The 57,295-nt window shown below is 67.5% G+C and carries 48 protein-coding genes, 1 other RNA gene and 4 pseudogenes (1 of these 53 running past the window's edge); 22 read left to right on the top strand and 31 right to left on the bottom strand.

Annotated features, from left to right (window positions below; all coding sequences use genetic code 11):
* Both B4U45_RS03185 and B4U45_RS03180 read right to left on the bottom strand, forming a co-directional pair.
* Positions 1 to 74, bottom strand: partial view of a type II toxin-antitoxin system Phd/YefM family antitoxin gene (locus tag B4U45_RS03185; protein ID WP_240316438.1) — the 5' end (the start) only. Its footprint begins 181 nt before the window's first position; the window shows 74 of its 255 coding nt (coding positions 1–74); the start codon lies at positions 72 to 74; the stop codon falls past the left edge of the window.
* A 98-nt stretch (positions 75 to 172) separates the two neighbouring features.
* Positions 173 to 1,678, bottom strand: a complete 1,506-nt coding sequence (locus tag B4U45_RS03180; RefSeq protein WP_082275194.1) for an aldehyde dehydrogenase family protein — start codon at positions 1,676 to 1,678, stop codon at positions 173 to 175.
* A 101-nt stretch (positions 1,679 to 1,779) separates the two neighbouring features.
* On the opposite strand from B4U45_RS03180, the gene B4U45_RS03175 reads away from it, so the two are divergent.
* A complete protein-coding gene (locus tag B4U45_RS03175; RefSeq protein ID WP_099287919.1) occupies positions 1,780 to 2,871 on the top strand; it encodes a Zn-dependent alcohol dehydrogenase in 1,092 nt (363 codons plus the stop codon).
* A 140-nt stretch (positions 2,872 to 3,011) separates the two neighbouring features.
* Positions 3,012 to 3,665 carry a TetR/AcrR family transcriptional regulator gene (locus B4U45_RS03170; protein WP_075545254.1) on the top strand — a complete coding sequence of 218 codons (654 nt, stop codon included), beginning with the start codon at positions 3,012 to 3,014 and terminating at the stop codon, positions 3,663 to 3,665.
* Positions 3,666 to 3,699: 34 nt separating this feature from the next.
* Here the strand turns inward: B4U45_RS03170 and B4U45_RS28855 are convergent, their stop codons facing one another.
* The 8 genes and pseudogenes from B4U45_RS28855 to B4U45_RS03140 all read right to left on the bottom strand — a co-directional run bounded on the left by B4U45_RS28855 (position 3,700) and on the right by B4U45_RS03140 (position 11,350).
* Positions 3,700 to 4,749 (bottom strand): alpha/beta fold hydrolase, encoded by a 1,050-nt coding sequence (locus B4U45_RS28855; protein ID WP_075545253.1) that lies wholly within the window; start codon positions 4,747 to 4,749, stop codon positions 3,700 to 3,702.
* A 91-nt stretch (positions 4,750 to 4,840) separates the two neighbouring features.
* Positions 4,841 to 4,921, bottom strand: a pseudogene (locus tag B4U45_RS30255) (PGRS repeat-containing protein); the annotation flags it as partial.
* A 42-nt stretch (positions 4,922 to 4,963) separates the two neighbouring features.
* A pseudogene (locus B4U45_RS28850) lies at positions 4,964 to 5,230 on the bottom strand (PE family protein); the annotation flags it as partial.
* A gap of 23 nt (positions 5,231 to 5,253) precedes the next feature.
* Positions 5,254 to 6,870 (bottom strand): MFS transporter, encoded by a 1,617-nt coding sequence (locus tag B4U45_RS03160; RefSeq protein WP_075545252.1) that lies wholly within the window; start codon positions 6,868 to 6,870, stop codon positions 5,254 to 5,256.
* A gap of 2 nt (positions 6,871 to 6,872) precedes the next feature.
* Complete coding sequence (gene mhpA, locus B4U45_RS03155; RefSeq protein ID WP_241780129.1) at positions 6,873 to 8,426, bottom strand: bifunctional 3-(3-hydroxy-phenyl)propionate/3-hydroxycinnamic acid hydroxylase MhpA; 1,554 nt, start codon at positions 8,424 to 8,426, stop codon at positions 6,873 to 6,875.
* Positions 8,426 to 9,364 (bottom strand): fumarylacetoacetate hydrolase family protein, encoded by a 939-nt coding sequence (locus tag B4U45_RS03150; RefSeq protein WP_075545251.1) that lies wholly within the window; start codon positions 9,362 to 9,364, stop codon positions 8,426 to 8,428. The genes mhpA and B4U45_RS03150 overlap by 1 nt, the downstream gene beginning before the upstream one ends.
* Positions 9,361 to 10,491: a VOC family protein gene (locus B4U45_RS03145; protein WP_075545250.1), complete on the bottom strand. Its 1,131-nt coding sequence runs from the start codon at positions 10,489 to 10,491 to the stop codon at positions 9,361 to 9,363. The genes B4U45_RS03150 and B4U45_RS03145 overlap by 4 nt, the downstream gene beginning before the upstream one ends.
* A 142-nt stretch (positions 10,492 to 10,633) precedes the next feature.
* Positions 10,634 to 11,350 carry a 2OG-Fe(II) oxygenase gene (locus B4U45_RS03140; protein ID WP_083154209.1) on the bottom strand — a complete coding sequence of 239 codons (717 nt, stop codon included), beginning with the start codon at positions 11,348 to 11,350 and terminating at the stop codon, positions 10,634 to 10,636.
* Between the two features lie 122 nt (positions 11,351 to 11,472).
* On the opposite strand from B4U45_RS03140, the gene rnpB reads away from it, so the two are divergent.
* An RNA gene (gene rnpB / locus B4U45_RS03135) (RNase P RNA component class A) lies at positions 11,473 to 11,889 on the top strand.
* A gap of 34 nt (positions 11,890 to 11,923) precedes the next feature.
* On the opposite strand, the gene B4U45_RS03130 is transcribed toward rnpB, so the two are convergent.
* A complete protein-coding gene (locus B4U45_RS03130; protein WP_083154211.1) occupies positions 11,924 to 13,513 on the bottom strand; it encodes a CYTH and CHAD domain-containing protein in 1,590 nt (529 codons plus the stop codon).
* A 230-nt stretch (positions 13,514 to 13,743) separates the two neighbouring features.
* On the opposite strand from B4U45_RS03130, the gene B4U45_RS03125 reads away from it, so the two are divergent.
* The gene (locus B4U45_RS03125) at positions 13,744 to 14,109 is read left to right on the top strand and encodes a heme-binding protein (protein ID WP_075545299.1); all 366 of its coding nucleotides are present in this window, start codon (positions 13,744 to 13,746) and stop codon (positions 14,107 to 14,109) included.
* A 22-nt stretch (positions 14,110 to 14,131) separates the two neighbouring features.
* On the opposite strand, the gene panB is transcribed toward B4U45_RS03125, so the two are convergent.
* Positions 14,132 to 14,986, bottom strand: a complete 855-nt coding sequence (gene panB / locus B4U45_RS03120; protein WP_075545298.1) for a 3-methyl-2-oxobutanoate hydroxymethyltransferase — start codon at positions 14,984 to 14,986, stop codon at positions 14,132 to 14,134.
* A gap of 136 nt (positions 14,987 to 15,122) precedes the next feature.
* Between panB and B4U45_RS03115 the strand changes: the two genes are divergently transcribed.
* From B4U45_RS03115 to B4U45_RS03080, 8 genes are all read left to right on the top strand, one after another.
* Positions 15,123 to 16,514, top strand: a complete 1,392-nt coding sequence (locus B4U45_RS03115) for a WS/DGAT/MGAT family O-acyltransferase (RefSeq protein ID WP_075545247.1) — start codon at positions 15,123 to 15,125, stop codon at positions 16,512 to 16,514.
* A 59-nt stretch (positions 16,515 to 16,573) separates the two neighbouring features.
* Positions 16,574 to 18,130, top strand: a complete 1,557-nt coding sequence (locus B4U45_RS03110) for an alpha/beta hydrolase (protein WP_075545246.1) — start codon at positions 16,574 to 16,576, stop codon at positions 18,128 to 18,130.
* Between the two features lie 317 nt (positions 18,131 to 18,447).
* The gene (gene ctaD, locus B4U45_RS03105) at positions 18,448 to 20,175 is read left to right on the top strand and encodes an aa3-type cytochrome oxidase subunit I (protein ID WP_075545245.1); all 1,728 of its coding nucleotides are present in this window, start codon (positions 18,448 to 18,450) and stop codon (positions 20,173 to 20,175) included.
* Between the two features lie 88 nt (positions 20,176 to 20,263).
* Entirely contained in the window at positions 20,264 to 21,823 is a 1,560-nt protein-coding gene (locus tag B4U45_RS03100) for an alpha/beta hydrolase (RefSeq protein ID WP_089025090.1), read from the top strand.
* A gap of 71 nt (positions 21,824 to 21,894) precedes the next feature.
* Positions 21,895 to 23,235, top strand: a complete 1,341-nt coding sequence (locus tag B4U45_RS03095) for a glutamine synthetase family protein (RefSeq protein ID WP_063470228.1) — start codon at positions 21,895 to 21,897, stop codon at positions 23,233 to 23,235.
* A gap of 54 nt (positions 23,236 to 23,289) precedes the next feature.
* The gene (locus B4U45_RS03090) at positions 23,290 to 26,271 is read left to right on the top strand and encodes a bifunctional [glutamine synthetase] adenylyltransferase/[glutamine synthetase]-adenylyl-L-tyrosine phosphorylase (RefSeq protein WP_075545244.1); all 2,982 of its coding nucleotides are present in this window, start codon (positions 23,290 to 23,292) and stop codon (positions 26,269 to 26,271) included.
* A gap of 17 nt (positions 26,272 to 26,288) precedes the next feature.
* Positions 26,289 to 26,915, top strand: coding sequence for a PaaI family thioesterase (locus B4U45_RS03085; protein WP_075545296.1), 627 nt, complete (start codon positions 26,289 to 26,291; stop codon positions 26,913 to 26,915).
* Positions 26,912 to 27,772 carry a TIGR03619 family F420-dependent LLM class oxidoreductase gene (locus B4U45_RS03080; RefSeq protein ID WP_075545243.1) on the top strand — a complete coding sequence of 287 codons (861 nt, stop codon included), beginning with the start codon at positions 26,912 to 26,914 and terminating at the stop codon, positions 27,770 to 27,772. Before B4U45_RS03085 ends, B4U45_RS03080 begins: the two co-directional genes overlap by 4 nt.
* Positions 27,773 to 27,935: 163 nt before the next feature.
* Here the strand turns inward: B4U45_RS03080 and glnA are convergent, their stop codons facing one another.
* Positions 27,936 to 29,372 (bottom strand): type I glutamate--ammonia ligase, encoded by a 1,437-nt coding sequence (glnA, locus tag B4U45_RS03075; protein WP_023364968.1) that lies wholly within the window; start codon positions 29,370 to 29,372, stop codon positions 27,936 to 27,938.
* 240 nt (positions 29,373 to 29,612) lie between these two features.
* Between glnA and B4U45_RS03070 the strand changes: the two genes are divergently transcribed.
* Positions 29,613 to 30,032, top strand: a complete 420-nt coding sequence (locus B4U45_RS03070; RefSeq protein WP_075545242.1) for an RDD family protein — start codon at positions 29,613 to 29,615, stop codon at positions 30,030 to 30,032.
* Between the two features lie 20 nt (positions 30,033 to 30,052).
* Here B4U45_RS03070 and B4U45_RS03065 read toward each other — a convergent pair whose 3' ends face one another.
* The 3 genes and pseudogenes from B4U45_RS03065 to lipB form a co-directional block, all read right to left on the bottom strand.
* Complete coding sequence (locus tag B4U45_RS03065; protein WP_075545241.1) at positions 30,053 to 30,805, bottom strand: DUF4191 domain-containing protein; 753 nt, start codon at positions 30,803 to 30,805, stop codon at positions 30,053 to 30,055.
* A gap of 26 nt (positions 30,806 to 30,831) precedes the next feature.
* Positions 30,832 to 31,767: a lipoyl synthase gene (gene lipA / locus B4U45_RS03060; protein WP_075545240.1), complete on the bottom strand. Its 936-nt coding sequence runs from the start codon at positions 31,765 to 31,767 to the stop codon at positions 30,832 to 30,834.
* 10 nt (positions 31,768 to 31,777) lie between these two features.
* Positions 31,778 to 32,471 (bottom strand): annotated as a pseudogene (gene lipB, locus B4U45_RS03055) (lipoyl(octanoyl) transferase LipB).
* Between the two features lie 116 nt (positions 32,472 to 32,587).
* On the opposite strand from lipB, the gene B4U45_RS03050 reads away from it, so the two are divergent.
* Positions 32,588 to 32,965, top strand: coding sequence for a DUF1622 domain-containing protein (locus B4U45_RS03050; protein WP_075545238.1), 378 nt, complete (start codon positions 32,588 to 32,590; stop codon positions 32,963 to 32,965).
* Positions 32,966 to 32,987: 22 nt separating this feature from the next.
* On the opposite strand, the gene B4U45_RS03045 is transcribed toward B4U45_RS03050, so the two are convergent.
* From B4U45_RS03045 to sucB, 6 genes are all read right to left on the bottom strand, one after another.
* Positions 32,988 to 34,664, bottom strand: a complete 1,677-nt coding sequence (locus B4U45_RS03045) for an acetolactate synthase large subunit (RefSeq protein WP_083154213.1) — start codon at positions 34,662 to 34,664, stop codon at positions 32,988 to 32,990.
* A complete protein-coding gene (locus B4U45_RS03040) occupies positions 34,664 to 35,314 on the bottom strand; it encodes an RraA family protein (protein WP_244174338.1) in 651 nt (216 codons plus the stop codon). The genes B4U45_RS03045 and B4U45_RS03040 overlap by 1 nt, the downstream gene beginning before the upstream one ends.
* Positions 35,315 to 35,344: 30 nt before the next feature.
* Positions 35,345 to 36,199 carry a hypothetical protein gene (locus B4U45_RS03035; protein ID WP_122526477.1) on the bottom strand — a complete coding sequence of 285 codons (855 nt, stop codon included), beginning with the start codon at positions 36,197 to 36,199 and terminating at the stop codon, positions 35,345 to 35,347.
* 33 nt (positions 36,200 to 36,232) lie between these two features.
* The gene (locus tag B4U45_RS03030; RefSeq protein ID WP_075545294.1) at positions 36,233 to 36,985 is read right to left on the bottom strand and encodes a flavodoxin family protein; all 753 of its coding nucleotides are present in this window, start codon (positions 36,983 to 36,985) and stop codon (positions 36,233 to 36,235) included.
* Positions 36,986 to 37,096: 111 nt separating this feature from the next.
* Positions 37,097 to 38,008, bottom strand: coding sequence for a TIGR01777 family oxidoreductase (locus tag B4U45_RS03025; RefSeq protein WP_075545235.1), 912 nt, complete (start codon positions 38,006 to 38,008; stop codon positions 37,097 to 37,099).
* 39 nt (positions 38,009 to 38,047) lie between these two features.
* Positions 38,048 to 39,832: a 2-oxoglutarate dehydrogenase, E2 component, dihydrolipoamide succinyltransferase gene (sucB, locus tag B4U45_RS03020; RefSeq protein WP_099225272.1), complete on the bottom strand. Its 1,785-nt coding sequence runs from the start codon at positions 39,830 to 39,832 to the stop codon at positions 38,048 to 38,050.
* Positions 39,833 to 40,066: 234 nt separating this feature from the next.
* On the opposite strand from sucB, the gene B4U45_RS03015 reads away from it, so the two are divergent.
* On the top strand, positions 40,067 to 41,851 hold the full coding sequence (locus tag B4U45_RS03015; RefSeq protein WP_075545233.1) for an SDR family oxidoreductase: 1,785 nt from the start codon (positions 40,067 to 40,069) through the stop codon (positions 41,849 to 41,851).
* On the opposite strand, the gene B4U45_RS03010 is transcribed toward B4U45_RS03015, so the two are convergent.
* Entirely contained in the window at positions 41,844 to 42,200 is a 357-nt protein-coding gene (locus B4U45_RS03010; protein WP_075545232.1) for an aminopeptidase, read from the bottom strand. The two genes, B4U45_RS03015 and B4U45_RS03010, sit on opposite strands and share 8 nt — an antisense overlap.
* 164 nt (positions 42,201 to 42,364) lie before the next feature.
* Between B4U45_RS03010 and B4U45_RS03005 the strand changes: the two genes are divergently transcribed.
* Entirely contained in the window at positions 42,365 to 42,829 is a 465-nt protein-coding gene (locus B4U45_RS03005; protein WP_075545231.1) for an SRPBCC family protein, read from the top strand.
* Positions 42,830 to 42,831: 2 nt separating this feature from the next.
* A complete protein-coding gene (locus tag B4U45_RS03000) occupies positions 42,832 to 44,430 on the top strand; it encodes a phytoene desaturase family protein (RefSeq protein WP_075545230.1) in 1,599 nt (532 codons plus the stop codon).
* A 15-nt stretch (positions 44,431 to 44,445) separates the two neighbouring features.
* Here B4U45_RS03000 and B4U45_RS02995 read toward each other — a convergent pair whose 3' ends face one another.
* Both B4U45_RS02995 and B4U45_RS02990 read right to left on the bottom strand, forming a co-directional pair.
* Positions 44,446 to 46,002: a leucyl aminopeptidase gene (locus tag B4U45_RS02995; RefSeq protein ID WP_099225277.1), complete on the bottom strand. Its 1,557-nt coding sequence runs from the start codon at positions 46,000 to 46,002 to the stop codon at positions 44,446 to 44,448.
* Positions 46,003 to 46,008: 6 nt separating this feature from the next.
* Entirely contained in the window at positions 46,009 to 47,145 is a 1,137-nt protein-coding gene (locus B4U45_RS02990; RefSeq protein WP_075545228.1) for an adenylate/guanylate cyclase domain-containing protein, read from the bottom strand.
* A gap of 45 nt (positions 47,146 to 47,190) precedes the next feature.
* Between B4U45_RS02990 and gcvT the strand changes: the two genes are divergently transcribed.
* A complete protein-coding gene (gene gcvT / locus B4U45_RS02985; RefSeq protein ID WP_075545227.1) occupies positions 47,191 to 48,288 on the top strand; it encodes a glycine cleavage system aminomethyltransferase GcvT in 1,098 nt (365 codons plus the stop codon).
* A 50-nt stretch (positions 48,289 to 48,338) separates the two neighbouring features.
* Positions 48,339 to 49,445, top strand: a complete 1,107-nt coding sequence (locus B4U45_RS02980) for a branched-chain amino acid aminotransferase (RefSeq protein ID WP_082275189.1) — start codon at positions 48,339 to 48,341, stop codon at positions 49,443 to 49,445.
* Here B4U45_RS02980 and B4U45_RS02975 read toward each other — a convergent pair.
* The 5 genes and pseudogenes from B4U45_RS02975 to B4U45_RS02955 form a co-directional block, all read right to left on the bottom strand.
* Complete coding sequence (locus B4U45_RS02975; protein WP_089025291.1) at positions 49,442 to 50,848, bottom strand: hypothetical protein; 1,407 nt, start codon at positions 50,846 to 50,848, stop codon at positions 49,442 to 49,444. The two genes, B4U45_RS02980 and B4U45_RS02975, sit on opposite strands and share 4 nt — an antisense overlap.
* Before the next feature lie 99 nt (positions 50,849 to 50,947).
* Entirely contained in the window at positions 50,948 to 51,688 is a 741-nt protein-coding gene (locus tag B4U45_RS02970) for an adenosylcobinamide-GDP ribazoletransferase (RefSeq protein ID WP_075545226.1), read from the bottom strand.
* Positions 51,689 to 51,690: 2 nt separating this feature from the next.
* Complete coding sequence (gene cobT, locus B4U45_RS02965) at positions 51,691 to 52,755, bottom strand: nicotinate-nucleotide--dimethylbenzimidazole phosphoribosyltransferase (protein WP_075545225.1); 1,065 nt, start codon at positions 52,753 to 52,755, stop codon at positions 51,691 to 51,693.
* Positions 52,752 to 52,895: pseudogene (locus B4U45_RS02960) on the bottom strand (bifunctional adenosylcobinamide kinase/adenosylcobinamide-phosphate guanylyltransferase); the annotation flags it as partial. The pseudogene B4U45_RS02960 and the gene cobT, both read right to left, overlap by 4 nt.
* Positions 52,896 to 52,958: 63 nt before the next feature.
* Positions 52,959 to 53,663, bottom strand: coding sequence for a DUF3043 domain-containing protein (locus B4U45_RS02955; protein WP_075545223.1), 705 nt, complete (start codon positions 53,661 to 53,663; stop codon positions 52,959 to 52,961).
* Positions 53,664 to 53,837: 174 nt separating this feature from the next.
* Here B4U45_RS02955 and B4U45_RS02950 point away from each other — a divergent pair, with 174 nt between their 5' ends.
* Together B4U45_RS02950 and B4U45_RS02945 are read left to right on the top strand one after the other, a co-directional pair.
* The gene (locus tag B4U45_RS02950; protein ID WP_089025292.1) at positions 53,838 to 54,914 is read left to right on the top strand and encodes a glycerate kinase family protein; all 1,077 of its coding nucleotides are present in this window, start codon (positions 53,838 to 53,840) and stop codon (positions 54,912 to 54,914) included.
* Positions 54,915 to 54,998: 84 nt separating this feature from the next.
* A complete protein-coding gene (locus B4U45_RS02945; protein WP_036393138.1) occupies positions 54,999 to 55,355 on the top strand; it encodes an iron-sulfur cluster assembly accessory protein in 357 nt (118 codons plus the stop codon).
* A 44-nt stretch (positions 55,356 to 55,399) separates the two neighbouring features.
* Here the strand turns inward: B4U45_RS02945 and B4U45_RS02940 are convergent, their stop codons facing one another.
* Complete coding sequence (locus tag B4U45_RS02940; RefSeq protein ID WP_075545221.1) at positions 55,400 to 56,068, bottom strand: Rv0361 family membrane protein; 669 nt, start codon at positions 56,066 to 56,068, stop codon at positions 55,400 to 55,402.
* Positions 56,069 to 56,260: 192 nt separating this feature from the next.
* On the opposite strand from B4U45_RS02940, the gene B4U45_RS02935 reads away from it, so the two are divergent.
* Positions 56,261 to 57,235, top strand: coding sequence for a carbohydrate kinase family protein (locus B4U45_RS02935; RefSeq protein ID WP_075545220.1), 975 nt, complete (start codon positions 56,261 to 56,263; stop codon positions 57,233 to 57,235).
* Positions 57,236 to 57,295 lie beyond the last annotated feature (60 nt).

Raw genomic sequence — 57,295 nt, 5'->3', positions numbered from 1 at the left:
TCGCCCTGGTCCAGCTTGCGCATGATCTCTCCGCTGTTGTTGCGAAGCTCGCGCTGGGTGATCTCGGTGGCCACCCCACCGAATGTAGCACACGTGCTACGTCCCGCCGCGAACTGGCTGACAGGCCGGTGGTCGGTAGGCCCCAAATCCCCAATGTCCCAAGCGCTTCGGGTTAGCGTGGCGCCGGGTGCCGGACGAATGCCCGGGCCTGAGTGAACGCCCGGATCCCCTCGATGCCGAGTTCGCGGCCAATGCCCGACTGGCCGCAGCCGCCGAACGGCAGCCGCGGATCCTGGGCGGCCAAGCCGTGACAGTTGACGCTGACCGTGCCCGCCACCAGCTGCGACGCCACCCGATCCGCGAGCGCATCGTCACCCGTCCACACCGACGCGGTCAGACCGAATTCGGTTGCGTTGGCCGCGGTTACGGCGTCGTCGAGGTCGTCGTAACCGAAGATCGGCAACACCGGGCCGAACTGCTCCTCGGTGGCCAGCGCCGAATCGGGCGCCAGATCGGTGACGACGGTCGGCAGTACGAAGTATCCCGCCGCGTCGGCGTCGGCCTCGCGGATCCGCCCCGCGGTTCGCACCGACGCGCCGCGCGCCTCGGCGTCGCCGACCAGCGCGGTCACCCGGTTGCGCCCCGCCGCGGTGTGCAGCGGGCCCAGCGTCGTCTCCTCGGCGAGGCCATCGCCCACCACCTCCCGCTCACAGCGGGCCAGCACCGCCTCGGCCAGCTCGCCCGCCCGTTGCACCGGAGCGTAGAGCCGCTTGATCGCCATACAGACCTGGCCGCCGGTGGTGTAGGTCGCCGTCACCAGCCGCTCCACCAGCTCGTCGCTGACCGCGAGGTCGGGGGCGATGATCGCCGCGTCGTTGCCGCCCAGCTCCAGCAACACCGGAGTCAGCCGCGCCGCCGCCGCGGCCATGACCGCGCGGCCGGTGCCCACGCCGCCGGTCAGTGAGATCACGTCGATGCCGGGGTGAGTGACCAACGCCTGGGCAAGGTCACTGCCCGGGCCGGCGAGCACGTTGACCACGCCCGGTGGTAGTGCGGCGGCCAGCGCCCCGGCGAGCTGCAGGGCGGCCAGTGGACATGTCGGCGGGACCTTGACGACGGCGGTGTTACCCGCCGTCAGGGCCGACGTCAGCTTCGTCATCGTCAGCGCCAGCGGCCAGTTAAACGGCAGCACCAGCGCGGCCACGCCGAACGGCTCCCGCTGCAGGCGCGGGTAGGCCGACCGCGGGTCGAGCTGCTCCGACGCCAGCGCCGCCTCGGCCATCGAGCCGATCAGCGCCGCCAGGCCCGGGCCGGTGCTGATCTCAAAGTTGGCCTCACTGAGGACTTTTCCGTGTTCACGGGTATAGAGCCGCGCGCCGTCCCACGCGACCAGCTGTTCGGCGGCAGTGGCCGCCGCGGAGGTGAGCGCGGCGGCCCGCTCGGCGACGCTGAGCGCTCGCCACGCCGGCGCTGCCCGCCGTGCCGCCGACACCGCGGCGTCGAGCTGGGCCCGGTCTGCCGCCGGCGCATGGCCGACGATCTCGGCCGGCCGGGCCGGATTGTGTACCGGGTAAGTCCCCGCGGCACCCGGCTGCGGTTCCCCGCCGATCGTCAAGACCGGTCCCTCGCCGGCAATGTGGCTGTCGTGCGTGATCACCGTTGATCCCGTCTTGCTCATCTTGGGGCCCTTCTCCTCACCCGACGCCCGAGGCAACCTTGACCCGGTGCGGTTATCTCGCCATCGTAAGTCGCTATGACACGGATCACAGGTGCCGACCCATGAGGGCGGTGGTGCTGCGCGAGGCCGGGCGACCGACGGCGGTGGAGGAGCTCGCGCTGCGGCGCCTCGGCGACCACGAAGTGCGGGTGCGACTTCAGGCCAGCGGTGTGTGCCACACCGACCTGTCGGTGTGCGACGGCTCCATGCCGGCGCTGCTGCCCTGCACGCTGGGTCATGAGGGCGCCGGGATCGTCACCGAGGTGGGCGGCGCCGTCACCACCGTCAGCCCAGGCGACCATGTCGTGCTGACGTGGAACGTGCCCTGCCGGCGCTGCCCGCACTGTCTGCGCGGCGAAACCCAACTCTGCCCACACGGCCTCAAGCACGCCTTCGGCGGCCCGTATGCCGACAGTCCGACCGGCCCGGTGTGGCCGGAGATGGGCGCCGGGACGCTGGCCGAAGAGACCCTGCTGCCGGCCGCCGCCGTCGTGCCGGTCGACCGGTCACTGCCCCTGGACCACGCCGCGCTGCTCGGTTGCGGGGTCACCACTGGAGTGGGCGCGGTGCTGCGCACCGCGGCGGTCCGCCCCGGGGAAAGTGTGCTGGTCATCGGGTGCGGCGGGGTGGGGCTGGCCGCGATCCAGGGAGCCCGGCTGGCCGGGGCGGCGCGGATCATCGCTGCCGACCGCAACGCTGCCCAACTTCCGGCCGCAACCGCCAACGGCGCGATCGACACGGTCGACATCGGTGCGGCCGACCTCGTCGGCGCAGTCCGCGACCTTACCGGCGGCGCCGGCGTCGACCACGGGATCGAGGTGGTCGGCAAGCCGGCGACCATCCGTGCCGCCTTCGACGCCACCCGCCGCGGCGGATCGGTCACGCTGGTGGGCGCCGCCGGGTTCACCGAGTCGGTGACGTTGCCCGCACTGATGCTGATGGCCGACGGCAAGAAGATCCAGGGAAGCGTCTACGGCGCCAGCGACCCGGCCCGTGATATCCCGGTGCTCGCCGAGCTAGCCTTGCGCGGCCGGCTCGACATCGAGGCGCTGGTGACCCGACGCATCGGCATCGACGACGTCGAGGCGGCGTTTACCGACATGGCCGCCGGGCGAGGGGCGCGCAACGTGGTCTGCTTCGGCTCGCCGAGCTGATTCGGGGCTATTTCCGGCCCCGCATGAGCAGCGCGGGGCGCGGCCGCAACGCATCCGCCCCCACAAGGATTTCTGAGTGTATCGTCAATAGTGAGGTATTGAGGCAAAAGCCAGATCGGCCTGGGACGAGGAGAAGCTGCGTGGATGATTCCGACAGGCGGGCCAACCGTCAGGAACGTCGAAAGCAGCGCACCCGAGCCGCCCTGATCAAAGCCGCACAACGATTCATCGCCGCCGGCAAGGTCAACGTCCCGGTGCAGGACATCAGCCACGCAGCCGACGTCGGCGTCGGGTCGTTCTACAACCACTTCGACAGCAAGGAAGAACTGTTTCAGGCGGCGGTCAACGAGGTGCTCGACGCTCACGGGGCACTGTTGGACGCCATCGCGGACGCGTCCGAGGATCCCGCGGAGACCTTCGCGCGCAGCTTCCGGCTGACCGGCCGAATGTTTCGCCGGCGCCCGGAGGAGAGCGGTGTCGTGCTCTCCCACGGGCTGGAATTGATTACCTCGGACCGTGGCCTGGCGCCGCGTAGCAAGAGGGATATCGCCGCGGCCGCAGCTGCCGGCCGGTTCGACGTGGAAGACCCGGAACTGGCGATGGCGGTTGCCGCCGGCGCGCTGTTGGGACTCGGTCAACTGTTGTGCGATCAGCCCGAACGCGACGCCGCCCAAGCCACCGACGAAGTCGCCGAGAACCTACTGCGGCTGTTCGGCATGCCCGCCGAGGAGGCGCATCGACTTTGCCTGCGGCCGTTGCCCTTTCTGGACGATGGCGTGAGCGCGGTGGTCTGAGCGGCAGGCGGTCGCATCCGGAAGCGGCCCGGCACTATGCCGGCGTGCCGCTGCTTACCGGCGACGATTTCCGGGCCACGCGGTCGCAGAAATCGGTGAGCACGTCAACCGTCGCCTGGGGCGCCTCGAATGGCCAGAAGTGACCGGTGTCGAACAGGTGCACGCCGCTGCCCGGCGGCAGCATCGCCAAAAGCTCTGGCTCCCGGTAGAACTCGCGTGGCTGCAGCGGATCATGAGCGCCCTGCAGCAGCAGCACCGGAGCCGTCCAGGCCCGGATGAGCCGGCTCCGCCGATCCACCCACTCCTGCCGAAACGACGACGAGTGGAAGTAGCGGGGGACCGCGGTGGCGACCCCCGGGTGGCTGAACTCCTCGATGGTGCGAATCAGGTCTTCTCGGGCCACGGGCCGCTCGGCGAGCCAGGTATAGACGGTCGTCACGAACCGCCGGGCCTCGCGCAGCATCGCCGGCGCCTCCGCCGACTGCATCAGCTTTTCCTGGGGATGCAGTCGCGGGTGCAGATGCCAAAGATGTTGCTGGCCACGACCGTATCCCCGCACCCGCGCACCCATTGCCGCGACCAGATGATCACCGACCGGACTGCCGCGGTCATGGGTGATCAGGATGAATTCGCCGACACCGAGTTCGTCGAGGAGGGCGCCGAGCTGCGCCGCGACGCCGGCCTGCCGGTAATCACCGCTGCGTTTGTCGGATTGGCCGTAACCCTTGAGGTCGACGGCCAGGCAGTGATAGCGGCGGCCGAGCCCTTCCAGCGCATAGTGCCACTGCCACCAGGAGTCGGGCAGCCCATGCAGGAACACCACCGTCGGGTCCGACGCGGCGCCGGATTCCACGAAGTGCCACCTGACGGTTTCGCTGTCGCCCGGTGCGTCGACGAACCGGTGCACGGCCGTTACGGCACCGAGGTGCTCGAGGTCACCGTCGTGGTGCGTCCGGGCGGACGTGTCGGGTAACCCGGCCACGATCTCCTCGGCGGACCGCACGGCATGCGCCGGCCCGTCGTCTAGTTTGCTGATCACCCGCTGCGGCGGTTCGGTGTACGCGAAATCGGCTTGAGTTGCCATTCTGGTTCCTCTCGTAGAGGGTTTGCTGCGTTGCTCTTTCGGCAAAACGCCCGTGCCGGCTACGGCGGCGAAACGGGATTGCCTCAAGCACCGCTTTTTGCCCTGGGCCGCCATTGGTGCCGTTGCCGATGAGCGGACGCCCCAGGAGCGCCTGAGAGGGTGCGTTCAGCACGCTGAGCGCGTCGTGCATCAATGCCGTGCTGGTCGTTTCAGCGGTGGAATATGAAATTGATGCCGCGGCCAACGCCTGCGTGAACTGCTCATGAAACTCCGCCGCGCGCAGGCTGACCGCCTGATATAACCGGCCGTGCGACCCGAATAACGTTGCGAGTGCCGCCGACACCTCATCAGCCCCTGCCGCCGCCAACCGAGTGGTGTAGACCGCAACCGTTGCGTTGGCCGCACCGATCGTCGTGCTGATACTGGCGAGGTCCGCCGCCGCTGCCGAGATTGTTTCCGGTGCCGCGTTCACAAAGGACATTTCGGACCTCCGATCAGATCAGCTCAGAGCTCGCTGATTCGTTGCGGCGTTGGCGATTTGGTGGGCAGGGGAATTCTCTGCAGCTGGCCGCGCACCAGCGGCAGCCACCACGACGGGCTCGGCGGCGCAGGCAGACGCCGCGCCTTGCGGTGCCGTCCGCGTCGCGGCAGCGGGAACACCAGCAGGAGAACCAGCGTCAGACCGGTGATGACGGCGCCTGCGGTGAAGGCGTGCGACAGGCCGGTGACGAAGGCATCGCGGACGGCGTCGTTGACGTTGGGGCCCAGCGCGCCCAGTTGCGGGTCGGCGGCGACGTGCATGCCGGCCGCGGGTGATTCGCGGATGGTGCCGGCCGCTTGCTGCGGCACCGCCGCCGGCAGCCTGAGGTGATTACGGTAACCGGCGCTGAACAGGGAGCCGAGCAGCGCGATGCCCAGGGCGGCGCCCAGTTCGCGAGTGACGTCGTTCATCGCCGAGGCGACGCCTTGTTTGTCCGGCGGCAGCGAGTCCACGATGGTGTTGGTCGCCGGGGTGGCCGACAAGGCCAGGCCGCCGCTGAAGACCAGCATGCCGATCAGCAGATCGGTGTAGGTGGAGGCGGTGCCGAGGCGGGCCAGCACGGCGAAGCCGGCAACCATGCAGGCCAGCCCCGCGGCGATTACCAGCCGATTGCCAACGCGCTCACCGAGTTTCGGGGCTATCGCGGAAACCGGAAGGACGACTGCGGCCATCGGCAGCATCGCCAGCGAGGACTTGAGCGGCCCATAGCCGAGCATCAGCTGGATGTACTGCAGCCCGACATAGAAGAAGCCGAAGGTGCCCAGGAATTGGATGATCAGCGCCGCCGTTCCGGAACTGACGCCGCCGTCGGCGAACAGCCGCGGATCCAGCATCGGGCGCGCAACGCGCAACTCGTGGACGACGAACAGGGTCATCGCCGACACCGCCGCGACGAAAGCCACAACCACTGTGGAATGGGTCCAGCCATGGTCGGCGCCTTCGATGATGCCGTACACCAGCGCGCCGATCCCGATGGCACTCAGACCGGCCCCGGGGAAGTCGGGCGCGGGTTCCTCCGCGCTCTTGGTGTTGGGCACCAGTGCCACCGTGACGAGCAGCGATGCCGCGGCCATCGCGGCGGTGCCGATGAAGGTGGAGCGCCATGAGTAGTGTTCGAGCAGCAGGCCACTGATCAGCAGCCCCATAATCGATCCCGCACTGGCGAATCCGGCCCAGATGCCGACCGCGCGGCCCTTATGGTCGGGATGCACGACGGCAGTGATCGTCGACAGCGTGCTCGGCATGATCAGTGCCGCGCCGATACCCATGATCACCCGGGCGATGATGATCGTGTGCGGTGAGCCGGCGGCGGCCGCCAGCACGTTGGCCAGCCCGAACAGCAGGGTGCCGCCGATCAGGGTGCGGCGGCGGCCGAAGTCGTCACCGATGGCTCCCGCCGGCAGCACCAGCGCCGCGAGCGCCACTGTGTAGGCGTCGGCGATCCAGGTCAGATCGGTCGCGCTGGCCCCTTGGTCCAATGCGATGTCGGGCAGCGCCACGTTGACGCCGGCGACCGCCGACATGACCACCACCAGCGCGCCGCAGCACGCCAGCACGACACCACGGGGATCGTTGCGCATCGTCATCTCCTCTCAGAATCAGCGCTATTGCTGTTGCCGGACAACGCAAATCGGGGTACCGCGTCAACCAAAGCGGACAGCCGCCGACCGGCGCGCAGCACGGTGCGGTCGGGCCGGATGACCGCCGCCGTCACCCCACCGCGGTGTAACCAGCGGGCAAGTTCGCTGCCTGGCGGTGCGTCGATGACCACGGCCCCCAGCGCGCAAAGCCGCTCACGCAGTTGGGAATCGGGTGTCTTGGTGGTGACGAGGGCAAACTTTGTCCCGAGCACGGTGTCCACCCGCTCGCCCGACGGCAGGATTGCGTTGGGGCACAACGTTCCCGCGTGACGCCATCCGTCAAACGTCTTGTGTACCAAGGCGTTGCTGTGTAGTGCCGGCGTTCGGCTGTTGGTGAACAGCGACCGCAGCCCCGGGACCAGATGCAGCCGGGGCACCAGGGCACGGCGTACGGCGTCGCCCGCCCGCCCGCCGGCTGTCATGGACCATCCCATGGCCAATGCCAGTCCGATCATGTGCTGCGCGTGCGGCTTTCGCTCTTGTTCGTAGGTGTCGAGAACCGTGGCGGTCAGGTTCTCGGTCAGCACGCCGGCCAGCTTCCAGGCCAGATTGGCCGCGTCGCGTATTCCGGCGCCCATGCCCTGACCGATGAACGGCGGAGTCAGATGAGCGGCGTCGCCGAGCAGAAAGACGTTGCCCTGGCGCCAGGTGTTGGCAACGGCGGCGCGGAACGTGTACTCGGCGACCCGCACCACCGACAGCCGGTCGGCCGGTACCGCGTTGACCCACGGGGAAAGCAGTGGATACAGGCTCGCCATGGTGGCGAAGTCAGCGGCGGTCTCGTCGGCCCGCAGCTGAAATTCCCAGCGGTACCGGTTTTCACCGATGCGCATGTAGGTGGCGGCCCGGTGCGGACTGCAGACCTGATGTACCCCGTCCCACTGGTCGATCGCGGCGTCGGTCGCCACGTCGACGACCAGCCATCGTTGCGCAAAACGACGGTGACGCAGCACGGCACCGATCGAGGAGCGCACGACGCTGTTGGCGCCGTCGCAACCCAGGACGTAGCCGGTGTCGACGACGTGCTGCTCGCCGCTGCACCGATCGGTGTAGTTGAGCCGCACCAGGCCGGGCTCGCGCTGGCTGACCTCGGTGACTTCGGCGTTGCCGCGAAGCGCAACACAGCTGTGCTTCTTGAGGTTTGCCCGCAGCAGTTCTTCCAGTTCCGGCTGGTCGAACATGTTGGCTTGCGGAAAGCCGTGCACGCTGTGCGCCGGATCGCGGTGGAACTGAGCCAGCGTCCGCAGATCCGGGTCGACCAGCCGCAGCCCCAGGGCCGGGCGCGAGATCGCGGCGAACTCGTCACCGATTCCCAGCCAGGTGATGATCCGCCTGATCTCGTCGTCCAGGTGTACCGCCCGCGGTTGCGGGTAGACGCTTTCCCACCGGTCCAGCAGCAAGACGGGGATGCCGTACTGGGCCAGCAGGGTGGCCGCGGTGACCCCGGTAGGCCCGGCGCCGACGACGGCGACCGGCACGGATTCGGGTGCAGTGATCACTGGTAGCGCACCGCCGTACGTTGGGTGCCGAGGTCGATCGCGCCGTCGTCGGTGGCGACGGTGGCCTCGACGACGTCGCCGTCGTGCAGGTACTTGGGATTGCCCAGTTGGCGTTTGAAGAAGGCTTTCCACTTGACCGCGGGCGGCAGTAGCGAACTGACGAGCTGGACGGGTTTCGCGGGAGCGGACAGCGCGGTGCCCACCGGGGTGCCGGTCAGTACGAGATCTCCGGGCTGCAGGTGCTGAAACCGCGCCAGCCCCTGCAGGGCCTGCAGCGGCGAATAGATCATGTCGCCGGCCACCCGCATGTCTTGGCGCAGTTCACCGTTGACCCGCAGCCGCAGCCGCAACTCGCCGAAGCGCCCGAGCTCACCGGCATCCAGCAGCACCAGCGCGGGGCCCACCGGGGTGAACGTCGGATACGACTTGGCTTCGTAGAACTGTGTTTTGGGGAGCTGAATGTCGCGTGCCGACACGTCGTTGGCCACCACCAGGCCGGCGACGTAGTCGGTCCAATTGGCGGCTGTGACGGTGGTGCCGACGGGCAACTCCCGGCCGATGACCAACCCGATCTCGACCTCGTAGTCCAAGAACTGGACGTGTGCCGGCTTGACGATGTCATCGAACGGCCCGCTGATCGAACCCGACGCCTTGCGAAAGAAGGTCAGCGGAGTCGAATTCGGGTCCATGCCGGAGTCTTTGACGTGTGAGGCGAAGTTGGTCATCTGCGCCACCACCCGGCAGGGCGTCGTCACCGGCGACATCAGCCGCAGGCCGTCCACCCCGACGCGCTCACCGCCGGTCGCGGCGGCGTCGATGTCAGCTCGGTCGGCCAGCAACTCGCCGGTGCTTACCGCGGCGGTATCGACTTTGGTTGCGCCGTCGGAGGTTTGCACCCACCAGGCGTCTGTGGTGCGCAGGATCGAGACGCTCATGAGTTGGCGGCTTTGATCAGGCCGATCAGCCGGCGGGAATCGAATTCGTTGTCGGCGCGCAAGCCGCGGAGCATCGACAGCGCTTCTCGCGGTAGGGATTTGAGGTCGGCACCGAGGAAGTCTTTGGTCGCGCGCGGGCCCCATTGGGCAAGGCCGGAAGCTGTGAACGGCGCCCAGCCGGGTTCCAGCGTGCAGTCGAACATGTCGCCGTCGGTGAAGTGCTCGACGAGCAGCCCTTCCGGGTCGCGCCAGTAGTCGAAGAGCTGGCTGCCCTGGATGTGGCGGCCGATACCCCATGACCGGCGATACCCGCAGTCGGCCAGGTATTGCCCGCCGGCTGCCAGCGAATCCAGGTCGCAGACTTGATAGGCGGAATGCACGTAGCGGTTGGCCGGACCCAATGTGAGCGCCAGCGTGTGGTGGTCGGTGGGCGTCATGCCGCGATCGCAGCGGATGAAGCTCATGACCGGTCCGCGGTTGCGTTGATCCGGGTAGTACAGGAAGTCGCTGACGATCATCCCGAGCGTGTCGAGGTACCAGTTGAGTGTCTGCAGGTAGGTGGTGGTCTGCAGGACCAGGTGTCCGAGCCGTTGCACGGTGGCCGGGCGCCGGGGCGGCCGTTGGGTGGCGTTGACGCGCTGCACTTCGTGCCCGGTGTTGAAGGTGTGCGGCGGCGGTGACGGCAGCGGTTCCAACGGGTGGGTGCCTGCCACCACGCGGACCGTGAGCCCGCCCGGATCGGTCAGGTCGACGGAGACGCCGCCGAGCGTTTGGGGCAGCCGCTGGGGGGTCCGTCCGGTTGCGTCGGACAGTCGCAGCAGGTCGTCCTTGTCCTGGGCGGTGAATGCCGCGCCGACCAGTCGGGACCGCTGGCCGCGCCGGATGAGGATGCACGGCGATCCGGCGTCGGTCCCACGCAGCTGCAGCTCGTCGGGGGTGCGTGCGGAGACGGCGAAGCCGAACGCCGCAGCGAACGCCCCGGCGCGGTTCAGGTCGGGCTTCTCGAACTCCAGCCAGGCGATGTCGTGAACCTTGATCACCGGGTTGCGCGAACGTCCGGGGTGCTCGCCTGCGCGAGCGCCCTGCTCGCTGTGCAAATTGTTGTGGGCAGCCAGATCGTATGTCACCAGACATCCTCCAGAACTAGAAACTGACGATATCTTCACTCACGAAGCTATCATCAGTCAAGTGGTTCTGAAGAAAAATTCAAAACTGTGTTGACGCGGCTGATCACGCCGCGCCGCGCCCGCGGTCGGCTGAACCGGCGGTTCAGGCGGCGTCGTGGAAAATCAGACCCAACGCGTAGCGTTCCCCCGAATGCACCACCGAGATACCGTGTCGTACCGGTGCGGCCGACCACCCGCGAGCCGAGGGAACCGGGCGGTCCCGAGTGGTGAATGCGTACCCATACCCTTGCGGCAATTGCGTTGCGGTGCCGCGTGATTGGGCTCGGTACCGCTGCTCGACCAGGAGGAACTCGCCGCCGGTGTAATCAGTGGCGGGGTCGCTGAGGTTGATCACCACCTGAAGCGGAAACACCAAGTCGCCGTAGAGATCGCGGTGCAGGGCGTTCCAATCCCCGGTGCGATATCGCAACAGCAGCGCGGTGGGCTTGGTCTGGCCGGCGGCATGGCACATCTGCAGCCATTCGTCCAAGGTGTCCGGCCAGGGGCTGTCCCTGCCCAGTTTGGCCCACCAGTCCCGGGCGATGGTCAGCAGCCGCGGATACAAGGCGTGCTTGAGCTGCTCGAGAGGCTCCGGGTAGGGCCGTCGAAAGTAGCGGTATTCGCCGGCGCCATAGCGGTGGCGCTCCATGTCGACGGTCTTGCGGAACAGGTCGTCCTGGGTATACAGCCTGCGGAGGCGCGCCGCCTCGGTGGCCGTGACCAGCCTGGGTAGCAAAGCGCCGCCGTGGGCGCTGAGCTGTACGGCGATGGCGTCCCAGTCGCCGGAGTCGGCGCGGGTTTGCCACCTGGTCGACGACATCGATCCGCACCTCCCGTCGTCTCATGCTGCCGGGGCAGACGATATCGAAACGATATTGCTCGCGGCGGCCAAACGCACGCTGGCCTTGGAATATGCGCAGGAGGTACGGTGTTGGTCGCGGACGAGTTGGCCGGGCGGCCGCGGCTCGAGTTGGTTCGCAAGGATCGGCGCCGAGTCGAGGAAAGTCCGGACTTCACAGAGCAGGGTGATTGCTAACGGCAATCCGAGGTAACTCGCGGGAAAGTGCCACAGAAAACAAACCGCCATCCTCGCGGTGGTAAGGGTGAAACGGTGCGGTAAGAGCGCACCAGCATCCCGGGTGACCGGGGTGGCTAGGCAAACCCCACCCGAAGCAAGGCCAAGAAGGCCGCACCAAGGTGCGGCCGCGCAGACGCTCGAGGGTTGCTCGCCCGAGTCTGCGGGTAGGCCGCTTGAGGCACCCGGTGACGGTGTGTCCAGATGGATGGTCGCCGCCGTGCCGCCGTTGGTTCAGCCGCGGCGGCAGGGAACAGAATCCGGCTTACAGGCCAACTCGCCCGCGCTCGCGCCCCACCGGGATTTGCCTCGCGCGGCTCAAGGTCGTGCTTTGCGCACCGCTTTGTCGAGTTTGCGCAGCGCCGCACCGAGCTGTGCCCGGCAGCTTTCGGCAAGATCGCTTTCCTGCTGATAGAGCAGCCCGTAGGTGAAGGTGTCCTCACCCGCGGCATGCGCGGCTGCGGTCTGTTCGAGCAGATGTTCCCGGCTGACGACACTGTCTTGATGATCTCCGAGCAACGTCTGGACGGCCTTTGCCTGCTGGGCCACCCCGTTGGCTCCGGTAGCCGCCGCGGTATAGCGTAATCGCTTGGCGCGCTTGCGGATTCGGTGCAGGGCCTCGTTGGGGTGGATTACTGCGGCCGCGCCGTCCTCGGCCTGCTCGGGCGCTTCGCCTGCCGCGTGGGCGGCCCGCGCCGCCTTGGCGGCGTTGGCGGCTTTCTTGACGCGGCGGTAGGCCGCGTCGATGGTGGGCGGGGCCGGCTCGGGCCCCGGTCCGAGTGTGGTCACGGGGTATTCGGCCACCATCGCGTCGAGAGCGTCCAATAGCCGGAAGTATCGCTTCGAGCGCATCGCGATCAGCGACCGTCGCCATCCCGTCTGATATCGCCGACGGGCACCCTCGACGAGGCGGTCGCGCACCGGCCCGCGCACCAGCTCCGGGTCCAGCCCGTCCAGTTCGCGTTGATAGCGCTCGGCGAGCACCTCGGCGTCACGCGCCACCCCCAAAACACCGGCGAGCTCACGCAGTTCGTCGAGAACCCACGCGCCGTCGGCCAATCCGAACGAATCCGGGGCCTCCCGCAGCAGGCTGCGGATCTTGCGGGTGGTCACCCGCATCTGGTGCACCGAGTCGTCGACGTCGGCGCGCACCGCGCGATCCCACGTCAGCAGCTCTTCCACGTGCTGGGCCACCGCCCGGTGGACCGGATCCACCGCCCGGTGGACCGGATCCACCGGCGCCGGGCCGCGCGCCGACGGTGACGTCCGGCCCAGCACCCGGGCCAGCTTGGAGCCGTGCCCGGCGGGGGCGGCCCCGGCGTCCAGCAACCGGTTACTGAGCCGGTTGAGCAGCTCGTCACCGGCGGCTCCGATCGCGTCGATGAGCTCGAGTTCCCATTCCCGCCACTGCTGTTCGGCGGGCCCGGCATCGGAGTCGTCGGCTTGTCCGGCCGACCACGCGGTGACGTGGTCGTTGCAGAATTCGGCCAACGCGGTGCCGTCGGCGGCGTAGAGAAACTGGCTTTCCCGCCTGGTGGTGATCCGCGCGACCGGCTCGACGGGACGGTCACGGACGATCGCCAGCACCACATCCAGCAATTCCGCCGGCACGGCGTCCTCACCGGTGATCGGGGCATGGATCTCGGTTCGGGTGTCCGGCCCGGCCGGCAACTTCAGGTGCCAACCGGCGTCGGGGCCGCCGGTCCGGCGTCGCAGGGTGATCCGGTTGCGGGCCAGATCCTGTGCGGGGGTGTCGAAGTACACCGCGTCGAGCTCCTGGGGCGGCTTCTTCTCGACCCGGGCCACGGCCGCAATGCCGTCAAACGACGGCGACACCGTCGACTCGACGACGTCGAACTTGCGCTCGACCTCCAGCTGACGCGCCATCTTCGGCGCAGGTACGGGCATTTCGCCTCCGGTGACAGCGCGTCGCCGCGGTCGTACATCGTGGATAGGCCTCATAGAGAGTGCCACACCCGGGGTTGGCCGCCCGGCCCAGCCTCGGGTCCGGCTGATACGGCATGTTGGTCGATGCGTGTCGCCGGAACCACTTATCGTTTGCGGTGCGGGCCACCGCGGCGGCTCGGCTGTGGGAGGCCGATCGGATCCCCTTCGGATCCCTGACGAAGGAGTTGTCGATGTTGTTGTTGGGTTGTGCCCAGTCCGGCGTGGTCGCCGGCGGGCTGGGCGCCGGTGCGATCAGCGCCGCGATGCTGTTGGGCGGCATCGGGTCGGCCTGGGCGGATCCGGGCGACCCCGCGCCGCCACCGCCGAATTGCACGGCAGCCGACCTGGCCGGGGTTTCGGCGGGGGTGGCGGCGGCGACCTCCGCCTATCTGTTCACCCATCCAGACGTCAACGACTACTTCACCAGCCTCAAGGGTCAGCCCCGCGAGGATATCCGTGACCAGCTGCAGCAGTACATGGATGCCAACCCGGCGGTTCATGCCGACCTGCAGGGCATTCGCCAGCCGCTGACCGACTTCCGGAACCGGTGCCAGTGACGACCCAGAACATCGAGAAGACCTAGAAGCAGTGCTCCTCGGCGGGGAAGGCCCCCCCGGCCACCTCGTCGGCGTATTGCCTTGCAGCGCGGCGTAATTCGCCCGCAATGTCGGCGTAGCGCTTGACGAAGCGGGCGGCCTTGCCGCCGCTGAGACCGGCCATGTCCTGCCAGACCAGGACCTGGCCGTCGCAGTTGGGCCCGGCTCCGATTCCGACCGTCGGAATGGTCAGCTTGCCGGTGATCTGGGTGGCCAGCTCGGCCGGCACCATCTCCATCACCACCGCGAACGCTCCGGCTTCGGCGACGGCGATCGCATCCGCCACGGTCTGCTCGGCGGCGTCGCCGCGGCCCTGCACCCGGAACCCGCCCAGAGTATTGACGCTTTGCGGGGTGAAGCCGATGTGGGCCATCACCGGGATGCCCGCCGCGCTCAGGCAGGCGATCTGCCCGGCCACCCGCTCGCCGCCTTCCAGCTTGACCGCGTGCGCGCCGCCTTCCTTCATGAACCGGGTGGCCGCGGCCAGCGCGGCGGTGGGTCCGGCCTCGTAGCTGCCGAACGGCAGGTCGGCGACCACCAGTGCGTGCGGGGCGCCCCGCGCGACGCCGCGGACCAGCGGGATCAGCTCGTCGACCGAGATCGGCACCGTGGTGTCGTAGCCGTAGACGACGTTAGCGGCCGAATCGCCGATCAGCAGCACCGGAATGCCGGCGTCGTCGAAGACCCTCGCGGTCGAGTAGTCGTAGGCCGTGAGCATGGCCCACTTGTGGCCTTCGGCCTTCCATTTCTGCAGGTGGTGGGTGCGGATCTTGGTTCGTGGCGCGGCCGGGTCGGCGGGCGTCGACGGGCCGGCGCCGTAGATATTCTGCTCAGACATCATTGTCCCTAGGTGTTGGTCGGGTCGATCCTCGTGGCCCAGCTCGGGTCCCCGGGTTCGTCTTGACACTCACAGTCTGCCATCTCTTCGGCGTAGATACACTGTGGGACCCCGTGAATCGGCTTACCATCGGCGGATGCAGCGGCTCAGTGGCCTCGACGCCAGCTTCTTGTACCTGGAAACCTCGTCCCAGCCGATGCACGTGTGCTCGATCATGGACTTGGACACCTCGACGATGCCGGGCGGCTACACCTTCGACCGGCTGCGCGAGGCATTGTCGCTTCGCGTCAAAGCGCTGCCGGAGTTCCGGGAGAAGCTCGCCAGCAGCCCGTTGAACCTCGACCATCCGGTCTGGGTCGACGACGACGACTTCCACATCGATCGCCATGTGCACCGCATCGGTTTGCCGTCACCGGGCGGCCGGGCGGAACTCTCGGAGATCTGCGGACATATCGCGTCGCTGCCCTTGGATCGCCGCCGGCCGCTGTGGGAGATGTGGGTCGTCGAAGGCGTGGCAGGTACCGATTGCCATCACCGGGGCCGCATCGGGATCATGACCAAGGTGCACCACGCCGCCGTGGACGGCGTGACCGGCGCCAACCTGATGTCGCAGCTGTGTACCACCGAAGCCGACGCGCCCGCGCCGGATCCGGTGGACGGAGTCGGCGGCGGCAGCGGCTGGCAGATCGCCGCCGGCGGCCTGGTCAGGTTCGCGGCGCGACCGTTACAGCTGGCCAACGTGATGCCGCAGACGGTGTCCTCGGTGGTCTCCACGGTGTTGCGGGCCCGCGACGGCCTGACCATGGCACGCCCGTTCGCCGCGCCGCGCACCGTGTTCAACGCCAGCATCAGCGGCCGCCGCACCATCGCCTACGCCGAACTGGACCTCGAGGACATCAAGACGGTGAAAAACCACTTCGGCGTCAAGGTGAACGATCTGGTGATGGCGCTGGTTTCCGGGGTGCTGCGGCAATATCTCGCCGAACGCAACGCCCTGCCCGACTCGTCGCTGGTGGCGTCGGTGCCCGTGTCGGTGCACGGCAAGTCCGATCGTCCCGGTCGTAACCAGGTTTCGGCGATGTTCTCCAGCCTGCACACCGAAATCGCCGACCCGGTGGAGCGTCTGCGGGCCATCGCCCAAGCGAATTCGGCTGCCAAGGGCCATAGTTCGGCCATCGGCGCGACGCTGTTGCAGGATTGGTCACAGTTCGCCGCGCCGGCCGTTTTCGGAGTGGCGATGCGCGTCTACGCCAAGACCCGGCTGACCGAGAGCCTGCCGGTGCACAACCTGGTGGTCTCCAATGTGCCGGGGCCCCAGGTTCCGTTGTACCTGCTGGGTTGCCAGGTCAAGTCGATGTACCCATTGGGGCCGATCTTTCACGGCTCCGGTCTCAATATCACGGTCATGTCGCTCAACGGCAAGTTGGACATCGGTCTCGTCTCGTGTCCGGAACTGCTGCCAGACTTGTGGGAAATGGCCGACGAGTTTGCTATCGCCATGGAAGAACTGCTGGCGGCCGTCGGGTGATTTGTCCCACGACGGTCGTTAGCCAGCATCTTCGGCCGGCTCTGGCACCATAGGTTGCCATGTGCCTGTCTCGCCGCGAAAAGTTCGCGCGCATGTTGCTGATCTGGACCGCGCTCGCCACCGTGGCGTTGGTTCTCGCGGGCTGCATCCGCGTGGTCGGCGGGCGCGCTCGGATGGCCGAGCCGAAGCTGGGACAGCCCGTGCAGTGGACGCCGTGCCGCAGCTCCAATCCGGCGGTGAAGATTCCCGGCGGCGCGCTGTGCGGCAAGCTCGCCGTGCCGGTCGACTACGGCCATCCCGACGGTGACATCGCGGCCCTGGCCCTCATTCGATTCCCGGCTACGGGGGACAAGATCGGTTCGCTGGTCATCAACCCCGGTGGTCCGGGCGAATCAGGTATCGAGGCAGCGCTGGGCGTTTTCCAGTCGTTGCCGAAGCGGGTCCATGAACGGTTCGACCTCGTCGGCTTCGACCCGCGTGGCGTGGCGTCCTCGCGTCCGGCACTGTGGTGCAACTCCGACGCCGACAACGACCGGCTACGGGCGGAACCGCAGGTCGACTACAGCCCCGCGGGGGTGGCCCGCATTGAAGAGGAAACCAGGCAATTCGTCAGCCGCTGCGTCGCCAAGATGGGCAAGGAGTTCCTGGCGAACGTCGGGACGGTCAATGTCGCCAAGGACCTCGATGCCATCCGCGCGGCACTGGGCGACGACAAACTGACCTACCTCGGCTACTCGTACGGCACCCGGATCGGCTCCGCCTACGCCGAGGCCTACCCCCAGCGGGTGCGCTCGATGATCCTTGACGGCGCGGTCGACCCCAACGCCGATCCCATCGAGGCGGATCTGCGTCAGGCCAAGGGATTTCAGGACGCCTTCAACGACTACGCCGCCGACTGCGCCAAGGACGGTAGCTGCCCGTTGGGCAACGACCCGGCCAAGGCCGTCGACGTCTATCACAGCCTGGTCGACCCGCTGGTCGACCCCAACAACCTGCAGGTGAGCAGGCCGGCGCGCACCAACGACCCGCGGGGACTCAGCTACAGCGACGCGATCGTGGGCACCATCATGGCGCTCTACTCGCCGAATCTGTGGAGTCACCTGACCGACGGCCTTTCGGAGCTGGCCGACCACCGCGGCGACACCCTGCTCGCGCTGGCCGACATGTACATGCGCCGCGACTCGCACGGCCATTACACCAACGCCACGGACGCGCGGGTGGCCATCAATTGCGTTGACCAGCCGCCGATTACCGACCGCGCCAAGATCATCGACGAGGACCGCCGCTCCCGCGAGCTCGCGCCGTTCATGAGCTACGGCAAGTTCACCGGCGACGCGCCACTGGGCACCTGCGCATTCTGGCCGGTGCCGCCGACCAGCAAGCCGCACGCGGTCTCGGCGCCGGGCCTGGTGCCAACGGTCGTGGTGTCGACCACCCATGACCCGGCCACGCCCTATAAAGCCGGAGTTGAACTGGCAAACCAGCTGCACGGCTCGCTGCTGACGTTCAACGGAACCCAGCACACCGTGGTCTTCCAGGGTGACAGCTGCGTCGACGACTACGTCACGGCTTACCTGATCGGCGGGACAACCCCGCCGAGCGGCGCGAAATGCTGACGCCGGCGGGCGAACTCGGCGACTAAGAGTAGGTGGGCACCCCCGTAGCTTCGTCGAGCCTGGGGGATTGCGCCGGCGTCGATCTCGACGCGTGTGTCGGGCGGACGCCGGCCTCTTAACAGGACAACCGACCCCTTAACAGGACAACCGACCCCCGGCGAATTGGCGAGTCTCACCACAAAGTTCCCGCGGAAACTAGGGACGTTTGGCCCTAGGGCGCGGCGGTGGCGCGCCGGAATACTTGGGCGGCTTGTCCGAATGCCGTTACGACGCTGCTCCGATGCCGCTCGGATCATGAGACCCCCTGGAGTCAACCCATGACCACTGAAGCGCCGCCCGCCCAAGACCTTCAGCCCCGCCGGCCGTTTCCGGCCCGGGTCGGGCCGAAGGGCAACTTGCTCTACAAGATCATCACCACCACCGACCACAAGATGATCGGCATCATGTACATGGTCGCCTGCTACATCTTCTTTTTCATCGGCGGGCTGATGGCGTTGCTGATCCGCGGCGAACTCGCCGCACCCGGGCTGCAATTCCTGTCCAACGAGCAGTACAACCAGTTGTTCACCATGCACGGCACCGCGATGTTGCTGTTCTACGCCACCCCCGTCGTCTTCGGCTTCGCCAACCTGGTGCTGCCCCTGCAGATCGGCGCCCCCGACGTGGCCTTCCCGCGACTCAACGCGCTGTCGTTCTGGCTGTTCATCTTCGGCGCGCTGATCGCGCTGAGCGGCTTCATCGTCCCGGGCGGCCCGGCCGACTTCGGCTGGACGGCCTACACCCCGCTGTCCAACGCGATCCACAGTCCCGGCCCCGGTGGCGACCTGTGGATCCTGGGCCTGGGTGTGGGTGGTCTGGGCACCATCCTGGGCGGGGTTAACATGCTCACCACCGTGGTGTGCATGCGCGCACCGGGCATGACGATGTTCCGGATGCCGATCTTCACCTGGAACATCATGGTCACCAGCGTGCTGGTGCTGATGATCTTCCCGCTGTTGACCGCCGCGCTGTTCGGCTTGGCCGCCGACCGCCACCTCGGTGCCCACATCTACGACGCGGCCAACGGCGGGGTGATCCTGTTCCAGCACCTGTTTTGGTTCTTCGGGCATCCCGAGGTGTACGTGATCGCGCTGCCGTTCTTCGGCATCATCTCCGAGGTGATCCCGGTGTTTGCCCGCAAGCCGATTTTCGGCTACACCACGCTGGTCTATGCGACCCTGTCCATCGCGGCGCTGTCGGTGGCGGTGTGGGCCCATCACATGTTCGTCACCGGCGCGGTGCTGCTGCCGTTCTTCTCCTTCATGACGTTCCTGATCGCGGTCCCCACCGGCCTCAAATTCTTCAACTGGATCGGCACCATGTGGCGGGGCCAGTTGACCTTCGAGACGCCGATGCTCTTCTCGTTCGGGTTCCTGGTCACCTTCCTGGCCGGCGGCTTGACCGGCGTGATGCTGGCCAGCCCGCCGCTGGACTTCCACGTCAGCGACAGCTACTTCGTGGTGGCGCACTTCCATTACACCCTGTTCGGCACCATCGTCTTCGCCACCTACGCCGGCGTCTACTTCTGGTTCCCGAAGATGACCGGACGGCTGCTCGACGAGCGGCTGGGCAAGCTGCATTTCTGGCTGACGTTCATCGGCTTTCACACCACGTTCCTGGTCCAGCACTGGCTGGGCAATGCCGGGATGCCCCGCCGCTACGCGGACTACCTGCCCACCGACGGCTACCAAACGCTGAACGTGGTCTCCACGGTGGGGGCATTCATCCTCGGCATCTCGGTGCTGCCGTTCGCGTGGAACGTATTCAGGAGTTGGCGCTTCGGCGAACCGGTGTTGGTCGACGACCCCTGGGGCCACGGCAACTCGCTGGAATGGGCCACCAGCTGCCCGCCGCCGCGGCACAACTTTACCGAACTGCCCCGAATCCGTTCGGAGCGGCCGGCTTTCGAGCTGCACTACCCGCACATGGTGAAACGCATGCGCGCCGAAGCCCACGTCGGCCGACACGAAGAAGTGGCGGAAGCGGCGACCGTCGGCGCCGGCTGAGGGCCGCCGCACACCCACCGCGCACCACGCCGATACGAGATCAAGGCGTGACCAGTTCGCGCTGCGACAGGTATCCGTGGGTGAGACGATGCTGGCCATGTCGCGTCTGAGACCGTTCAGCTCGGCGCTGCTGTCATTCGGACTCGTGCTCGGCGGTCAACTACCGTCGGCCGGCGCGACCCCCGAGGCCGACACCGGTCAGACCCAAGGCCCGGTAACGCCCGCGGCCGCGGCGCAGCAGCAGAACTGGGGCTCGTGTTCCGCCTTCCTCCCCGACTCCGGCGACATTCCGACGGCCCGCTGTACGACGGTGTCGGTCCCGGTCGACTACGACCATCCCGGCGCCGCGCAGGCCACGCTGGCGGTGATCCGGGTTCCCGCGACCGGGCAGCGGATCGGGTCGTTGCTGCTCAACCCCGGCGGGCCCGGGGCGTCCGCGGTCGACATGGTCGCCGGGATGGCGCCCGAACTGAAGGACACCGACATCGCCCGTCACTTCGACCTGGTGGGCTTCGACCCCCGAGGGGTCGGCCACTCGACACCGGCCCTGCGGTGCCGTACCGACGCCGAGTTCGACACCTACCGGCGCGACCCGATGGTCGATTACAGCCAGGCCGGTGTGGCCCACATCGAGCAGGTGTACCGAGAGCTGGCGCAGCACTGTGCCGACCGGATGGGCCCCGGGTTCCTGGCCAACGTCGGGACCGCGTCGGCGGCGCGCGACATGGACCTGATCCGCCAGGCCCTGGGTGACGACCAGATCAACTACCTCGGGTACAGCTACGGCACCGAGCTGGGCACCGCCTACCTCGAGCGGTTCGGCGCCCACGTCCGGGCGATGGTGCTCGACGGCGCGATCGACCCGACCATCGGCCCGATCGAGGAAAACGTCAAGCAGCTGGCCGGATTTCAAACCGCTTTCAACGACTACGCCGCGGACTGTGCGCGCTCGACGGCCTGCCCGCTGGGCACCGACCCGACCCAGTGGGTCAATCGCTACCACGCGCTGGTCGACCCGCTGGCCGCCAGCCCGGGCAAGACAACGGATCCGCGCGGCCTGAGCTATGCCGACGCCACCACCGGCACCATCAACGCGCTCTACACCCCGCAGCACTGGAAGTACCTGACCAGTGGCCTGCTGGGGCTGCTGCGCGGCACCGATGCCGGCGACCTGCTGGTGCTTGCCGACGACTACTACGGCCGCGACCGCGACGGCCACTACGACAACGACCAGGACGCGTTCAACGCGATTCGCTGTGTCGACGCGCCGGCGCCGACGGACGCCGCGTCGTGGGTGTCGGCCGATCAGCAGTTCCGCCAGGCCGCGCCGTTCCTCAGCTACGGGCAGTTCACCGGCTTCGCGCCGCGCGATCTGTGTGCGCTGTGGCCGGTACCGGCGACCTCAACACCACACGCCGCCGCACCCGCTGCGCCGGGCAAGGTCGTGGTGGTCTCCACCACCCACGACCCGGCCACCCCCTATCAGGCCGGGGTAGACCTGGCCCGGCAGCTGGGCGCCGCGCTGATCACCTACGACGGCACCCAGCACACGGCGGTGTTCGACGGCAACGACTGTGTGGACACCGCGGTGGTGCGCTACTTCGTCGAACTGACATTGCCGCCGGCCAATCTTCGCTGCGGGTCCTGAGCCGGCTTGGCAACGTGTCTGGCCGGGCATTGGTAACACGGTATTAACAGAGCTTGCATAGGGTTCCAGTTATGGATCGGCAAAAGGAATTCGTCCTGCGCACGCTCGAAGAACGCGACATCCGCTTTGTTCGGCTCTGGTTCACCGACGTGCTCGGCTTCCTCAAGTCGGTCGCCATCGCCCCTGCCGAACTCGAAGGCGCCTTCGAGGAGGGCATCGGCTTCGACGGGTCCTCGATCGAGGGCTTCGCCCGGGTGTCGGAATCCGACACCGTGGCCAACCCGGATCCGTCGACCTTCCAGGTGCTGCCGTGGACGACGGGCTCCGGCCACCACCACTCGGCGCGGATCTTCTGCGATATCACCATGCCGGACGGCTCACCGTCGTGGGCTGATCCCCGGCATGTGCTGCGCCGGCAGCTGACCAAGGCCAACGAACTCGGCTTTTCCTGCTACGTGCATCCCGAAATCGAGTTCTTCCTGCTCAAGCCCGGTCCCGAAGACGGGACGGAGCCCGTTCCGATCGACAACGCCGGTTACTTCGACCAGGCGGTGCACGAATCGGCCTCCAAGTTCCGCCGGCATGCGATCGAGGCGCTGGAGTTCATGGGCATCTCGGTGGAGTTCAGTCACCACGAGGGCGCGCCCGGCCAGCAGGAGATCGATCTGCGCTTCGCCGACGCGTTGTCGATGGCCGACAACGTAATGACCTTCCGCTACGTCATCAAAGAAGTCGCGCTGGAAGAAGGTGTGCGGGCCACGTTCATGCCCAAACCGTTCGGGCAGCATCCGGGTTCGGCGATGCATACCCACATGAGTCTGTTCGAGGGCGACGTCAACGCCTTCCATAGCCCCGACGATCCGCTGCAACTGTCGGACGTCGGCAAGTCGTTCATCGCCGGAATCCTCGAGCACGCCTCGGAGATCAGCGCGGTGACCAATCAATGGGTCAACTCCTACAAGCGGCTGGTGCAGGGCGGTGAGGCGCCCACCGCCGCGTCGTGGGGCGCGGCCAACCGCTCGGCACTGGTGCGGGTGCCGATGTACACCCCGCACAAAACCTCGTCGCGGCGCATCGAGGTGCGCAGCCCCGACTCGGCCTGTAACCCCTACCTGACGTTCGCGGTGCTGCTGGCCGCCGGACTGCGGGGCGTGGAGAAGGGCTACGTTCTGGGCCCGCAGGCCGAGGACAACGTCTGGGACCTCACCCCCGAGGAACGCCGCACCATGGGCTACCGGGAGTTGCCGTCCAGCCTGGACAGCGCGCTGCGTGCCATGGAGGCCTCCGAACTCGTCGCGGAGGCCTTGGGGGAGCACGTGTTTGACTTCTTCCTGCGCAACAAACGCCGCGAATGGGCGACCTACCGCAGCCACGTCACGCCCTACGAACTGCGCACCTACCTGTCGCTGTAGCCCAACGCGGCCGCTCGTGCCGCTACCGCGCCGGCTTGCGCTACCGTCGAGGTCGTGACGAAGCCCGCGACGCAGCGACCCAAGCTGCCCAGCGTCGGCCGTCTCGGATTGGTCGACCCCCATGCCTGCGCCCATCTGACACAGCTGGGTTGGACCGACGACGACGACCAGGCCCACGTCGACCTGCTGTGGTCGCTGTCGCGGGCACCGGATGCCGACGCCGCACTGCGAACGCTGGTGCGGCTGGCCGAAAAACCCGACACCGGCTGGGAAGAGCTGAACGCGGCTCTCCTCACCGAACGCAGCCTGCGCGGACGGCTCTTCGCGGTGCTGGGTTCCTCGCTGACGCTGGGGGACCATCTGGTCGCGCACCCACAGTCCTGGAAGCTGCTCAGTGGCAAGATCGCGCTGCCGGCTCGCGACCGGATGCGGCAATCGTTCCTCGCGTGTGTCGAGGAATCGTCGGATGCGCCGGCCTCGGTGGTGCACCGGCTGCGCGCCCTGTACCGGGATCACCTGCTGATCCTGGCCGCGCTGGACCTGGCCGCCACCGTCGAAGACGAGCCGGTGTTGCCGTTCACCGTGGTGGCTGCCCACTTGGCCGATATCGCCGACGCGGCGCTGGCCGCAGCGCTACGGGTGGCCGAGAAAACGGTGTGCGGTGCGGGCACTCCGCCGCGGCTGGCGGTCATCGCGATGGGCAAATGCGGTGCGCGCGAACTGAACTACGTCAGCGACGTCGACGTCATCTTCGTCGGTGAGCGGGCCGACCCGGTCACCATCCGCGTCGCCGGCGAGATGATGCGGGTCGCGTCGTCGGCGTTCTTTCAGGTGGACGCCGGGCTGCGGCCGGAGGGCCGCAGCGGGGAGCTGGTCCGCACGGTCGAATCGCACATCGCCTACTACCAGCGCTGGGCCAAGACCTGGGAATTTCAGGCGCTGCTGAAAGCCCGAGCGGCGGTCGGCGACCCCGAACTCGGCAAGCGCTACCTGGAAGCGCTGATGCCGATGGTGTGGACAGCCTGCGAGCGTGCGGATTTCGTGGTCGAGGTGCAGGCCATGCGCCGTCGAGTGGAGCAGTTGGTGCCGGCCGATATCCGCGGCCGCGAGCTCAAGCTCGGCAGTGGCGGCCTGCGCGACGTGGAGTTCGCCGCGCAACTGCTGCAGCTCGTGCACGGCCGCAGCGACGAGTCACTGCACGTTGCCTCCACCGTCGACGCGCTGTCGGCGTTGGGCGAAGGTGGCTACATCGGGCGCGAGGACGCGGCAAACATGATCGCCTCCTACGAGTTCCTGCGGCTACTCGAGCATCGACTGCAGCTGCAGCGGCTCAAGCGCACTCACCTGCTGCCCCCGGCCGACGACGACGAGGCGGTGCGTTGGCTGGCGCGGGCGGCACACATCCGGCCCGACGGACGACACGACGCCGCAGGGGTGTTGCGCGAGGAGCTCAAGCACCAGAACGTGCGGGTGTCCCGGTTGCACACCAAGCTCTTCTATCAGCCGCTGCTGGAATCGATCGGCCCGGCCGGGCTGGAGATCGCCGGCCGCGGCATGACGTCCGAAGCCGCCGAGCGGCAGCTGGCGGCACTGGGCTACGAGGGCCCGCAGACCGCGCTGAAGCACATGGCGGCGCTGGTAAACCTGAGCGGTCGCCGCGGCCGGGTGCAGTCGGTGCTGTTGCCCCGGCTGCTGGACTGGTTGTCGTATGCCCCGGACCCTGACCGCGGTCTCTTGGCGTACCGGCGACTCAGCGAGGCGCTGGCCACGCAGAGTTGGTATCTGGCGACCCTGCGTGACAAGCCCACGGTGGGCAAGCGGCTGATGCATGTGCTGGGCACCTCTGCCTACGTGCCGGATCTGTTGATGCGCGCGCCCGAGGTGATTCAGAACTACACCGACAGCCCGACCGGACCCAAGCTGCTCGAGACCGAACCCGCGGCAGTGGCCCGGGCACTGATCGCCTCGGCCGGGCGCTATGCCGACCCGGCGCGCGCCATCGCCGCCGCACGCACCCTTCGCCGCCGGGAGCTGGCCCGCATCGGTTCGGCGGATCTGCTGGGCATGCTCGAAGTCACCGACGTGTGCCGGGCGCTTACCTCGGTGTGGGTGGCGGTGCTGCAGTCCGCGCTGGACGCGACCATCAGGGCCAACCTGCCCGAGGACGGCCACGCCCCGGCGGCCATCGCCGTCATCGGCATGGGCAGGCTGGGCGGTGCCGAGCTGGGCTACGGGTCGGATGCCGACGTGATGTTCGTGTGCGAGCCGGCCAGCGGTTTCAGTGACGCTCACGCCGTCAAGTGGTCGACATCGGTCGCCGAGCAGGTGCGAACGCAGTTGGGCACACCCAGCGTCGACCCGCCGCTGGAGGTCGATGCCAACCTGCGGCCCGAGGGCCGCAACGGCCCGCTGGTGCGCACTCTGGCCTCCTATGAGGCGTACTACGCGCAGTGGGCGCAGCCGTGGGAGATCCAGGCGCTGCTACGCGCACATTCGGTGGCCGGCGACGCGGAGTTGGGTCGGCGGTTCCTGCTGATGGCGGACCGGACGCGGTATCCGCTCGACGGTGTGTCCGCCGAGGCGGTGCGCGAGATCCGCCGAATCAAGGTGCGCATCGAGTCCGAGCGGTTGCCCCGCGGCGCCGACCCCAACACCCACACCAAGCTGGGCCGCGGCGGACTGACCGACATCGAGTGGACGGTGCAGCTGCTGCAGCTGCGCCATGCTCATGAGGTTCCGGCCCTGCACAACACCTCCACGCTGGAATCCCTGGACGCGATCGCCGAGGCCGGGCTGGTCCCCGAAGACGAGGTGCAGCTGCTGCGGCAGGCATGGCTGACCGCTACCCGGGCCCGCAACGCGTTGGTACTGGTCCGGGGCAAGCCCACCGATCAGCTACCCGGACCGGGACGTCAGCTCAATGCGGTCGCGGTGGCCGCCGGCTGGCGCAACGACGACGGTGGCGAATTCCTGGACAACTATCTGCGGGTGACACGGCGCGCAAAAGCGGTCGTGCGCAAGGTGTTCGGAAGTTAGGGGGAGGACGGTTGGAGTTGGACGCCGCGTTCAAGGTATTGAGCGACGCGGAGCACGATCGTGTCACCGCGACCTATGCGCCGTTGGCCGCTGCCGTTCGTGACCTCATCGACGCCACCATCCGCACCCAGGCCGACGACGACGTCATCGCGCGGGCGCGCACCGCGATCGAAGCGGTCACGCGGTCGTTGCGCAGTCAACGGATCCGCCCGTCAGGTATCAGTTACCGGCTCGACGGGCGGCCCGTCCCAGTGGGCAACGCCGCCGTGGGCCAGTGCAATCCGATCGCACCGCCGCTGGTTGTTCACCACGACGCCGAGGGACGGTGCTGCAGCGAGTTCGCGCTGGGCGCGGCCTACGAGGGGCCGCCTGGTTTGGCGCACGGCGGGGTGTGTGCCCTAGTGCTGGACCACATGCTGGGCGAGGCGGCCAGTCAAGGGCTGACCCAGCCGTTGTTCACCGGCACCATCACGGTGAAGTACCTGCGCGGCACGCCGCTGGGACGGCTGCGTTCCGAAGCCTGGATAGACCGTACCGAAGGAGTGAAAGCCTTTGCGCGCGGCTTCATTTCCGACGATGCCGGCGTCACCGTGGAAGCCGAGGGGATCTTCGTCAAACCGGCGTGGGCACGAGAGGCCGAATGAAGTTCTACATCAGCACCGCCTTCCTGAAATCCGCGGAGATCATCGAGATCGCCAAAGCCGCCGACGATCTGGGCTACGACGGCATCGGTATCCCGGACCATGTCGTCAACCTGGAAACCCTGACCACCCCGTATCCCTACACCAAGGACGGGCAACGACGCTGGCCGCCGTTCACCGACTGGCCCGATCCGTGGGTCCTCGTCGGCGCGCTCGCGCAGGTCACGCGACGGCTGAAGTTCGTCACCACGGTCTACATTCCGGCCATGCGAAACCCCTACTCGGCGGCCAAAGCCATTGGCACCGCGGCCTTTTTGGCTTCCGGCCGGGTGGAGCTGGGCGTCGGGGCCGGCTGGTGCGAAGAGGAGTTCACCCTGATGGGGGAGCAGTTCGCGGCCCGCGGACAACGCACCGACGAGATGCTCGCGCTGATGCGGGAACTGTGGAAGCCGGGCTGGACGGAATTCGACGGCCGGTTCTATCGAACTCCGCGGCTGGAGATGCAGCCGACGCCCCCGCCGATACCGGTCTATGTCGGTGGGCTCAGCGACATCGCGTTGCGCCGCGCCGCCCGTTACGACGGCTGGATCGGGGACTTGATCAAGACCGACCGCGCGATCGAGGCAGCTGGCCGGCTACACGAGTTGCGCGTCGAAAATGGCCTGCCAGTAAAAGATTTCACCATTCTCACACCACTCACCGACGCGTTCACCGCCGCCGACTATCGGCGGGCCGAGGAGGCGGGAATCACCGGGATCCTCACCATGCCGTGGATGTTCTACACCGGGCCGGCTGCCGGCCTGGCCGAAAAGGTGGACGCCATGCGGCGATTCCGCAAGGACCTGGCGCTGGACGGCTGAGACCGGCTAAGACTGCGCTGCCATCCCACCTCGCCGCGACATTTGACCAGTTGCCGAAATCGCCCGCAGTGACTCATGTTTCGGCGTGCCAAACACAGACAGCCCGCTTGGCGATCGATGAGGTTATCGCCAAGCGGGCTGCTGTACCCGGGGTTACACGTCTCTACACGTCGTAATAAAGGGCGAACTCGTACGGGTGCGGCCGGACGTTGACCGGCTCGATCTCGTTCTCGCGCTTGAAGCTGATCCACGTCTCGATCAGGTCGGGCGTGAAAACGCCGCCCTCGGTGAGGTATTCGTGGTCGGCCTCCAGCCGGTCGATCACCGCGGACAGCTGGGTGGGCGCCTGCGGGATGTTCGCGGCCTCCTCCGGCGGCAGTTCGTAGAGGTCCTTGTCCACCGGAGCCTGCGGCTCGATCTTGTTCTTGATGCCGTCGAGACCGGCCATCAGCATGGCCGAGAACGCCAGGTACGGGTTGCCTGACGAGTCGGGGCACCGGAACTCCAGCCGCTTGGCCTTCGGGTTGCTGCCGGTGATCGGGATCCGCACGCACGCCGACCGGTTGCGCTGGCTGTACACCAGGTTGATCGGCGCCTCATAACCGGGCACCAGCCGCTTGTAGGAGTTGACCGTCGGGTTGGTGAAGGCCAGCAGGGACGGCGCATGATGCAGCAGACCGCCGATGTAATGACGGGCCGTGTCCGACAGACCGGCGTACCCGGTCTCGTCGTACATCAGCGGGCTGCCGTCTTTCCACAGCGACTGGTGGGTGTGCATGCCGGAGCCGTTGTCACCGAACAGCGGCTTGGGCATAAACGTGACGGTCTTACCCGCCTGCCACGCGGTGTTCTTGACGATGTACTTGTACAGCTGCAGGTCGTCGGCCGCGTGCAGCAGCGTGTTGAACTTGTAGTTGATCTCGGCCTGCCCGCCGGTGCCCACCTCGTGGTGGCCCTTCTCCAGGCTGAAGCCGGCGTTGATCAGATTGCGCAGCATCGTGTCGCGCAGGTCGACGTAGTGATCGACGGGCGCCACCGGGAAGTAGCCGCCCTTGGGGCGGACCTTGTAGCCGCGGTTGGGGCTGCCGTCGGCCTCGTTGGGTGCGCCGGTGTTCCACCACCCGGCGATTGCGTCCACTTCGTAGAAGGAGCCGTTGGTGCGCGAATCGAAGCTCACCGAGTCGAAGATGTAGAACTCGGCCTCGGCGCCGAAATAGGCGGTGTCGGCGATGCCGGTGCTGATCAAGTAGTTCTCGGCCTTGCGGGCGACGTTGCGGGGGTCGCGCGAGTACGGCTCGAGGGTGAATGGGTCGTGCACGAAGAAGTTGAGGTTCAGCGTCTTGGCCGCCCGGAACGCGTCGATGCGCGCCGTTACCGGGTCGGGAAGCAGCAGCATGTCTGATTCATGAATCGACTGGAACCCGCGGATCGACGAGCCGTCAAAAGCCAAGCCGTCTTCGAACACGCTCTCGTCGAAGAACGAAACCGGAATCGTGAAGTGCTGCATGGTGCCGGGCAGGTCACAAAACCGGACGTCGACAAACTCGACGCCCTCGTCCTTGACAATTTTGAAGACGTCGTCGGGCGTCTTATCCGTCACAGAGTGCTCCTTTACTAGGTGATTCGCGGCCGACGGTATGGAGGAGTTATTGCCCGCCAGTCAACCCCGTGTTGCGCAGACGTTACGTGACCATACGCCGACCAACGCTCCCCGGTGCATGTCCGGGTCCTATTGTGGGGCCATGGCCCGCACGATGGTAACCGGTGAGCCGATCAAGCCATCCGGCCCATCCTGCGGTCGGCTTCGCGTAAAACGGAGTCGGCCGATCGGACCGGGCCGATGACGGCGGAATCCACCGGATATCCCGGTAAGACGCTCGGTTTTCCGCGGACCGGTCCGGGTTCGCTGGCGCCGATGGGGCGCCGGCTCGGCGCGCTGTGCATCGACTGGCTGGCGGCTTACGGACTGGCGCTGCTTGGCCTGGGCGTCGGCGCCTGGTCCCAGCCGATGCTGTCGTCGATGGTGCTGGTCATCTGGCTGCTGCTGGGTGTCATTGCGGTGCGCCTGTTCGGATTTACCCCTGGCCAGTTGCTACTGGGTCTGGTGGTCGTGACGGTAGATGGCCGGCTGCCGGTGGGGGTCGGCCGGTTGGTGGTGCGGGGCCTGCTGATCGCGTTGGTGATCCCGCCGCTGTTCACCGACTCGGATGGGCGAGGGTTACACGACCGGCTGACCGGCACGGCCGTGGTACGGCGCTGACGGCTCGGCGCTATGCGCGGCTATTTGCGGCGCACGGTGCGCTGGACGCCGCGCATCTTGCCGGCGTTGGGTAACGGGCCCTTCGGCAGGGCGCCGGCACCGGCGCGGGAACCCAGGGCGGCCAGACGCGATTCCAGGGTGTCCATCTGCTTGACGGTGATGTTGGCCGGAAGTTTGGTGAGGTGGCGTTCCAACTTGGCCAACGACACCTCGCCGTCGCCGTTGCCGATGACGATGTCGTAGATCGGCACATCCCCGACCAGGCGTGCGGTGCGCTTCTTCTCCTGGGCCAGCAGTGGTTTGACGCGGCCCGCCGATCCCTCGCCGACCAGGATGACACCCGGCCGGCCGATCACCCGATGCACCGCGTCGAAGTGCCCGGTGGTGGCCACGCCCGGGGTGACCCGCCACTTGCCCCGCAGGTTGTCCAGCACCCAGGCCGCGGCGCCGGTTTGACCTTCGGCTTGCCGGTAGATGCTGCGCTGAGCGCGGCGGCCGAAAATGATGAACGCCACCAGCGCGCCCAGCACCACGCCGAAGACGATCAGCGTGATCATGGTCAAGCCGCCGGCCCACACCCCGACGCCCACCGACACACCGACGATCAGCACCAACGCGCCGATCATGTACGGCAGCAGGCGCTTGTCCTCTTTGCGCTGCATGTTGAACGCCTGCCACAGCTGAGCGCGGCGCTGCCGGGCGGCGGCCTTGCGCGCAGCACTTGCCGCGGCTTTGGCGGCCTTGTTCTCAGCGGCGTTTCGGGGTTTTGCCATAGTCCTCAAGAATACGTACGCGGCGGCTAACCGGAGTCCGAGGCTGCCGGGCTGCGGGCCTGCCGGTAGAGCCGGCCCGCCCGGTAGGACGAACGCACCAGCGGCCCGGCCAATACCCCGGCGAAGCCCAGCCCCTCGGCGTACCGCGCGTACTCGACGAATTCCTCGGGCCTGACCCACCGCTCGACCGGGTGGTGGCGCGGCGACGGCCGCAGATATTGGGTGATGGTGACGATGTCGCAGCCGGCGCCGTGCAGATCGGCCAGGGCGGTCCGCACCTCGTCGGGGGTTTCACCCAGGCCGAGGATGAGGTTGCTCTTGGTGACCAGGCCGGCGTCGCGGGCTGCGGTGAGCACATCCAGGCTGCGCCGGTAGCTGAACGCGGGACGGATCCGTTTGAAGATGCGGGGCACGGTTTCGACGTTGTGCGCCAACACCTCTGGACGGGACGCGAACACCTCCGCGAGGCGGGCGGGCTCGCCGTTGAAGTCGGGGATCAACAGCTCGACGCCGGTCTGCGGATTGAGCTCCTTGATAGCCCGCACCGTTTGCGCATACAGCCAGGCGCCGCCGTCGGGCAGATCGTCGCGGGCCACCCCGGTGACGGTCGCATACCGCAATCCCATGGTGTGCACACTCTCGGCGACCCGTCGTGGCTCGTCACGATCCAGGGTGGCGGGCTTACCGGTGTCGATCTGGCAGAAGTCGCAGCGACGGGTGCACTGGTCGCCGCCGATCAGGAAGGTCGCTTCGCGGTCCTCCCAGCATTCGAAGATGTTCGGGCAGCCCGCCTCCTCGCAGACGGTGTGCAGGCCCTCACGCCGCACCAGGCTTTTCAGCTCGGTGTATTCCGGGCCCATCCGGGCCCGGACACGGATCCACGGCGGTTTGCGCTCGATCGGGGTTTTCGCGTTGCGCACCTCCAGGCGCAATAGGCGCCGGCCCTCGGGTGCGACAGTCACATCGCTGATGCTACGCGTGCGACGGGATGTTCACCGACGGGCAGGACACCGTCCAGAGCGTCGCAGACGGCCTCGGCGACGGCCGATCTCACATCGTCGACGGTTACCGGGCGTCCGAGCTCGGCGGTCAGCGACGTCACGCCCGCGTCGGTGATGCCGCACGGCACGATGGCGGTGAAGGCGCCCAAATCGCAGTCACAGTTGAGCGCGAAGCCGTGCAGGGTGGTCGCACGCGAAACCCGCACCCCGATGGCGGCGATCTTTCGCGCCGGGCGCCCGGCGTCGGCCGCCAGCCATACCCCCGACCGGCCGTCGACCCGGCCGGCCTCAAGACCCAGGTCGGTGCATACCTTGATCAGCGATTCTTCAAGGCGCCGAACGTAATTCACCACGTCGAGCGGTTCGGCCAGCCCGATGATCGGATAACCGACCAACTGTCCGGGGCCGTGCCAGGTGATCTTGCCGCCGCGGTCGGTGTCAAGTACGGGGGTGCCGGCGGAGTCGTTGATGGGACGTTCGTGCGGTTCGGTGCGCCGGCCCGCCGTGTAGACGGGCGGGTGTTCCAGTAGCAGCAGCGTGTCCGGTCCGCCGGCGACCCGGGTGTCGGCGAGCTCTCGCTGCACCTGCCAGGCATCCCGGTAGTCGATGGTCCCCAGCTGACGGATGTCGATCGGGGTCCGGCTCGACCGAATAGAACCAGCCACGATGACGAGGCTACTCGTGACACCCCCGCGGGTTCGAAGGCCGCGCTGAGGCGACGCGCGCCGAACCGCCGGTCGGATGCCGGGAAATGGCGCTCTGCCGAGATAGTGTGCCTGCAATGAGCTTCATCGAAACCGTTGTCCGCGTGGGCATGGCGATCGACGGCCTGGGTGTCGCGGTGATCATCATCGGCGCCGTGGGCGCTATCGTGCTGTTCCTGTGCCGAGCACCGCGCAACGCCGCCCAGGCATACCGAGAGTTTCGGGTACAGCTCGGGCGCTCCATCCTGGTCGGCTTGGAGCTTCTGGTGGCCGGTGACATCATCAAGACGATTGCCCTCAAACCCAACGCGCAAAGTGTCGCCGCCCTGGCCGGCATCGTGGCCATTCGGACCTTCCTGAGCTTCTCGCTCACTGTGGAGATGACCGGACGGTGGCCCTGGCAGCAGAACCATACGACCGCGGCCTCGCCGGGCCAGCCGGTCAAGGACGCCTAGCAAACGAGGCTCGGTACCGCGGTTACTGCCCGCCGCCGGACAGCGCCTGTTGGCAGTCGACCGAGCGCATCTCCATCATCAGCGCCAGGTTCTGTTGTGGGTCGACGGGCGCATCGATGATGTGCACTCCGCCGGCCGCTGCGGCCTGATCGAGGATGGCGCGGAACTTGGCGGGATCGTCAAGCCGATGGCCGGTGGCCCCGTAGCTGTGGGCGTACGCGACGAAATCCGGGTTGGCGAAATCCACGCCGAACCTCTGGTAACCGTCGACCATCTGCTTGAGCGCGATCATGGCCAGGCTGCTGTCGTTGAACACCACGACAATCAGATCGAGCCCGAGGCGGACGGCCGTTTCCAGGTCTTGGCTGTTCATCGCGAAACCGCCGTCGCCGGTGAGCACCACCACCTTGCGCTCGGGATGAACAAGTTTGGCGGCAATCGCGGCCGGCAGGCTGATCCCCATCGATCCCAGCGCATGATCGATCAACATGGTGTTGGGCTGGCGGGCGTTGAAGTTTCGGGTGGCCCACATCATGTGGATGCCGTTGTCGAGCGAGAGGATGTCCCCGTCGGCCATGAACTCGCGCAGGGTGGCGATCAGATATCCCTGTTTGGCGGGGAACGAAGTGTCGGCGGCCAAGCGTTTGATGCTGTCCTGCATGGCTTTTCCGAGGTTGCGGAAGCCGTCGTGATCCCACGCCGGGTTTGGGGCGAGCTGCGCGGTCAGCCGCCGCAGCGCGTCGGCCATCTCGCCGACCACCTGCGCTTGCGGAAAGTACGAGTTGTCGCCTTGTGCGGCAAAGGGATTGAGATGGATGACGGTGCGCCCGTCGTCGGGTGCCATGATCATGGTCGGCTTCTCCATCACGTCATGACCGATGTTGAGCACGACGTCGGCGGACTGGATGGCGCAGTTCGGATAGTCGCCGGGCATGATCGAACAGCCCAGATAGTTCGGGTCGTCCTCGTTGGCCACACCCTTGCCCATCATCGTCGCCACGAACGGGATCTGCGTCGTGGCGATCAATTCCCGCACCGCCGCCGCGACGGCGGGCCGGTTGGCGCGGGTGCCCCCGCCCACCATGATCAGCGGCCGGCTCGCGTTCTGGATCAGCTTGGCCGCGGCCGCGATGCTGTCCTGAGTGGCCACCGGAATGTCGCCGTGCCGGCACGGCACCAGCGGGCCCAGCTCGGTCTCCTGGGCTACATCGTCGGGCAGTTCCAGGTGCGCGGGCCCCTGACGCCCGCCCAACGCCGACATCATCGCCTGCCGCAGCAGCGAGCCGGCCATCTGCCCGGACGGGATCTTGGCCGCGAACTTTGTGATGGGGCGCATCACATCGACCACGTCGACAAGCTGGTATTGCCCCATGCGGTTGTCGCGCACCGCTTTTTGGCCGGTGATGACCAGCATCGGCATGGCCGCCAGATAAGCGTGGGCGACCGGGGTGGTCAGGTTCATCGCCCCGGCGCCGAGCGTCGACATGGCAACAGCGAGCTTGCCGGTCAGGCGGCCGTAGGCCGCGGCCGCGAAACCCGCGGCCTGTTCGTGGCGGAACAGGACGAACGTGATCCGCCCGTCCTCGCGCAGCGCCTCCATGAAATGCAGGTTCTCATCGCCGGGAATACCGAACACATACTCGACGCCTTCGGCCGCGAGTGCCTCGACGATCTGCTCGCTGGTATTCGAGGGCGGCATCAGAGCTCACCGCTGCCGTGGCTGAGCACCGCTTGCGGGTCTTCGGATTTCAGGCCCTCTTTCATCTGGTCCATCTGCTGCATCACCTGGCGCGCTTTGGTCAGGATCGCCTCGGCCTCGGCGCCGGGGATGACCACGGCCGTCGACCCCTTGGCGAAGATCACGTCGCCGGGCACCACCGTGACCCCGCCGACCGCCACCGGAACATCGGCCAGATAGGGCTTAATCTCATTGCCGCCGGCGCGCACCGTTTCGCCGTGGCAGTACGTCGCGAAGTTGTAGGTGCTCAGTTCCTCAAAGTCGCGCAGCATGCCGTCGGCGAGAATGCCTGCCATGCCCAAGTTTTCAACCCGGCTGAGCTTGGTGCCGCCGCCGAGCGAGGTCTGCCGGTATCCATTGGACGCCATCACCAGGACCGCACCCTTGGCCTGATGTTCGGCGATGGCGCGGTAGATGGCCGGCCCGAGGCTGTGCTTCTGCGGATCCATCAGGTCCTTGCGCACCGGCAGAAAAGAGATGGTCACCGCCGGGCCGACGAGGACGCGGTCCGGGTCGGGGCTGCGCAGTTCGATGAGGTGCGCACGGTGTTGATGGGTCATCATCATCGCGTCGACGACGTCGGCGACGCCGAGACCAGCTACCAGTTCCATGAGTTGCATGACTTCGTCCAATCCCTTCTGTTAGCGCGCATTGTCGGTTTCACGAGGCAGCAAGCGAAGTAGCAGGCTCACCACCGGGATCATCCGTGCCATCGCGTTGGGCACCAGGTTTGCCAATGAATCCCTGATGGCCGTAGCGGTTTCGGCGTCCGGCAGGTCGGTGTTCCCCAGCGCGCCGCTGACGGCGTGCCCGCGTCGTCTGCCGTCGGCGATCACCGCGTCGATCGCGGCCAGCAGCGAGCCGTTGTCGTGCAGGGGTTGCAGGGCGGTGTAGTAGAGCACCAGCATGCCCGGCCAATGAGCAAGGTTTCGGGGCAGGCTGACCTGTAGCTCGCGCCCTCGGGCGCGGGCTCCGATCAGATTCACGATGCGTACCATTTGCGCGACATGCGGCGGCATCTCGTCGAAGTTCGTCAACAGCGCACCTGCTGCCGGCGGGGGCCGGCGGGGCGGCTGCTGAATGCACGGGCACGGGGGCGGGGTCAGGCCGTGCAGCCGGGCCCGGACGGCGCAGAACCCCACCAGGTTGAGCGGATTGCCGGTGTCATACCCGGAAAGTGTTGTGCGGATGACATTTTGGTCATCGGCTCCGATTCCGACGGATTGTAGCGCGGCAACGCTGAGTTGCGGTATCGGCGGCAACTCTTGCCCGCGGCGCAGCGCGTCGGCTTCCCAGTACACCACGCCATTGGCATAGAGGGATTTCATCGTCTCCCAGGTCCAGCGCAACGCACCGGGGATCGAGGCGAGATTACGCCAGATCAGGTTGACAAAAGTCATTCCGAGCGTTTGGCGGATGTCGGCATAGAGGTCCGCGATTTCCCCAGTGGCCGCGGCCTCGCTGATACTGGGAACCGGATCTCCGGACGACCGCATGACGCTGGCTTTCAGACCGAATCCACTGCCGGTTCAGTCTGGCATGTTTTCGCGCATATGCTTGATCGCGAGCTTCATGGCCGCTTCCTTGACTTTGTTGCGTGCCATCATCTTTGCGTTATGTTCGGCGATGTTGATGGTGTAGGGGTTGGCTCGCAACAGCTTTGCCGCAAAGAGCAGGTTGAGCGCGGTCAGCTCGGCGTTACGGCGCACGTACGGGGACAACTCGCCGCCGGCCTCGATGTAGCTGGCTCCGGGTCCGGCGTCACCGACCCAGTACACGTCGGTATTGGGTGGGACTGTCGCGCCGAAGTGCAGGAGGTTGGCGAAAGTGTTGGCCACACAGTCATGGCTACCGTCCTCGTTACCGGTGACCACGATGCCTGCCACCGACCCGTAGAGCGGGAACTGGCCGGTCCGTTCGCACATCACCGTCTTGGTGGTGCCGTCGAGCCTTTCGATCACCCGCTGCATCACCGACGACCGCACGCCCATCCAGATCGGCATTGCGGGCACGATGATGTTGCAGCGCTTGACCTTTTCCAGGATCGCCGGCCACTCGTCCCCGTCGCCCTCGTCGTTCATCACTCCGGGCTTGACGTTGTAGTCGACGACCCGGACGATCTCGGTTTCGATGTCGGGTTCGTGCGCCCGCAGACGCTCGATCAGCAGATTGCACAGCGCCTCGGTATTCGAAACTTCCGGCGCATTTTTCAGGGTGCAGTTCAGAAAGAGCGCGTAGAGCGGCCCTTCCTTTTTCAGGTCGTGGAATACCGACGTCGCCACGCGTTTCTCCATTTGTTGACCGCTGGTGGAATTTTGATGAGACCGCAAGCGAAGAGTACACGAATGAACGCGTAACGGAAGGGAATACGCCGAGCAAAAAACAGCTGAGTGCTAAGCGTGGTCGCGCCGCGCGGTGGCGTAGCGCAGGGCTTCTCCAATTGTGTTGTGGTGGAACTGAAAACCAGTTTCTTCCAGTGCGGCCGGGATGGCTCGCTGACCGCTGAGCAGTACTTCGTCGGCGAACTCCCCGAGCGCGGCGCGTACCGCGAACCCGGGCAGCATCAACGGCGTCGGGCGGTTCAGTGCCCGCCCGAGCGCGGTGGTGAACTCGGCGTTGGTCACCGGCGCCGGCCCGGTCATGTTCACCGGCCCGGACAGGTCGGGGTTGGAGATGGCGAACAGCAGCGCCCGCACCTCGTCTTCGAGGCTGATCCACGACATGTACTGACGGCCGCTGCCCAGCCGCGCCCCCAGGCCCACCGAGAATGCCGGCCGCATCGGGCGCAGCGCGCCCCCGGCCGGAGCTAGCACCAGCCCGGTGCGGGCCAGCACCACACGAGTGCCGGCGTACTGGGCCGGCAGCGTGGCGGCTTCCCAATCGACACACAGCTGGGCCAGGAAACCCCCTCCGGCTGAGTCGTTTTCGTCGACGACGCGGTTTCGGGTGTCTCCGTAGTAACCCACCGCGCTGGCGTTGATCAGGGTGCCGACACCGGCGTCGGCGACGGCGGCGGACAGTACCTCGGTGGGCGTAATCCGGCTGTCGCGCAGATTCTGTTTGAACGCTCCCGACCAGCGGCGCCGGCCGATGTTGACGCCGCACAGGTTGACCACGGCGTCGACGCCGCTGAGTACGTCGGGATCGAACTCGCCGCTGTCGGGATTCCAGTGCAATTCTTCGGAATTCGCCGGTGTCCGGCGCACGATGCGAAGCACCGTATGGTCGGCGGCACGAAGCGCGGCGGCCAAAGCCGAGCCGATCAAGCCGGACGAACCCGCTATCGCGACAACCGTCTCGGGCACCGTTTCATCTAGCCTTTCTCGGCCCTTCTTGACGGCCCATCACAGACCCAAGTCTGCTTCGAACGCTCCCTCTTCCAGGCGGTGCTTGATGGTGCTGAGGAATCGTCCCGCATCCGCGCCGTCGATGAGGCGATGGTCGTAGGTCAGTGGCAGATAGCACACGGAGCGCACGCCGATCGACTCGTTGCCGAAGGAGTCGACGATCACCCTGGGCCGTTTGACGATCGCTCCGGTACCCAACATGGCGGCCTGCGGCGGCACCAATATCGGGGTGTCGAACAAGGCGCCCTGGCTGCCGATGTTGGTGATGGTGAACGTGCCGCCGGACAACTCGTCGGGCTTCAAGTTGCCCGACCGCGCGCGGGCGGCGATGTCGGCAATCGCGCGGGCCAGCCCGGCCAGCGACAAGTCGCCGGCGTTGTGGATGACGGGGGACAGCAGGCCCTGCTCGGTGTCAACGGCGAAACCGAGGTGCTCGGCGTCGTAGTAGGTGATCTCCTTGGTCTGCTCGTTGTAGCTGGCGTTGATGTTGGGATGAATCTTGAGGGCGTCGATGACCGCTCGGGCGAAGAACGGCAGGAAGGTCAGATTCACCCCCTCCCGTTCGGCGAACGCCGCCTTGGCCCGGGCGCGCAGCGCCACGATCTTCGTCATGTCGACTTCGTGGGTCTGCGTCAGCTGTGCCGTCGCCTGCAAGGACTCGCGAGTCTTGTTGGCGGTGATCTGGCGGATCCGGCTGGCCTTCGCCGTGGTGCCGCGCAGATGCGCCAACCCGGGGGCCGGGGCGGGCGGTGCGGCCGCTTTGGCAGCCGGCGCAGCTGCCGGCGCCTGCGCGGCCGGTTTCTTTTGTTCTGCCGCGGCCAGTACGTCCTGCTTACGGATCCGGCCGCCGACGCCGGTGCCGGTCACCTCGGCGAGGTCGATGTTGTGCTGTGAGGCCAGCTTTCGCACCAGCGGCGTGACGTACGGGGTGCCTTCGGCTTCGCCTTGGGCCGCGGGCTGAGATGGAGGCGCTTCGGCCTTCGGCGCGGGCGCGGTGGCGGGTTCTGGCTTGGGTTCGGGCTTGGGTTCGGGAGCGGGCTTGGCGGCGGGCTCCGGCTTGGGTTCGGGCTTGGGTTCCGGCTTGGGCTTGGGTTCAGGCTCGGCCTCGGGTGCGGGTGCCGGCTTGGGTGCGGCCGGCGCGGCGGCGTGGGAGCCGGTGCCGATCCGCGCCAACTCACCACCGACCTGGACGACGTCGTCCTCGTCGGCGGTGATGCTGACCAGAACGCCGGCCACCGGTGACGGGATCTCGGTGTCGACCTTGTCGGTGGAGACCTCCACCAGCGGGTCGTCGACTCCGACCGAATCCCCGACCTTCTTCAGCCAGCGAGTCACGGTGCCTTCGGTGACCGATTCGCCGAGTTCGGGCATCAGCACCGGGGTGGTGTCGCCGGCGGAAGCCGACGGCTGGGCGGGTTCAGACGGCGCCTGGGGTTGCGGTTCGGGCTCCGGCGCCGGTTGGGCCTGGGGGGCCGGCTCGGCCTTACCGGGGCCCGAGGCTTCCGGTTCCGGTTGGGCGGGCTTTTCGTCGCCGCCGCTTTCCGACGCATCACCGATGATGGCCAGTTCGCCGCCGACCTCGACCGTGTCGTCTTCCTGGGCGATGATCTTGGTCAGCACGCCCGCTGCCGGCGAGGGGATTTCGGTGTCGACCTTGTCCGTCGACACCTCGACGAGGGGCTCGTCGATCTCGACCGTGTCGCCTTCCTGCTTGAGCCAGCGGGTGACTGTTCCCTCGGTGACGCTCTCACCGAGTGCCGGCATCTGGACTGAGAAGGCCATCGCTGTTGACTCCTCGATCGGTCGTCGGTCGGCACAAACCGACCTCTGGCTTACCACACAGTCGTGCACCGGGTGCGGAACCCAAGTAGATGTCAAAACCTATCCTGTCACTGCCGCCCGGCCGGCACGCATTCAGGGCGCGGCGCTTTCCGGCGGCAACGGCGACCGTAGGGCACCCTTGCTACGGTGTGGCCACTGATAGGCGAAGCAAGTCGCAGGTGAGGCGGAGGTCCGATGCCGGCAGCACAACAGGCACCCCAGCGGTTCGTCGACAGCGCGGACGGCGTTCGTATCGCCGTGTACGAAGAAGGCAACCCCGACGGTCCGGCGGTGGTGCTGGTGCACGGCTTTCCCGACTCGCACGTGTTGTGGGACGGCGTCGTTCCGCGGCTGGCGCAGCGTTTCCGGGTGATCCGCTACGACAACCGCGGGGTCGGCCTGTCGTCGGCGCCCAAACCCGTCTCGGCCTACACCATGGCGTGTTTCGCCGACGACTTCGCCGCCGTCGTCGACGAGTTGAGCCCGGGCCGGCCGGTCCACGTCATGGGCCACGACTGGGGCTCGGTGGGCATCTGGGAGTATTTGACCCGCCCCGGCGCCGGTGACCGGGTCGCCTCGTTCACCTCGGTGTCCGGCCCGAGTCAGGAACAGTTGGTCGATTACGTCTGGGGCGGGCTGCGCCGGCCATGGCGGCCGCGACGATTTCTCCGGTCGCTGGCCCAGGCGCTGCGGTTGAGTTACATGGCGCTGTTTTCGGTGCCGGTGTTGGCGCCACTGCTGCTGCGGATGGCGCTTTCGCTCGCGACGGTTCGCCGCAATATGGTCGACAACATCCCGGCCGACCAGATCCACCACTCCGACAACCTGCCCAGCGATGCCGCTCGCTCGGTGAAGACCTATCCTGCCAACTACTTTCGGGCTTTCTCCCGGCAGCGGCGCAGTCGCGGCATCACCGTCATCGGCGTCCCGGTGCAGCTCATCGTCAACACCCAGGACCCCTATGTGCGGCCCTACGGCTACGACGAGACCGCGCGCTGGGTGCCGCGACTGTGGCGACGAGACATCAAAGCCGGTCACTTTTCCCCGATGTCGCACCCGCAGGTGATGGCGGCCGCGGTGCACGACATCGCCGACCTCGTCGAGGGCAACCCGCCGAGCCGCGCACTGCTGCGGGCACAGGTCGGCCGCCCGCGCAAGCACTTCGGCGACATCCTGGTGGCCGTCACCGGGGCGGGCAGCGGAATCGGCCGCCAAACCGCACTCGCGTTCGCCCGCGAGGGTGCCGAGGTGGTGATCAGTGACATCGACGAGGCCACGGTCAAAGACACCGCCGCGGAGATCGCGGCGCGCGGCGGCGTCGCCTACCCGTATGTGCTCGACGTGTCTGACGCCGAAGCGGTGGAGGCGTTCGCCGAGCAGGTCAGTACCCAACATGGCGTTCCCGACATCGTCGTCAACAACGCCGGCATCGGCCAGGCGGGCCGGTTTCTGGACACTCCGCCCGAGCAGTTCGACCGGGTGCTGGCCGTCAATCTCGGCGGCGTGGTCAACGGTTGCCGCTCCTTTGCCCGCAGGCTGGTCGAGCGCGGCACCGGGGGTCACATCGTCAACGTGTCGTCGATGGCCGCCTACGCGCCGCTGCAATCGCTGAGCGCCTACTGCACCTCCAAGGCGGCGACGTACATGTTCTCCGACTGTCTGCGGGCCGAACTCGACGCCGCCGGCGTCGGTCTGACCACCGTGTGTCCCGGCGTCATCGACACCAACATCGTCGCGGCCACCCGCTTCGACACGCCGGTCGGAAAGGGCGAAGAGCAGGTGGAAGGCCGGCGCGGTCAGCTGGACAGAATGTTTGCGCTACGCCACTACGGGCCCGAGAAGGTTGCTCACGCGATCGTGTCGGCGGTCAAGAAGAACAAGCCCATCCGCCCGGTGGCGCCGGAGGCCTACGCGCTGTACGGCATTTCCCGGGTGCTGCCCCAGGCGCTGCGCAGTACCGCCCGCATGCGAGTTATCTGACGTCTCCCACGCTGGTGTCTGCGGCCTGAGAACGCCGCACCAGCAGGGCGCCGGCTATTCCGACGATCCCGATGACCACCAGCGGGATGGTCCACATGCGCCGGCTCGATACCGCCGATTCACATTGCGCCACGAAGTCGGTGTGCGGGATGACCTGGTTGAGGATCGGGATGTTGGCGCCATTGCTGTTGTTGGCGTTGCGCGCCGCGGACAGGTCGGTGGCGAACCCGTTTCCGCAGGAAATCGAACCGCCGTTGCTGTTGGACACCGACACCGGCACCAGCAGGCCGATGACACCGGCCACCAACAGCACCGCACCCACCGCAATGATCAACCGTCGCAGAGTCACAATTCGGCCTTCCTCGAGGTTTCCGGTCGCTGATCGGGGTTAGCCGCTGGATCGCGCGGCTAAACCTGCGGGTTTGCTAGTCGGTCGACCCGCGTGGTCTGGGCATTAGTTCCGGTCGTGGCGGGTATCCGCTGGGATCACCCCCAGCGCGAAAGGACCAGCTCATGACAGCGACCCGAGAACCGATCGCGACCCGCGACGTGGCGGCATCCTGCGACGATGTCTGGGGCGTGCTCGCCGACGGATGGACTTACAGCCAATGGGTGGTGGGCAACAGCCGTACTCGCGCGGTCGACTCACACTGGCCGCAACCGGGTGCGGCCATCCGGCACTCGATAGGGATCTGGCCGTTCGTGATCGATGACCAGACAGTGGTCGACAGCTGCGCACCGGGCCGAGAGCTCGTTTTGCACGCCGGCCTGGGCTGGTTGGGTATCGCGCGGATCACCATGCGGCTGCATGAAATCCCGAACGGATGCCGGCTCGACATGATCGAACTGCCGGTCCGGGGGCCGATCGGGCTGATGCCCGATCGACTGGCTCTGGCCGCCATCTATCCACGCAACCGCGAATGCCTGTTGCGGCTGGCGGCCATGGCGGAGCGCTTCGAGCCCAGTCAGGTCAGGTAGTCATGGCCCGCGCTTGCGACGCGGTCGACGCCGTTGTTATCGGTGCCGGACATCACGGGCTGGTCGCCGCTTCGATGCTGGCCGACGCCGGCTGGGACGTGTTGGTCCTGGAAGCCCAGCCCGAACCCGGTGGCGCGGTGCGCAGTGCCGAGCTGACGCCCGGCTATGTCACCGACCTGTTCAGTTCCTTCTATCCCATGACGATCGCTTCGCCGGCCATCGCCGCGCTGCAGCTGGAAGACCACGGGCTGCGATGGTCGCACGCGCCCGCGGTGGTCGGTCATCCGCGCAGTGCGACCGACGACGACCCGCCGGTCCTCTACCGGGACGCGGCTCGCACCGCAGCGGAGTTCGAACGTCGCCAGCACGGCGACGGTGAAAACTGGTGGCGGGTGCTGCGACTGTGGGAAAGAGTCAAGTCGCCGCTGCTGGATGCGATGTTGTCGCCGTTTCCGCCGCTGGCCCCGATGATCCGGCTGCTGCTCAAGCTCGGTACCGCCGACGCCGTGCGGCTCGCGCATCTGCTGGTGCAGCCCGCCAACATCATGGCGGACCGGATGTTCGCCGGTGAGGCGCCGCGACTTTTGTTGCTGGGCAACGCCATGCATGCCGACGCTCCGCTGGACGCGCCCGGAAGCGGCGCGTTCGGCTTTCTACTGACGATGCTGGGCCAGGACTGCGGCTGGCCGGTGCCCGTCGGCGGCTCCGGTCAGCTGACGGCCGCGCTGGTGCGCCGCGCAACCTCGGCGGGTGCGCGAATCGAATGCAACCAGAACGTTTCTCGCATCCACGTCCGCGGTGGCCGCGCGGTATCGGTGACCACCACCGCAGGACGAACGGTTCGGGCGCGACGGGCCGTCGTCGCCGATGTGACGGCGCCGCGCCTGTTTTGCGACATGTTGCCCGCGGATGCGGTTCCCGGCGGCTTGCTCCGGGAGATCCAGCACTACGTCTGGGATCCGCCGGTGGTCAAGGTCAACTATGCGCTCAACGGTCCCATCCCGTGGCGATCGGAGAGGTTGCGGCAGCCGGGCACCGTCCATCTCGGGGCCGACGGGGACGGGCTGGTGCACTGGATGGCCGACCTGAACACCCGGGTGGTGCCCGCGCATCCGTTCCTGCTACTGGGCCAAACCACCACGGCCGACCCCACCAGATCGCCCGCCGGAGCCGAAAGTGTTTGGGCCTATACGCATCTGCCGCGCAATGTGGCCGACGACGGTTCGGCGGAGCAACTGGCCAAATCGATCGACCAGGTCATCGAAGCGCATGCTCCCGGGTTCGGCGCCCGGGTGCTCGACCGGTTCGTGCAGCGGCCGTCGGACCTTGAAGCCAGTGACGCCAACCTGCACCTCGGTGCGCTCAACGGCGGCACCGCTCAGTTACCGCAGATGCTGATATTTCGTCCGGCTCCGGGGCTGGGCCGCGCCGAAACCCCAATCGAGGGACTGTATTTGGGTAGCGCGTCGGCGACCCCGGGTGGCTCCGTGCACGGCGCCTGCGGGCGGAACGCCGCGCAGGCCGCGTTGGCAGCCGGCGGCCTGACCGGCTGGCCGCGGCGCAAGCTGCGCCGCGCGGTGATCTCGCTACTGACCAAGTAGCCGGCCGGCGGTGTTCTAGCCGTTTTCGCAGATGTCCTCGAGCACCGCGATCATGGTCCGGGTCGGCACGCCGGTGGCACCCTTGGGGGTGTAGCCCCACGCGCTGCCGGTGTTGTAGGCGGGGGCGGCCACGTCGATATGCGCCCAGTCCACCGAGTCGGCGACGAATTCCCGCAGGAACACCCCGGCCACCAGCATGCCGGCGAAACGCTGACCACTCACGTTGGCCAGGTCGGCCACCGTGGATTTCAGGTCCTCTTTGAGCTCATCGGGCAGCGGCATGGGCCAGCCGTTTTCGCCGACCCGCTGCGAGATCGCGGCGACGCGATCGCGGAACTCGTCGCTGCCCATCACGCCGGGGATACGCGCGCCCAGTGCCACCGTCTGCGCACCGGTCAACGTTGACGTCTCGATCAGATAGTCCGGGTTGTCCTGGCAAGCCCGAACGATCGCGTCGGCCAGGATCAGCCGGCCCTCGGCGTCGGTGTTGAGCACCTCGACCGTCGTTCCGCCGTATTGGGTCAGCACGTCGCCGGGGCGCTGCGCCGTCGCCGAGGGCATGTTCTCGGCGATCGGCACCGTGGCGATCACGTCGATCGGCAGCTGCAGCCGCGCGGCCAGCGTGACCGTGGCGATCACCGCGGCTGCCCCGCCCATGTCCGAGGTCATGTGATGCATCGACGCGGCCGGCTTGATCGAGATCCCGCCGGTGTCGAAGGTGATTCCCTTGCCGACCAACGCGACCTTCTTGGCCCGCTTCGCATTCTTGGCCAGCCGCGAACCTCGATAGACCAGCCGCACCAGGCGCGGCGGCCGCGACGAGCCCTGACCGACACCGATCACCCCGCCGTAACCGGCCTTCTGCAGCGCCTTCTCGTCGAGCACCTCGACCTCGAGTCCGGCTGCCTCGCCCAAAACCCTTGCCCGCCTGGCTAACTCGGCAGGGTACAGGTGGCTCGGCGGTGTGTTCACCAAGTCGCGCGCGGTGGCGACGGCGGTAGCCACCGCCGCGGCGCGCGCGCTGTCCTTCTTGGCGTCCTTGGCCGTGCTCAGCACCGTGATCTTGCGCAGCCCTTCGTCTTTGGGCGCGGTCTTGGGGCTGCGGAAAGCGGTGAACCGGTAGCTGCCCAGGATCAGTCCTTCGACGGTGGCCGAGCAGACGCCTTCGCCGGGCAGCGTGGCCAGCGTGGTGAGCACCGCCGGCGCGCTGCCCAGCGACCGCGCGGCCACCCCGGCGGCCCGGCGAATGATGTCCGGCGGCCACTCCGACCGCGGCTTGCCCAGGCCGACCGTCAACACACTGCCCACCGGCAGCGACGGCACGACCAGCCGGTGTATCTGCTCGCCGGCTCCGGTGGCCTGCAGTGCGCGCAGACCGGCCTCGATGTCGGCGACGGCGTCGGCGCTCAGGAACGGCTCGGCGACGGCCACCAGCGCTCCGGGCGTCTCGTCGTCACCGGTCGAGACGACCGGCACGATCAGCACTGCCGAACCCGCACCGCGTTTCGGCAGTGACGTGGCAACGTTGACGGTGGGACTGTGGTAACCCGGTTTGGACGGTTCGGTGGTCACGCGCAATTACCCTACGGGACTTGGCCCGTCGGCGTCGCGGGCCCGCAGCGCGAAGGCCGTCACCGGGGCGTCGAAACCCTTCAGCGTCAACGGGCCGTGCGCGGTCGCGGGCCAATCCGGCAATTTGTCATGGAGTTCGCTCGCGGCCAGGATTTGTCCCGGTGCCGCGACGGCCACGAGTCGCGCGGCCAAGTTCACCGGGCTGCCGAAGTAGTCGCCGTTGATGGCCAACACGGTGCCGTAGGCAAGCCCGGCGCGCACCTGCAGGTCGGCCTCTCGGGCCCGCGGGTGGTCGACCAGGTCGACCGCCGCCTGCACCAACCGCTCGGGTGTCGGGCTCACCCACATGACCGCGTCACCGATGAACTTCACCAGCCGGCCCCCGTCGGCATGCACCACGTCGGCGACGGTGGCGCCGAACTCGGTGAGCAATTCCTGCAGCTGCGCGGGCGTGAGCATCTGGGTCAGCGCGGTGAAGCTGGACAGATCCGCAAAACCGATGCCGCAGGTGACGCTCGCCGAGGTGTCTTGAACGACACCTTCGAAATACGTGCGGGCACTGGTCAAATGATGCCGGTGAACGATGTCGATCAAGTTCCCGATCCGGGGAACGAACTCGGCGATGGCCCGGTAGGCCTGCGCGGTGGCGAGCTCGTCATGGGTGTGGGTCATCTGGATGTCCGGCATGCCGGCGCGGATCATCGTCGACTCGGCTTCGGCGAGCCGGGCCATCGCGGTGCCGACCACCCGTAACAGTCCGTACGCCCCGTCCTGACCCACCACCGCTTTCAGCGCCACCCAGGTTGCCAGCGCGTCGACGTCGGCCTGGCTCAACGTCGGAACGTCGGGACCGGCGACGGTAAGCCCGAGCAGGGCCCAGACGCGGGCGACCTCCTCGCCGGACAACCCGAGTTCGTCGGCCGCCGACTGCACGGTGTAGAGGGGAGGCCCCGACCATTGCAAGACATCACCGGCAAGACCGAACAGCCGGCCGCGGCGCTCGGCTTCGGCCATCTCGTCGACGGTGAAGCCCAGTCCGTCCAAGTACTTGATCAGGTCGGCGCGCCCGCGTGGATCAGCAATTCCGGCAGCTTCCAGCGCTGCGAAGTCGAGGGAGTCGGGAGAGTCGGGGGAGTCGGACACCTACCCAAGTCTGCCAGCAGCCGTCGCCTATTAGGGTGTGTCGTCGTGACCGATGAGCTGCAGCATGGACCCCTGGAAGACCGGCACCGCGCGCTGGGCGCCAGTTTCGCCGAGTTCGGCGGCTGGATGATGCCGGTGTCATATGCCGGGACCGTCAGCGAGCACCATGCCACCCGTACCTCCGTCGGCCTGTTCGACGTCAGCCATCTCGGCAAAGCGCTGGTCCGGGGACCGGGTGCGGCGGAGTTCGTCAACTCCGCGCTGACCAACGACCTGCACCGCATCGGCCCCGGCAAGGCGCAATACACCTTGTGCTGCAACGAATCTGGTGGCGTCATCGACGACTTGATCGCCTATTACGTCGACGACGACGAGATCTTCCTGGTGCCCAACGCCGCCAACACCGCCGCAGTTGTCAGCGCATTGCAGGCGGCTGCCCCGGGCGATCTGGCGATCACCAACGTGCATCGCTCCTATGCCGTATTGGCGGTGCAGGGCCCGCGCTCCGCCGACGTGCTCGCCGCGTTGGGCCTGCCGGCCGACATGGATTACATGGGTTATGCCGATTCGGCGTATTCCGGAGTCCCGGTGCGGGTGTGCCGCACCGGCTACACCGGCGAGCACGGCTACGAACTGCTGCCGCCCTGGGAGACTGCCGGTGTGGTGTTCGACGCCCTGGTCGACGCGGTGTCCGACGCGGGCGGCCAGCCGGCCGGTCTGGGGGCTCGCGACACGCTGCGCACCGAGATGGGTTATCCGCTGCACGGGCACGAGCTTTCACCCGACATTTCGCCGTTGCAGGCTCGCTGCGGCTGGGCGATCGGCTGGAAAAAGGATGCGTTCTTCGGCCGCGACGCGCTGCTGGCGGAGAAGGCGGCCGGGCCGCGGCGGCTGTTGCGTGGGCTGCGGATGGTCGGCCGCGGCGTGTTGCGTCCGGGTCTGACGGTGCTGGTCGGCGATACCGCGGTCGGGGTCACCACGTCGGGAACGTTTTCGCCCACATTGCAGGCCGGCATCGCGCTGGCGCTGATCGATACCGATGCCGACGTGCCGGACGGTGGGCACGTCACCGTCGACGTTCGCGGGCGCGCCGCCGAGTGTGCCGTGGTGCCCCCGCCGTTCGTCGAGGCGAAAACCCGTTAGCGACCCACTCGCCTGCGGAAAACCCTTCGCACACCGATAGAATCGGCGCCATGGCCAGCGGTTCCTTACAGTTCACCGTGACGCGCGCGGCGAATCCGGCAAGCGATGCCCAGCGCGTAGCGATTCTGCAGGACCCCGGCTTCGGCAAATTCCACACCGACCACATGGTCTCGATCGACTACACCGAGGGCACGGGCTGGCACAACGCCCGGGTCATCGGGTATGGCCCGATCGAGCTGGACCCCTCGGCGATCGTGCTGCACTACGCGCAAGAGGTGTTCGAAGGCCTCAAGGCTTACCGCTGGACAGACGGTTCGATCGTGTCGTTTCGGGCCGAGGCCAACGCCGCGCGGTTGCGGTCCTCGGCCCGCCGGCTGGCGATCCCGGAATTGCCCGACGAGCTCTTCATCGAATCGCTGTGTCAGCTGATCGCCGTCGACAACGCCTGGGTTCCGCAGGCCGGCGGCGAGGAGGCGTTGTATCTGCGGCCGTTCATCATCGCCACCGAGCCCGGTTTGGGCGTGCGGCCGGCCAAGGACTACCGCTACCTGCTGATCGCCTCGCCAGCGGGCGCCTACTTCAAGGGCGGCGTCAATCCCGTCAGCGTCTGGGTGTCGACGGAGTACGTGCGAGCCAGCCCCGGCGGCACCGGCGCGGCCAAGTGCGGCGGCAATTACGCCGCTTCGCTACTGGCTCAGGCCGAAGCCGTCGACAACGGGTGCGACCAAGTGGTGTGGCTGGACGCGGTCGAACGCCGCTATGTCGAAGAGATGGGCGGGATGAACATTTTCTTCGTGTTCGGCAGCGGCGGATCGGCCAGGCTGGTCACCCCGGAGCTGTCCGGTTCGCTGCTGCCCGGCATCACCCGGGATTCGTTGCTGCACTTGGCGACCGATGCCGGCGTGACGGTCGAGGAGCGCAAGATCGATATCGCCGAGTGGCAGAAGAAGGCCGCCGTCGGCGAGATCACCGAGGTGTTCGCTTGTGGTACCGCCGCCGTGATCACCCCGGTGTCGCGGGTGAAGTACGGCGACGTCGAGTTCACCATCGCCGACGGCCAGCCCGGTGAGCTGACCATGGCATTGCGTGACACGTTGACCGGGATTCAGCGGGGCACCTTCGCCGACACCCACGGGTGGATGTCGCGGTTGGGTTAGCTGGCCGCGGCTGCGGCGGCCGCCGGCCGAACCGGCTCGGGTTGCCAGCTGGCCGTGGCCCGTCGGGTCTGCCGGCGGAGCGCGGAGCCGTCGCAGTCTCCGAGCAGGACCAGCCTTGGTACGCCGGTCTGCGGTCGCGATGATCGATCGTGCGCCCGGTCGTCCATTGGCCCGGGTGCCCGGACGGCGACGAAAGCAGCAACCAGCGACAGCGCCAGCACAACGACGACCGGCCACACGGTGGCGTGTTTTTGGGCGATCATGCCGAGGACACCGCCCAGCACGGTGAACGTGATCGCGAGCAACGTCGCCCCGAAGCCGATCAGCGTCGCGCGGTGCTGCTCGGCGGCGAACACGCTGATCCAGGAGACCGACGCCGCGGATACGGGTTGGGCGGCCAGCGTCGCCAGCAGGAAAACCGTGCCGTACGCCCACAGGTGGTACCACTGGCCCGACAACTCCGCCGCGATGCACACCAGGGCGGCGGTCGTGCTGCACAATGCGCTGCCCAGCAGCATGCCGCGCACTCCGAACCGACGGTAGATCTTGCGCCAGAACGCCGAACCGACGACCAGTCCGACGCTGGACAGGACCACCAGCACATGCAAACTGCCCATCTTCTTTGCGGCGCGCAGGCTGTAGAAGGTGGTTCCCAGGCAGATCGGGGCAAACAGCAGATACGTCACCGCGTACCGGCGAAACCACGGCTGGTCCCGGGCGACCGCGAAACCCTGTCGATAGATTTCCCGAAGCGGCGGGCGGACGGTGGTGGACGCGGACCGCATGGGACCCACGAGCAGCGCAGCGACGCTGGAAGCAATCAGAGCGAGAGCACCCAGCCACAGCAGATCGCGGTAGTGGGCTATTTGATCACCGCTGGCCAGCATGGGCGCTATCAGCAGCATGACGCCGGTGGCCAGCGTCGATCCCGCGGCGCCTTGAGTCAGGAACAGTTCGCCGCGGCGCCTTGCGGGCAGCTTGCTGGAGACCATGTCGGTATAGGCGACAGTGGCCACCGCGATGACAACGCCGGCAGCTGCCGTGGTCAGCAGAAACACCGCCGCGGCATAGACGCCGGTCCATGGGATCACCGCATCCCAGATCATCAGCGCAGCCACCGTCGCCGCGGTCATTGCCAGCAGCACGTGGCGCATCCGGCCGGCTCGTTGCAGGATCGCCGGCGACGCCGAATTTCCCATGATCAAGCCGATGCTGTACGCCGGAAACAGCATTCCGGCCGCCCAGGTGATGCCCTGATGTGCGCAGATGAAGGGCAGCACCACGGCGCTGTTGCTGAGTTGCATTCCGGTGGTGTAGAAAGTGCCCTGGGTCACCAATCGCCCGAACGGACTGGTCCGCGCCGAAGCGGCAGCGACCGCCCTGGTCGACGGTGATAACGGCATGTCTGAAGAGGTTAGGGCTGCTAAACGGCGGAGACAATCCTCCGATCGGCCACAATCAGGGGAAACGCGTGTCCACCGATTGGGGGAACGTCGCGAGGACTAGAGGCGGGCCAGTGCCGCCAGCAATAGCGCACTGACCGTCGTCGTCAGTTCGATCGCCGCGCCGATCACGTCACCGGTGACACCACCGAACCGGCGCACGCAGTGCGCGACCAGGACGCCACCGCACAACACCCCCACCAGTACCGCTACCGGCCCGTGCCATGGCCGTGGCCCCGCCGGCAGCGAAGCCGCGACCAGCACAGCGAGCCACGCCGCGACCACGGCCGCCGGCTGGGTACCGGCGACGCGCGCACCCAGGACGCTGCCGTCGGCGGCCGGAACCGACCGGCGACAGGCCAGCACCGCGGTGATCCGGCCGGCGAAGACTGCCACGAGGGCACCAGCGGCGCCCAGCGCCGGGAAGGCCAGCCCCTGCAGCGTGATGACCAGGACGACGGCCGCCACCCCGAACGGCCCCGACGACCCGTCGCGCATCACGGCAAGGGCGCGCTGCGCCGGGCCGTAGCAACCCAGGCCATCGGCCGTATCGGCAACGCCGTCGATGTGCAGGCCGCGGGTTGCCGCCAGCAACACCGTCACCGCCAGCAGCCCGGACAACGGGCTGGACGGCCCGAAGACCACTGCGCCGGCCCAGGTGACAGCGGCGGCCAGGCCACCCAGCGCCGCGCCGACCACCGGTAGCGCCGTCATCGCGCCGCGTCCCATTGGAGCTGCCCGCGAACTCGGCATGCGCATCACCGTGCTGAAGGCGAAAGCTGTTGCCAGGGAACGGATCACGGCTAGGCCGTGCCGATACCGGAGGTGCGCGGACCGGACACACCGGCCTCGGTGAAGGTAGCCATCGAGGAGAGCGCGGCCGCTGCGGCGCGCAGCACCGACAGCGCAAGCGTGGCGCCGGTGCCCTCACCCAACCGCATCCGCAGGTCCAGGATCGGATCCAGCTGCAGCGCCGTCAGGGCCAGCTGGTGACCCGGTTCGGTGGACCGGTGACCGGCCTGCCACCACTGCCGGGCGCCGGGCGCCAGGCGTTCGGCGACCAGAGCTGCGGCCGTCACCGCCATACCGTCGAGCAACAGCGGTGTCCGCCGGACCGCGGCCTGCGCGCAGAACCCCGCCATTGCCGCCAGATCGGCGCCACCGCAGCAGCGCAGTAGCCCCACCGGGTCGGGCAGCACCGGCCGCGCCCGGAACAGCGCATCGCGCACCGCGGCCGTCTTGCGGGCCCAGCCGGCGTCGTCGATCCCGGTCCCGAACCCGACCACCGCGACCGGTTCAGTGTCGGTCAGCGCCGCCACCAGCACTGCCGCCGCGGTGGTGTTCCCGATTCCCATGTCGCCGGCGATGAGCAGATCGGCGCCGGCGTCGACCTCCTCGTCGGCGATCTGCTGGCCGGAGGCGATGGCGCGGGCCGTCTCGTCGGCGGTCAATGCGTCTTCGGTGCTGATATCGCCGCTGCCGCGGCGCACCTTGTAGGCGCCGATCCGCTCCGACACCGCATCGGAATCCACCGCCAAGTCCGCCACCCGCACCGTCGCACCGGCTACGTCGGCCAACGCGTTGATCGCCGCCCCGCCGCCGTCGATATTGGCGACCATCTGGTTGGTGACTTCCGGCGGGTACGCCGACACCCCCGACCGGGCGACGCCGTGGTCACCGGCGAAAACGATCACCCGGGCGCGCTGGAACTGTCGCGGCGGACAGTGACCCTGGCAGGCGGCCACCCACACCGAAAGGTCCTCGAGGCGGCCCAGCGCTCCCCGCGGTTTGGTCAGGACGTCCTGTCGGGCCCGCGCGGCGGCTTCGACATCCGGGTCGGGCGGCGATATCGGCGCGAATCCGATCATGTGCGTGACGGCTTAATCGGGACGGCCTGCTCGGCCACCACCAGCACCACCTGATCGCAGACCGTTGCCATTTGCTGCGTGCGGCTGCCCAGCTCGGATGCGAAGCGGCGCCCGGATGCGGTTGCCGGTACGACGGTCAGCCTGCCCGACCAGATCCCGTCGAGAACCAGGGTGCGCATGAGTGGTCAGCCAGCGTTCCGGCGCTAACCGATGCTGGCTCCGCGCTCCACCTGGGGGCGCGGTGCCCGCATCCGGCGCATCTGCGACGCCCGGCCGGCAGCGTAAAGGCCGAGTTTCCAACGGCTTTCGGTGTTGTTCGGGAACTTCGCGTCGACCCGCCTGCTCACCTTGCGACCCAACATGATTCCGTCGACGGTCATCAGGGCCATCAGCACCAGCATCGCGGGCGACATGTAGAGCTGCAACTGCGGGACGGCGAACATCACGAACAGCAAACCCAGCGCCGACGGCATGAACAGGCTCAGCAGGCTGAAACGCCGGGCATCGACCACGTCGCGGACATAACGGCGTATCGGGCCCTGGTCGCGCGGGAGCAGATAGGCCTCCTCGCCGGCCATCATCCGTTCGCGGCGTTCGCTCATCCGGGCCCGGCTGGCAGTACGTTCGGCCCGGCGTTCGGCGCGGCTCAGTTTCGGGCCGGACAGCGACTTGCGCCGGGCACGCGCCTCGGCGGCCGTCATCGGTGCCGGGACGACGGGGCCTTTCTTTGCGCTGCGCCTCGCCTCGCTGCGCTTGGGCGTCGGCCGGCCCTTGGGTCCGGTTGCTCGCGACCCGCGAGAAGTTGCGGACTCGGCCGGGGAACGAGTCTGCGCCCCTTGGCTGTCCTCAGCCTTCGCCGAAACCTCGGCACCTTCTTCGTGGCCCTTCTTGCGGCCCAACAGCTTCACAGTCGACAGGTTACTGTGCGGGCGGCCAGCGCCGGGAACAGCGACGGGGAATTGTGCTGCTGTTACCCAGCGCCGGCATCCGTGTTAGCCCTACTCTTGCTTGTAATGGACGGCTCGTCTGCTTCGGATGCTGCTGCCGATGCCCTCGGGCCCGGCCGGATCCAGCTGCCCGCGATGCGGGTACTGGTGGCCCCGGACTGCTACGGCGACAGCCTGTCGGCGGTGGATGCCGCCGCGGTGATCGCCACCGGCTGGACCCGCTCCCGGCCGAATGACACCTTCATCGTGGCTCCCCAGTCCGACGGCGGGCCCGGTTTTATCGAGGTGCTGCAAAGCCGCTTCGGGGAGTCACGGCTGCTGCGGGTGTCGGGGCCGTTGGACACCGACGTGGACGCCGCATGGATGTTCGATCAGGCCTCGGCAACCGCCTACCTGGAATGTGCGCAGGCCTGCGGCCTGTCCCTGCTCGGTGGTCCGCCAACGACCGAGACCGCGTTGACCGCACACAGCAGGGGAGTCGGGCAGCTCATCGCTGCCGCAGTCGCGGCCGGGGCGCGGCGCATCGTGGTCGGGCTGGGGGGCAGCGCGTGCACGGACGGCGGGTACGGCATGATCGCCGAACTCGGCGGTCTGGACGCCGCCCGCCGACGACTCACCGGAGTCGAGCTGATCGCCGCCTCCGACGTGGAATACCCGCTGGTGGGGCCATGGGGCGCGGCCAGGGTGTTCGCGCCGCAGAAGGGCGCGGACGCGGCCACCGTCGCCTCACTGGAGGCCCGCCTCGAGGCATGGGCGGTGGAACTGGACGCGGCCGCCGGTCGGGCAGTGAGCGCCGCGCCCGGTGCGGGTGCCGCCGGCGGCATCGGCGCGGGTCTGCTCGCGCTCGGTGGCCGATGCGAGTCCGGTGCCGCGATCATCGCCGAACACACCCATTTGGCCGACGACCTCGCCGAAGCACAGCTGATCATCACCGGTGAGGGCAAGTTCGACGAACAGTCGCTGCACGGCAAGGTCGTGGGCGAGATCGCGGCCGCGGCCCGTCCGCTGGGCATTCCGGTGATAGTGCTGGCCGGACAGGTGGTCTTGGATAAATCGACGATCCGGTCGTCGGGCATCATGTCGGCCTTGTCCATCGCCGACTATGCGGGTTCGGTGCGGTTGGCACTGGCCGATGCGGCCAATCAGCTGATGGGTTTGGCGTCGGAAGTCGCCGCGCGACTCGGGAATCCCCGGTCTGCGAGGTACCGTTAGTAGCAGTGGGTTTTCCCCGATGCGGGTCCGGGCTGACATGACAGCCGGCGATCCCACCTAACGATGAGGCATGTAGGAGAAGCAATGACGGTGCAGAACGAGCCGACCGCCAAGACCCATGGCGTGATCCTGACCGAGGCCGCTGCCGCCAAGGCGAAGTCCCTTCTCGATCAGGAGGGACGTGACGACCTGTCGCTGCGGATTGCGGTGCAGCCGGGAGGGTGCGCGGGCCTGCGCTACAACCTGTTCTTCGACGACCGGACGCTGGACGGCGACCTGACGGCGGAGTTCGGCGGCGTGACGTTGACGGTCGACCGGATGAGCGCGCCGTATGTGGAAGGCGCATCGATCGATTTCGTGGACACCATCGAGAAGCAGGGCTTCACGATCGACAACCCAAACGCGACCGGGTCCTGCGCGTGTGGGGATTCCTTCAACTGACCTGACCGACGTAGGTCTGCCGGGCCGGGATCATCCCGGCCCGGTCAATAATGCCCGGCCGTGCGCAGCACGTAGGAGCAGACCAGTATCTGCCCGCGCTGGAAGAGAAGCTGGGCGATGCCCTGCACCTGCCCCTTCGGCGGGCCGCCGGTGGCAGGCGTCACCTGCATGGTGAACAGCACCTGGGCCTGGTACTGCGACCAGTACACGACTTTGTCGATCGACGTCACGTCGGCCTGGGAGAACTGCTTACGAAAGGCGTCACTGCTCAACTTGGCCAGGGCCTGATCCGACCGCCGGTCCTTGACCGCGTCGTAGATCCCGCACAGCGCGTTGCGCACGATGACGTCGACATCGCGATGCTGAAGTGCGTTGAGGTAGCCCTGAATCGCCGTTTTGGCCGATGCTTCCGTGAAGGTGCCGCCGGTGTTGGCCCCGTTGGTGCGAACCCCGTACACGATTGCCGCGGTCAACGCACCGACCAAGGCGAGGGCCAGCAGGGTGCCGATCAGCAGCCGCCTCGGCCGTCGCCTCGGATAGGAGCCCGGCATGCCTGCATAACCCGCCGTCGGGGCGGGGTGAAAGGCGGGTTGCCGGTCGGCGGCTTCGTGAGGGTATTCAAGAGGCTCATCGGCCCCGGTCGGCGGGTATGGTCGCAGCTCTGGGGCTCCTTCGGTGCCGACGGCAGGGTTCGGCGGGTGCTGACCAGCCATCGTGGTTCTCCTACGGTGGTTGACGGAACGACATATGGGCTTGTCGCCCGCCAGCGGATTCCGGCAATGAGGTGAGTTCCCTAGGGCAGGCTAGCGCAATACCTGCCGTCGGCTGTCGACGCGACGGGGCGGGCCGCGGCGTCGATAATTGTGAGAGGCTAGACGACCTTACGAACCAAGGACGGAGATTTTGTGACGATTGCGGTAACCGGTTCGATTGCAACCGACCATCTGATGCGGTTTCCCGGCCGATTTTCCGAGCAACTGCTGCCCGAGCACTTACACAAGGTGTCGCTCAGCTTCTTAGTTGACGACCTGGTGGTGCACCGCGGCGGCGTGGCCGGGAATATGGCTTTTGCCATCGGCGTGCTGGGCGGTGATGTGGCGCTGGTCGGCGCGGCCGGCGCGGACTTCGCCGATTACCGAGACTGGCTCAAAGCCCACGGTGTCAACTGTGATCACGTCCTGATCTCCGAGACCGCCCACACGGCGCGGTTCACCTGTACCACCGACGTGGACATGGCCCAGATCGCATCGTTCTATCCGGGGGCCATGTCAGAGGCCCGCACCATCAAGCTCGCCGACGTGGTGTCGGCGATCGGCACTCCGGAGCTGGTCATCATCGGCGCCAACGACCCCGAGGCGATGTTCTTACACACCGAGGAATGCCGCAAACTGGGGCTGGCCTTTGCCGCTGATCCCTCCCAGCAGCTGGCTCGGCTGTCCGGCGAGGAAATCCGTCAGCTCATCGGCGGTGCCAGCTACTTGTTCACCAACGACTACGAATGGGACCTGCTGCTGTCGAAGACCGGCTGGACGGAGGCCGAGGTGATGGCCCAGATCGACCTGCGGGTGACCACTTTGGGCCCCAAGGGGGTGGATGTGGTGGACCCGGACGGCACCACCATCCACGTCGGCGTGGTCCCCGAAACCAGCCAGACCGACCCGACCGGGGTCGGCGACGCGTTCCGCGCCGGTTTCCTGAACGGGCGCAGTGCCGGGTTGAGCTTGGAGCGGTCCGCGCAGCTGGGTTCGCTGGTCGCGGTGTTGGTGCTGGAATCGACCGGCACCCAAGAGTGGCAGTGGGATCACCAGGCCGCAGCGTCCCGGCTGGCCGGTGCCTACGGCGACGAGGCGGCCGCCGAGATCACGGCGGTGCTGGCTTAGCCCTGGCTTAGCCCAGGCTTAGCCCGGGCTTAGCCCCGCGAGCAGACGCAGAGTCGCACG

Source organism: Mycobacterium persicum (assembly GCF_002086915.1).
Lineage (GTDB): Bacteria > Actinomycetota > Actinomycetes > Mycobacteriales > Mycobacteriaceae > Mycobacterium > Mycobacterium persicum.
Note: the sequence above shows the minus strand (reverse complement) of the source record. Positions and strands in the feature narration are given on the sequence as shown.

What these genes read in the sequence shown, in the direction of transcription:
- B4U45_RS03035 (WP_122526477.1), bottom strand. Translation starts at nt 36,199, where the DNA reads ATGCGGTCGTCCGGAGATCCGGTTCCCAGTATCAGCGAGGCCGCGGCC.
- B4U45_RS03140 (WP_083154209.1), bottom strand. Translation starts at nt 11,350, where the DNA reads ATGTCGTCGACCAGGTGGCAAACCCGCGCCGACTCCGGCGACTGGGAC.
- B4U45_RS03040 (WP_244174338.1), bottom strand. Translation starts at nt 35,314, where the DNA reads ATGGAACTGGTAGCTGGTCTCGGCGTCGCCGACGTCGTCGACGCGATG.
- B4U45_RS03050 (WP_075545238.1), top strand. Translation starts at nt 32,588, where the DNA reads ATGAGCTTCATCGAAACCGTTGTCCGCGTGGGCATGGCGATCGACGGC.
- cobT (WP_075545225.1), bottom strand. Translation starts at nt 52,755, where the DNA reads ATGATCGGATTCGCGCCGATATCGCCGCCCGACCCGGATGTCGAAGCC.
- B4U45_RS03080 (WP_075545243.1), top strand. Translation starts at nt 26,912, where the DNA reads ATGAAGTTCTACATCAGCACCGCCTTCCTGAAATCCGCGGAGATCATC.
- B4U45_RS03000 (WP_075545230.1), top strand. Translation starts at nt 42,832, where the DNA reads ATGGCCCGCGCTTGCGACGCGGTCGACGCCGTTGTTATCGGTGCCGGA.
- B4U45_RS03045 (WP_083154213.1), bottom strand. Translation starts at nt 34,664, where the DNA reads ATGCCGCCCTCGAATACCAGCGAGCAGATCGTCGAGGCACTCGCGGCC.
- sucB (WP_099225272.1), bottom strand. Translation starts at nt 39,832, where the DNA reads ATGGCCTTCTCAGTCCAGATGCCGGCACTCGGTGAGAGCGTCACCGAG.
- B4U45_RS03150 (WP_075545251.1), bottom strand. Translation starts at nt 9,364, where the DNA reads ATGAGCGTCTCGATCCTGCGCACCACAGACGCCTGGTGGGTGCAAACC.
- B4U45_RS28855 (WP_075545253.1), bottom strand. Translation starts at nt 4,749, where the DNA reads ATGGCAACTCAAGCCGATTTCGCGTACACCGAACCGCCGCAGCGGGTG.
- B4U45_RS03100 (WP_089025090.1), top strand. Translation starts at nt 20,264, where the DNA reads ATGCTGGCCATGTCGCGTCTGAGACCGTTCAGCTCGGCGCTGCTGTCA.
- panB (WP_075545298.1), bottom strand. Translation starts at nt 14,986, where the DNA reads ATGTCTGAGCAGAATATCTACGGCGCCGGCCCGTCGACGCCCGCCGAC.
- B4U45_RS02975 (WP_089025291.1), bottom strand. Translation starts at nt 50,848, where the DNA reads ATGCCGTTATCACCGTCGACCAGGGCGGTCGCTGCCGCTTCGGCGCGG.
- B4U45_RS03110 (WP_075545246.1), top strand. Translation starts at nt 16,574, where the DNA reads ATGTGCCTGTCTCGCCGCGAAAAGTTCGCGCGCATGTTGCTGATCTGG.
- B4U45_RS03175 (WP_099287919.1), top strand. Translation starts at nt 1,780, where the DNA reads ATGAGGGCGGTGGTGCTGCGCGAGGCCGGGCGACCGACGGCGGTGGAG.
- B4U45_RS02945 (WP_036393138.1), top strand. Translation starts at nt 54,999, where the DNA reads ATGACGGTGCAGAACGAGCCGACCGCCAAGACCCATGGCGTGATCCTG.
- B4U45_RS02980 (WP_082275189.1), top strand. Translation starts at nt 48,339, where the DNA reads ATGGCCAGCGGTTCCTTACAGTTCACCGTGACGCGCGCGGCGAATCCG.
- B4U45_RS03160 (WP_075545252.1), bottom strand. Translation starts at nt 6,870, where the DNA reads ATGCGCAACGATCCCCGTGGTGTCGTGCTGGCGTGCTGCGGCGCGCTG.
- B4U45_RS03065 (WP_075545241.1), bottom strand. Translation starts at nt 30,805, where the DNA reads ATGGCAAAACCCCGAAACGCCGCTGAGAACAAGGCCGCCAAAGCCGCG.
- B4U45_RS02940 (WP_075545221.1), bottom strand. Translation starts at nt 56,068, where the DNA reads ATGGCTGGTCAGCACCCGCCGAACCCTGCCGTCGGCACCGAAGGAGCC.
- B4U45_RS03005 (WP_075545231.1), top strand. Translation starts at nt 42,365, where the DNA reads ATGACAGCGACCCGAGAACCGATCGCGACCCGCGACGTGGCGGCATCC.
- B4U45_RS03130 (WP_083154211.1), bottom strand. Translation starts at nt 13,513, where the DNA reads ATGCCCGTACCTGCGCCGAAGATGGCGCGTCAGCTGGAGGTCGAGCGC.
- B4U45_RS02950 (WP_089025292.1), top strand. Translation starts at nt 53,838, where the DNA reads ATGCGGGTACTGGTGGCCCCGGACTGCTACGGCGACAGCCTGTCGGCG.
- B4U45_RS03125 (WP_075545299.1), top strand. Translation starts at nt 13,744, where the DNA reads ATGTTGTTGTTGGGTTGTGCCCAGTCCGGCGTGGTCGCCGGCGGGCTG.
- B4U45_RS03115 (WP_075545247.1), top strand. Translation starts at nt 15,123, where the DNA reads ATGCAGCGGCTCAGTGGCCTCGACGCCAGCTTCTTGTACCTGGAAACC.
- B4U45_RS03070 (WP_075545242.1), top strand. Translation starts at nt 29,613, where the DNA reads ATGACGGCGGAATCCACCGGATATCCCGGTAAGACGCTCGGTTTTCCG.
- B4U45_RS03180 (WP_082275194.1), bottom strand. Translation starts at nt 1,678, where the DNA reads ATGAGCAAGACGGGATCAACGGTGATCACGCACGACAGCCACATTGCC.
- ctaD (WP_075545245.1), top strand. Translation starts at nt 18,448, where the DNA reads ATGACCACTGAAGCGCCGCCCGCCCAAGACCTTCAGCCCCGCCGGCCG.
- B4U45_RS03015 (WP_075545233.1), top strand. Translation starts at nt 40,067, where the DNA reads ATGCCGGCAGCACAACAGGCACCCCAGCGGTTCGTCGACAGCGCGGAC.
- B4U45_RS03095 (WP_063470228.1), top strand. Translation starts at nt 21,895, where the DNA reads ATGGATCGGCAAAAGGAATTCGTCCTGCGCACGCTCGAAGAACGCGAC.